Genomic DNA, 55,500 nt, shown 5'->3' with positions numbered 1-55,500 from the left:
ATCGTCCACCACTGGCAGCGGGCGACCGCCGCCGGCGGCTTCTTCGCCCTGGTCAACGTGCAATATCCGGCCTCGAAGGTGATGTGGGTGACCGGCCTCGCGCAGCGGCTCCCCATGTTCGACACCGTCGACGAGGCGGTCGCCGCCGCCTAGCTCTTCGCGTTCTTCTGCTGGTGCTCGGTGACCAGCAGTTTGGCCAGGTCGGCGACCTTGACCTGGTGGTGCTGGGAGATCCGGCGCAGTTCGTCGAAGGCCTCTTCGGGGGTGACCCCGCTGGCCTGCATGATGATGCCCTTGGCCTGGTCGATCAGCGCGCGCCCGGCCATCGCCTCCTGCATCTGGGCGGCGCCGGTCAGCACGTCGTCGAACTCCCAGATGTTGGCCAGCGCCACGGTGACCTGCTCGCGCAGGAGCTCGGTCAGCGGCACGTGGTCGGCGAACACGCCGGGGCGCACGCCGTACAGGCCGATGACCACGATCGCGCCGTCGACCTCGACGGGCAGCACCAGGATCGAGCGCACGCCGTGCCGGACGGCCGCGGCGGCGTAGCGGGGCCACCGCTGGTCGCGCATCACGTCGGCCACCACGATCGGCCGGCCGCTGCGCAGGGCCTCCCGTGAGGGGCCTTCGCGCAGGTCACGCTCTCGATCGCTGACGGCGATGAGCTCGCTGTGGGACGACGCCAGCAGCACCCGGTCGTCCATCCAGAGTTCGGCGGTGCCGCCCGCGCAGCCGGGCACGCCCCGGGCGATGGCCTCGGTCACCCCGCGCAGCACGCTCTCGGCGGAGGTTCCCTCGGTCACGCGTCCGAGGGCGGCGAGATCACGGGCGAGAATGGGAATCACAGGGAAGACCATTCCCCTAGTTTGGGGTCTAATCATCCGATGACGGATGAGAGAGGGAGCACACACCGGTGACCGACCTGGAGCAGCGGCTGGGCGAGTTCGCGGCACACGTCGCCGACCTGCCCCGCAGCCCCGAGCTCGAGACCGCCCACGGGCTGGTCAACGAGGCCCTGAGCGAGCTGGCCAAGGCGAAGCGGCGGCGCGACGGCGGCCCCCAGCGCGAGCAGAAACTGCTCCGGCAGATCTTCCGCACCCTCCCGATCCCGGTGATCGTGATGGACACCGGCGGCACCGTCCGCCGGATCAACAACGAGACCACCCGGCTGCTCGGCAGCCCGGCCGGATATCTGATCGGCCGCGCGTTCCCGCTGCTCATCGAGTCGTCGAACCGGGCCGTCTTCCGCGCCAGGTTCGCCGAGGCCCTCCGCAGCGAAGACAGCACCACCTTCGAGACCCGGCTGGCCCACCAGGGCCGGGCCCACACGGTCCGGCTGGTGCTGAGCCGCCTGCGGATGCCCGGCGAGCCGCAGGAGATGGTCGCGGCCGTCGCCCTGCCGACCGACGTGCAGCTCACCGGCCGCGACGCAGGAAAGGACACCCCTGACGAGTCGCTGTTCCTGGAGGCGGCCCGCCGCCACGAACTGTCGGCGCAGCTCACCCGGCTGCTGCTCGACGACGAGAGCCTGCGCGAGCCGGTCGCCCTGATCCGCGCGGCCCGCCTGCTGGCGGCCGAGACCGCCGACTGGGTGATCGCCGACATGGTCCGCGACGGGAACCTCCACCGGGCCGCCGTGATCGCGCCGTCGACCCAGCCCGCCGCCAAGCTCCAGCGGGCGATCGAGGGCCTCGACCCGGCCGCCGCGCCGCTGGTCGAGCGGGTGCTGGCCACCCGCACCGGGGTCGTCCACGAGATGCTCAGCGACGACACCCTGCTCGGCGGCGACGTGCTGACCCAGATGAAGGCGGGCAGCCTGCTGTCGGTCCCCATCCGGTCGGACGACGAGGTCGCCGGGGTGCTGACCCTCGTACGGCTGAGAGACCGCCCCCCGTTCGGCCTGGCCGATCTGGGGCTCCTGGAGGAGATCGGCGGCCACCTGGGGCTGGCCCTGCGGGCCCAGCGGAGTTTCCAGCGCAGTTCCAACGCCGCCGACGCCCTGCGCAGCGGCGTGCTCCCCCGGTCGCTGCCCGAGGTGGCCGGGTTCGAGACCGCCGCGATCTACCACCCCGGCTCGGCCATGCGGGCGATCGGCGGCGAGTTCTACGACGTCTTCCCGATGAAGGGCGGCTGGGGTTTCGTCATCGGCGGCGCGGCCGGACGCGGCGAGGAGGCCGCCTCGGTGACCTCCCTGGTCCGCAACGGGATCAGGGTGCTCAGCGCCTTCGAACGCGACCCCGGCGAGGCCCTCCGCAAGGTCAACGACGCCCTGTTGGCCCAGCACACCGGCCTGTTCGTGATGGCCGCCGCCGGTTTCGTCCGGGGCAGGAAGGTCCGCCTGGCCTCCGCCGGGCACCACCCGGCCGCGCTGCTCCAGCCCGACGGCGGGGTGCGCTTCACCGAGGGCGGCGGCGTGCCGCTCGGCTTCGAAGAGGGCGCCGAGTCGGCCACCGAAGAGCTGACCCTCGCGGCCGGTGAGACGCTGGTGCTCTACTCCGACGGCCTGGTCGGCACCCGCAGCGCCGCCGGGGAGAACTACGGCGAGGCGCGGCTGACCGAAGTGCTGGCCCGGTGCGTCAACCAGCCGCCCGCCGCCGTGGTCAAGGCGATCGAGGAGGACCACCGCGCGTTCTGCAACGACGACGTCGTCGACGAGGTCACGGTTCTCACGCTGCGTCGTTCCCGCTAGCCTTGGCGGGTGCAGCCCGGTGACCACAGGTCCGTCGCCTACTCCGACGAGGCCGAGTTGGAGCCCGTGCTGGCCCCCTTCATCGCCGAAGGGCTGGCCGGTGCGGACAAGGTGCTGTATCTGACCGACGTGACCCACCCCGCCGTCGTCACGGGGCTGCTGCGCGGCTGGGGCGTCGACACCACCGACGCCGCCCGCTCGGGGCGGCTGGAGATCCACCGGCTCGAGTCGTTCACCCCTGCCGATGTCGCGGAGCAGGCAGATCGGGCCAGGTCAGAGGGCTATCGGGCGCTGCGGGTGACCGGTGAGATGAGCTGGGCGGTCAGGGCCGGTCACGAGCGGCTGGCCGCGTTCGAGAGCGGCCTGCAGAGGGTCTTCGACACCGGCACCGCCCTCGGCGTGTGCCAGTTCGACAAGCGGCTGTTCGGCCCCGGCGAGCTGGCCGACCTGCTCCGGCTCCACCGCGCCGACGACCACGATCTGCTGCTCCAGACCGCGCTGCTGCGCATCCGGCGGACCTTCGGCCCCGACGGCATCCGGGTCGAGGGCGAGATCGACGCCACCTCCTCGGCCGACCTGGCCCGCCGTCTCGCCGACGCGGCCCAGACGGTTTCCGGCGATCTCCACGTCGATCTCCACGGGGTGACGTTCATCGACCTGGCCGGTCTGCGGGCCCTGGTCGACACCGCCAAGACCCTCGGTGACCAGCGCGAACTCGTTTTGGGCCCGGTGCCCGAACACGTCGGCCAGCTGATGCGGCTGATCGGCTGGCACACCACGCCAGGTCTGCGCATCGAGGCGTAATTCTCGCCAAAGCTTGCGTTTGAAGCGGTTCGGTGTACGGTAAAGACCACAACATAGTTCGTGCCTAAGACGCAGGCACACCCCTTTCATCGCGTATTCGCCATGAGGTGTGTCATGCATATCGCCATCGTCGCCACGAACAACCTCTCCTCCACCGCCCCCGCCGTCGCCCGTGAACTGGGCCGGGGCCACGAAGTCACCGTCTACACCCGTGACGACGCGCAGATCAAGGGCGTCAGGGTCGAGCGGGTCCCCGCCGGTCCCGACCGCGAACTCGCCGAGAACGAGCTCCTCCCCTACATCTCCGACTTCTCCGACGGCCTCAAGCAGCGCTGGAACGCCGAGCGCCCCGACGTCATCCACGCCCACTCGTGGACCGGCGGCCTGGCCGCCATCGCCGGATCCGACGGCCTCGACGTCCCGGTCACCCAGACCTTCCACCACGACGACCGCCCCTCGGCCCAGGTGCTCCGGCTGGAGCGCGCCATCGGCCGCCGGGCCCGCGCGGTGATCGCGGCCTGCGCCGGCGAGGAGTCGCAGCTCATCCAGATGGGCGTCCCGCGCCGCAACATCTCGATCGTGCCGAACGGTGTCGACATCGAGCGCTTCCGCCGCCAGGGCCCGGCGTTCCCCCGTGAAGGCCACCCGCGCCTGCTCCACGTCGGCGCGACCGGCGCCGGCGCCGTCATCAACGCGCTGACCTCGGTCCCCGACGCCGAACTCGTCGTGGCCGGCGGCGACGACCCGGCCCTGGAGCGCCTGCGCATGCTGGCCCGCGCCCGCGGCGTCGAGGAGCGGCTGACCCTGCTCGGCCACGTCCCCCACAACGCGATGCCGAAGCTGATCCGCAGCGTCGACGTCGCGCTGTCCCTCCAGCCGACCGTCCCCACCGGCACCGCCGCCCTGGAGATCATGGCCTGCGGCGTCCCCGTCATCGCCTCGGCCTCCGGCGCCCACCTCGACTCGGTCGTCGACGGCGTCACCGGCTTCCTCGTCCGCCGCCCCGTCGAGGTCACCTCCCGCATCCGCGACCTCCTCGGCGACCGCACCCTCCGCTCGGCCCTCGGCTTCGCCGGCGCCGACCGCGCGCGCTCGCGCTACTCGCTCGAGCGCGTCAGCCAGGAACTCCTCCGCGTCTACGAGAGCGCCTGCGCCTGAACCTCTCCCCTGAGGGAACAACCGAGCGCCCGCGATGCTCCGGCCATCGCGGGCGCTCGGCCCGTCTCAGGACTACTTCAAGCTCAGTTTTCTTTACGGCTCCGCCGCCCCTGAGGCCATCCACGCAATTTCGGGCTTCCACAGAATCCGGAGCCCGACCAGTCCTGGCCTCCCGGGGCCTCGACCTGACATGACCCCAACATCACGCCGCATACCCGAAATGTCGGGCGGCAAAGTCGGCTGTCCCTCTGAAGCCACCACCCCGAGACCGCCGCCTCGGAAGCATCACCCAAAGCAAGGCCACCTCATATGCCGAAATTTCGGTACACGACCCGGTTAGAGACGCCGGGCCTTCAGCGACAGGTGGAGCAGCAGGCGGTCTTGGCCATCCGACAGGTCTTTGCCGGTGAGTTGGGCGGCGCGGCCCAGGCGGTAATAGAGCGTCTGGCGATGGATGCCCAATGCCGCCGCCGTTTGCTGGACATGGCCCGCCCGATCCAGGTAGGTCTCCAGCGTCGTCGCCAGGTCTTCGGGCAGGGCGGCGGACTCCCCCGCCAGTTCGGCCAGCTCGTGGTGGGGCAGCCTGACCAGGTAGCGGTAGACGCCCAGCTCTGACCAATGAGCGACGGGCTCCCCGGTTTTCTCCGCCACGCGCAGCGCGTTCAGGGCCTCCCGCCAGCTTTCCCACGCGTCTTCCGGGTCCTGGCGGAGATCGCCGACTCCAACTGAAACGCCATACATGGCGTGCAAACTGGTGGCCGCCTCGCGGGCGCGAGCCGGTGGGGCCAGAAACGCGGGATGCGTGCCCGCCTGACCGGTGAGCACGTCTCGTGGGAGGGACCACGAGATGGGGACCTCGGCCGGGCCTGCCGCTACGGCCAAAGCGACCAGTGGGCCCTCGATTCCACGAGCCGCTTCGGCTCGGGCCTGGGGGTTCGGGGAGAAGAGGTCGTCGAGAGGGGCGCGGCGGATCTGGGCTTCGTGGGCCAGAGCGGCGGCCAATCGCGCGAACAGAGGGGCCGCCTGGTGGAGGCGGGCGTCGGGGAGCTTCCCGCTGTCGAGGAGCCAGAGGTAACCGTAAGTGACGCCCTTGTGTCGCAAGGGGACGCAGACGCGGGCGAGGAAGCCGGGGGCCTGCGGAATGCGTACGGGATGATCTGCCGTTGCGATTCCGTAGGCCTCGAAATGTGCCTTCGTGGCGGGGGTCGCGCGGCGGCGGAGGATGGATTCCTGGCGGACCTCGTCGACGACGCCGCTCTGGACACCGTAGGCGACCAGCTCGAACGCGCGATCTTCGACGGTCACCGACGCGTCGAGCAGGCGGGCGATCTCGTCGACCAGGTCTTGCATGGGGCCATTATTGTGCATTTGTCTGAAGAGACTTGGCCGGATGTCCGTGGAAGGGTACTTTCCGGGCGAATTACGCTGTGTGCATGCTCGGTTCCACGCTCCTCGCCGTGTCGAGGAATCCGCTCGCGCGCAAGGCCGTCACGGCCCTGCCGCCCACCCGGCGCGTCGTCGACCGGTTCGTCGCCGGGGAGGGCACGGCCGACGCCGTGTCCGCGGTGAAGACACTGGCCCGCTCGGGGCTCATGGTCACGATCGACCATCTGGGCGAGGAGGTGCGCGACACCTCGGCGGCCGTCACGACCGCGAAGGCGTACATCGAGCTGCTCGACGCGCTCGCCCCTCTCGGGCTGGGGCACCGGGCGGAGGTCTCGGTCAAGCTGTCGGCCGTCGGGCAGGCGCTCGACGACTCGATGGCCCTCGAACACGCGCGGGAGATCTGCTCGGCCGCCCGCGACGCCGGGGCCACGGTCACCCTCGACATGGAGGACCACACCACGGTCGACTCCACGCTCGGCATCCTGCGCGACCTGCGGGCCGACTTCCCCGACGTCGGGGTGGCGATCCAGGCCTACCTGTTCCGGAGCGAGGCCGACTGCCACGACCTGCGCGATTCGCGGGTCAGGCTGGTGAAGGGCGCCTACCGGGAGCCGGCGTCGGTGGCGTACCAGAAGAAGAACGACGTCGACCTTGCCTATGTGCGCTGCCTGAAGGTGCTGATGGCGGGCACGGGGCACCCCATGGTGGCCACCCACGACGACCGGCTGATCTCCATCGCCGAGCTGCTCGCCGACCGGCACGACCGGCCGCGCGACACCTACGAGTACCAGATGCTGTACGGCATCCGTACCGACAAACAGCAGGCGCTCGCCAACTCGGGCGCCCTCGTGCGCGTGTACATCCCCTACGGCGACGACTGGTACGGCTATTTCATGCGCCGCCTGGCCGAACGACCGGCCAACGTGGCCTTCTTCCTGCGTTCCCTTGGGGGTAAGTGATGGACGCCGTCTCCACGGTCCCGACACCGGTCAACGAGCCGGTGCGGTCGTACGGCCCCGGCAGCGCCGACCGAGCGATGCTGGAGGGGCGGCTGAAGGAACTGGCCGCCACGTCGATCGACCTGCCGATGACGATCGACGGCGAACGCCGCATGGGCGGCGGCTCCCCGATCCCGGTGGTCCAGCCGCACAACCACGCCTCGGTCCTCGGTACGACCCATGACGCCACCCCCGCCGACGTGCGGTCGGCCATCTCGGCGGCGCTGGGCGCGGCCCCCGCCTGGCGGGCGCTGTCGTTCGACGAGCGGGCGGCCGTCTTCCTGCGCGCGGCCGAACTGCTGGCCGGGCCCTGGCGGGCCACCCTGAACGCGGCGACCATCCTCGGCCAGTCGAAGTCGGCCCAGCAGGCCGAGATCGACGCCGCCTGCGAGCTGATCGACTTCCTGCGGTTCAACGTGTCGTTCGCGCGCCAGCTCCTCACCGAGCAGCCGATCTCCTCGCCCGGCGTGTGGAACCGGATGGAGTACCGGCCCCTTGAGGGCTTCGTCCTGGCCATCACGCCGTTCAACTTCACCGCCATCGCCGCGAACCTGCCCGCCTCGGTCGCGCTGATGGGCAACGTGGTCGTCTGGAAGCCGTCCCCCACCCAGCAGTTCGCCGCCCACTTCACGATGGCGCTGCTGGAGGAGGCCGGGCTCCCCCCGGGCGTGATCAACCTGGTCACCGGCAACGGCTCGGCGGTCTCCGAGGTCGCGATGACCCATCCGGCGCTGGCCGGCGTCCACTTCACCGGCTCGACCCCGACCTTCCAGCACCTGTGGTCGACGGTCGGGGCCAACATCGGGCGCTACCACGCCTACCCCCGCCTGGTCGGTGAGACCGGCGGCAAGGACTTCGTGCTGGCCCACCCGTCGGCCGACCCGGCGGCGCTGACGACGGCGCTGATCAGGGGCGCCTTCGAATACCAGGGCCAGAAGTGCTCGGCGGCGTCCCGCGCCTACGTGCCCCGCGCGATGTGGAACCTCATCCGCGACGACTTCGTCTCCCTGGCCGAGTCGCTGACCGTCGGCGACGTCGCGGCCGACCTGTCGACGTTCATGGGCGCCGTCATCGACGCCCGCGCGTTCGCCAAGCACAAGGCCGCCATCGACCGGGCCCACGCCGCCGACAACATCTCGGTGCTGACGGGTTCCTACGACGACTCGGTGGGCTACTTCGTGAAGCCGACCGTGCTGGAGTGCGCCGACCCGACCGACGAGATCTTCACGACCGAGTACTTCGGCCCGATCCTGTCGGTCCACGTCTACGACGACTTCGACGCCACCCTGACCCAGCTGGAGTCGGCGACCCCCTACGCCCTGACCGGCGCGCTGATCGCCCGCGACCGCTACGCCATCGCGGCGGCCTCGGAGAAGCTGCGCTACGCCGCCGGCAACTTCTACATCAACGACAAGCCGACCGGCGCCGTGGTCGGCCAGCAGCCGTTCGGCGGGGCGAGGGCCTCGGGCACCAACGACAAGGCGGGCTCGATCCTCAACCTGATCCGCTGGGTCAACGCCCGCACGATCAAGGAGACCTTCGTGCCTCCGGTCGTGCTGCCGCCGTACCGGGGCGACGTGCCGCAGAGCGGCTGGCAGCAGCCGGAGTTCTGACCTTGGCATTTGCGTAAGACGCAAGTTATCTTGCGTCTTATGCAACGACCGCCGCCCATCCTGCTCCCCCTGCTGCGTTCTCCGTTGCAGGGGGAACTGCTGGCGTGGCTCTTCCTGCATCCCGACCACGAATTCCCGCAGATGGACCTGGCTTACCTGTTCGGTGTCTCCGCCGCGGGGGTGAGCAGAGAGGTCGACCGGCTGTCGGAGGCCGGGCTGGTCCATCACCGCCGTCTGGGCAACCTCCGGCTGGTCCGTGCCGCCACCGAGACGGCCGTGGCGCGGCCTCTCACGGAGTTGCTCGCGCTGACCTACGGCCCCATCGCGGTGCTGCCCGAGATGCTGACCGGCGTGCCCGGCGTGGAGGAGGCCTACATCTACGGCTCGTGGGCGGCCCGCTACCAGGGCGAACCGGGCCCGGTCCCCCATGACCTCGACGTCCTGGTGATCGGCGGCGCCGATCTCGACGACCTCGACGACGTCGCCAGGAAGGCCCGGCAACGCCTGGGCCGGGAGGTGAACATTCGCCAGATCACTCGCGGCGACTGGGAGTCTCCCGAGGAGAACCCCTTCCTGGAGTCGGTCCGGACTCGTCCACGCGTGAAGCTGGAGGTCGGAGCCGGATGAGATGGGAACAGGGCCGCCAGACGGTCGAGGGCATGATCGGCCGCGGCGAACTGGGCAGGGTCCCGGCGAGCCGCCCCCAGGCCGAGGCGATGATCGACCAGGCCCGCAAGCACGTGACCGCGGCCCGGCTCACGATGGACGTCGACCCCGTCGGCTCCTACCAGCTGCTCTACGACGCCGCCCGCAAGGCGCTGTGCGGGGTGCTGGAGAACCAGGGCCTGCGGACCACCGTCAGGGGCGGCCACATCGCCGTCTTCGAAGCCGTGTCCGCCCAGCTCGATCCACCGCTCGGCCCGATCCTGCGGCCGTTCGACCGCATGCGGCGCAGAAGGAACGAGGCGGAGTATCCCCAGCGCGACACCGAACGCTTCGGCCCGGACGACGTGCGCCGCGACCTTCCCAAGGTCGAATCGATCATCGATCTCTCGGTCAAGGTGATCGATCAGATGCGGCCTTTCTAGCGTCATTTTGCCGGAGCGCCCGTTCGCGATTGACTACGGGTGTGATCAGGTACGGAGCCGTCGAAGCCGGCGGAACGAAATGGGTGTGCGCGCTCGCCGACACCGACGGAAAGGTCGTGGCCACCGAGGTGGTCCCGACGACGACACCCGACGAGACCATCCCGGCCGCCGTCGCCTTCTTCAAGCGTCACCCCGCCCCCGCGGCGGTCGGGGTCGCCACCTTCGGCCCGGTCGACCTGTCGACCGGGCACATCACCGCGACCCCCAAGCCGGGCTGGTCGGGGACCGACGTGGTGACGCCCTTCCGCGACGCCCTCGGGGTGCCGGTCGGGCTCGACACCGACGTCAACGGGGCCGCGATCGGTGAGCTGCGCTACGGCGCGGGGCGGGGGCTGCACACCCTCGCCTACATGACGGTCGGCACCGGCATCGGCGTGGGCGTCATCGTCGACGGGCGGCCGCTCCACGGGCGGACCCACCCGGAGGCCGGGCACATGCTGGTCCCCCACGACACCGCGCGTGACCCGTTCCCGGGCATGTGCCCCTTCCACGGCGACTGTCTCGAAGGTCTGGCCTCGGGGTCGTCGATGCGGGCGCGCTGGGGGCGGCCGGCGCAGGAGATCGAAGACGGCGAGCCGTGGGAGCTGGAGGCCGAATATCTGGCGAAGGCCGTACACAACCTGGCTTCGACCCTCTCCCCGCAGGCCGTGATCATCGGCGGTGGGGTCGGCGGGCGGCCGGGGCTGCTCGACCTGGTCCGCGCCCGCGCGGCCGAGCTGGCCGGCGGCTACGCGCTCGACACGCTGATCTTCGCGCCGGGGCTGGGCAACCTGTCAGGTGTGACGGGCGCGGCCGAGCTGGCCCGCATGGCGCTCGACGCTACCTGAGGAACGGCAGGCCGCCGGTGCGCGCAGCCCACTGGCGGCCGAAGCCCCACGTGTCGCCCGCGTTCCCGGCGGCCAGCCCGATGAGGACGATCGCGTAGACGATGTGGTCGTCGAGGAATGGGTTGGTCGTCAGCGGCAGCGCGGCGCCCCACATCAGGAGCAGCATCAGCGTTCCGGCTCCGGCCGCGACGCGCATCCCGATGCCGAGGATCAGCGCCGCCCCGACGCCCAGCAGCCCGGCCATGAACAGCACGTCGACCCACCAGTGCCCGGCGAGCGAGCCGTAGAAGCCACCGGCGTTGGTGAGGAATCCGGTGGTGGGGCTGCCGCCGTTGAGCCACGACTTCTCGCCGGGCGTGCCGAACCCCAGGCCGAACAGCTTGTCGAGGAAGGCCCAGAGGAAGATCCAGCCAAGGGCGATCCGGGCGACCGCCCAGACACGGGCCGAGAGGGTCATCGGGGGCTCCTTCTGTACGAGGTGTTTGCGCCCTCCATCACACGCTTTCCACCGTTACGACAGCAGAGCCCGAGGACCCCTCAGGCAGGGACCTTCGGCAGGGCCGATCGGCCGTTGTCCCAGCGCCCCGGCCCGAGCAGAGTGGACGCCATGAACACCCTCCGCACCCTCACCGACGAGGAATGCCTCGCCCTGATCGCCCCCGGCGGCATCGGCCGCATCGCCTTCACCGGCTCCCACGGCCCGACGATCCTCCCCGTCAACTACCACCTCGACGCCGGGAGGATCGTCCTGCACACCCGCACCGGCGGCGCCCTGGACGCCGACCTGCGCACCCACATCGAGGGCCTGGAGATCGTGGTCGCCTTCGAGGTCGACGCGATCGACCCCGAGCGCCGCGAGGGCTGGAGCGTGCTCGTGCAGGGCCCCTGCCACCACGCGGGAACCGACGTGCTGGGCGGCTCGTGGGCCGAGGGCCGCGACCACCTGATCACGATCACCCCGTCCCGGGTCACCGGCCGCCGGCTGGAGTCGTAGTCTGCGGGGGTGGAACGGGTCGTCATCGGGCTGGTGCTGGAGTTCATCGGCCTCCATCTGCTGGCCCAGGGCCGGTCCGTGTTACGGGCGAGCCGGGCGTTCCTGGCCGTCGCCGTCGCCGCCGAGGGCGAAGTGGTCAGGCTGGTGGCCAGCCGCGCGGGCGTGGCGCAGCGGCCCCGCCCGGCGCACGTCTACCTGCCGGTCCTCCGCTTCCGCACCGCCGAGGGGCGGATCGTCGAGGCCCGCTCCCCCGTCGGGAGCAACCCCGCTCCGGCCGCCAAGGGTGACCGCGTGCGGGTGCTCTACGACCCGGCCGACCCGGCGAACGTCCGCATCGACGACGTGCGGGGCCACGGGGTCACGACCGGCCGGTGGCTCGTCGGCATCGGGGTCGTGGTGCTGGTCGCGGCGTTCGGCGTCGTGGTCAGCGCCGCCGCCTGACGCGGGCGATCAGGGCTCGGGCCGCCGTCAGGGCGGCCATGCCGACCGCGCCCACCAGCGGTTCCCGTTCCTCCTCCTTGGTCGGGCCGGGGTCGGGCATGGCGGGTTCGGTCTGGTGGGTGCGGGAGGCCTCCAGCTGGGCGGCCACCGCCAGGCCGATGAACAGGGCGATCGAGGTCAGGAACGACCACAGCAGCAGCGCCATCACCGCCGTCAACGGCCCGTACGTCTCGCCGAAGCTGCCGTTGAGGCCCGTGTAGACGGCCAGGCCCAAGGTGAAGATCGTCCACAGGACCAAGGTCACCAGAGCCCCGAAAGCGAGCCACGTGTGCCCCGGCTGCCTGCGCCGGGGAGACGCGCGGAAGATCACCGAGGTCGCCACCAGGGCCAGCAGGAAGCCCAGCGGCCAGCGCACCAGGTCGAAGGCGAAGCGGAGGCCGGGGCCCCAGTCGTACACCTCGGCGAGGGCGTGTTTCAGGGCGCCGCCGCCGACCATCGTGACGAAGCCCGCGACCATGAACGAGCCCGCCGTCGTGGCCAGGACCAGGCCGCGCAGGTATTTGCGGTGGAACGGGCGGTCGCGTTCGATGCCGTAGATGCGGTTGGCGCCGCGTTCGACCTGGGCCATGGTGCTGACCAGGGAGAACACGGCGGTGATCAGGCCCAGCCACAGCGCCACCGCGTCGGAGCGCGAGCCGCCGTCGAGGATGTCGCGGACGGCCGCCACGCCCTCGCCCGGTGTCAGTGAGCTCAAGGTCAGGGCGAGGACCTGGCCGAGCTTCTCGGTGTGGACGACCGAGCTGAGCCCGACCAGGGCGATCGCGCCGGGGATCACCGACAGGCACATCTGGAACGCCAGGGCCCGCGAATGACTCATGCCGTCGCCGTAACGGAAACGGACGACGGAGTCACGGGCGAGCCGCCAGGCGCCGTAGGCGCGCAGGGCGGCCCAGGCGTCGTCGGCGGACAGGTCGTCGCCGGTCATCGATTGGGTCTGGGGGACGAGGGTGGCTGAGCCCACGCCGCCAAGTTAGCCCAATGTCAGATCAACTGGACGACCGGGATCACGTCGTGACCGATCTGCTCCAGCGGCGTCAGCCCGGACACGCCCTTGACCTGGCCGATCGCCAGGCTGAAGCCGAGCTCGGAGTAGCCGCCCAGATCGTCGACGATCTTCTGGGTGCCATGTGAGGTGTCGTAGATGTAGTAGATCGTCTTCTGGATGTCGTCGTAGTTGCGGCCGACCGCCTCGCAGTGGCCGCGCAGGACGTCGAGCTTGCGGCGCAGCTCGTCGGGCGCCGCCGGGAACAGGTTGCAGGCGTCGCCGTATTGGGCGACCAGGCGCAGCGTCTTCTTCTCGCCGCCGCCGCCGATCATGATCGGCGGGTGCGGGCGGGTGATCGGCTGCGGGGAGTTCAGCGGCCGGTCGAGCGTGAAGTGCCGTCCGGTGTACGGCTTCTCGTCGCCCGCCCACATCTGCAGGCAGATCTGCAGCGCCTCTTCGAGGATCTCGAAGCGTTCGGCCAGCGGCGGGAACGGGAAGCCGAGGCCCTTCGACTCGTCTTCGTTCCAGGCCGCGCCGATGCCCAGCCAGGCACGGCCGCCCGACAACACGTCGAGGGTCGTGATGATCTTGGCGAGCAGGCCCGGCTGGCGGTAGATCACACCGGTGACCAGCGTGAGCAGCCGCGCCCGCGTGGTCTGGGCGGCGATCCAGCCGAGGGTGGTGTACGCCTCCAGCATCGGTTCTTCGGGCGGGCCGACGTTCGTGATCTGCCAGAAGTGGTCCATCACCGCGATGGTGTCGAACCCGCTCTGGTCTGCGGTCTTGACGATCTCGGCGAGCTGATCGCTCAGCGGCGCGTCGCCGGGGTAGGTGAAACTCGGGATCTGAAGTCCAACCTTCATACTTACATTCTTACCGTGTAAGCCCCGCGAGAATCGACAGCTGCCCGGCCCGCGCCGCGGTCATGTCGGCCGCCAGGGCCAGCGCCTCGGGCGAGGCGCCCGCCTTCTGCTCGCTGGCGGTCACCATCGCCGACTGGTCGAGATGGCCCTTCAGCGCCTTGAGCAGCATCTTGTCGAAGGCTTTACCCTTCGCCTTGGCCGCCGCCTCGATCGCGATCGGGGTCGCCATGCCCGGCATGTCGTGCCCCTCGTGCGGGTTGGGGCCCGCCTTCGCGCTGGTCAGGATCGCGCGAAGACGGGCCAGCTCAGCCCGGTGACCCTGGCCGACGGACCCCGCCAGATCGACGAGAGCGGGGTCCGCGGCCCGAGTGGGGGCTAGGTCGGTCAGTTCCAGGACACGCTCGTTCATCGCCGCCATGAGCTGCGCCCACGCCAGATCCGTCGGGTTGTACGCACTGGCCGTCACGGCCACGACGGGTGCCGGAGGTGGCGGTGCTTCCGACGTACAGGAGACCGAAAGAAGCAACACGGCGGCGAGAACGAGTTTTCTCATGGGCGGCCGTTGGCCCCGCACTTGATGACCGGACGGATGCAGTCACGCACCCGCTGGAGCATCTCCGCCTCGGGCCAGGCGTTGAAGAAGTCGCCGTGCATCGTGAATCCGCGGCCCGACGAGAGGCGGATCCGCGAGGGATCGCCGCTCACCGGATAGCGGAGCACCTGGCGCAGCTTCGGCACCGGGACCGGGTGGGTGGCCGGGCACGCCTGGTTGACCGGGTAGGCCATGTGGCTCTTGTGGTCGGGCGAGTCGAGGTTCACCCCGTCCCAGCACTGCGGGAAGTCCAGGTACGACTCCAGCATCGTGCCCGCCGGGCAGTTCACGAAGTCCTTCGACGCGCCCGCCTCGTTGGCGTGCAGGCACGACCACCGGGCGATCGTCGTGCTGTCGGGGGCGGTGGCCTTGGCGTTGCCCGCCACGATGCGCAGGCCCAGCGGCAGCGGCTGGATCTGCGCGGTGATGTCGGGCCGGACACCCTCACCCAGGTAGTAGAAGGTCGTGATGACCGGTTCGACGGGCTGGTCGTTGACGTAGAGCGTCGGCACCCAGTACGACGACAGGTCGATGCGCGGGTTGCAGTTGGAGTCGCCGGCCAGCAGCGATTCCACGGTCGAGTTGGCGTTCGTCGTCAGGTTGCCGAAGAACGAGTGCATGTGCGAGGCGCCGGCCAGGCCCGGGAAGATGATCGGGTCGTCCGGCAGCCGGTGCGTGAACGGGCAGTCGGCCAGGAACTCCGACACCCGCACGATCGGGCCCGTCGGCTGCGACGGCGTGGGCGTCGGGGTCGGGGTGGGACCGCCGCCGGGGCCGTACACCTCGAACTCCCACAGCGACACGCCGTAGCCGGTGGCGCGGGCGGTGGTGTAGACGCGGATGTAGCGGGCCGACGTCTGAGTGAAGCTGATCGTCTGCACGCCGCCGGTCTGGGCGGTGCGGGTGGCGACGGTCGTCCACGTCGTGCCGTTGGCCGAGGTCTGAAGCTGGTAGGCGGTGGCGTAGGCCGCCTCCCACCGCAGCACGACCTGGTTCATCGAGGTGGCGGCGCCGAAGTCGACGCGGAGCCACTGCGGGTCGGAGAACAGGCTCGACCAGCGGCTTCCGGCGTTGCCGTCGACCGCGTTGGCGGCCACGTGGCCTCCCTCGACGGAGGAGGCGGTGGCGGTCTTGCCCTGTGAGATGGGGGCCGCTTCGGCCCGTTGGGTGACGACGGTGAGCATGGCGAGGATCAGCACGCCGATGGCGGCGATCCTGGCCCACGTGATGGTCAGGGACATCGCGTTACTCCAATGGTGGGGGGTGCCCTCCGGGGGGCCGGAGCCCCCCGGAGAGGTTGATCACTGGTACACGCGCACGTAGTCGACGAGCATCTGCTTCGGGAAACCGGTGGAGGCGTCCGGCGGACCCGGCCAGTCACCGCCGACGGCGAGGTTGAGGATGACGTAGAACGGGTGGTCGTAGACCCACGGACCGCGGGTCGCCTCGACCTGGGCCTTGCTGAGCGTGAAGACCTGCCGGTCGTCGACGAACCACGTCATGCCCTGGCTGTTCCACTCCAGGGCCCACTCGTGGAAGTCGTCGGAGAAGTCGGCGCCGTTCGGCAGGGTGTTCGGCGCCCCGATGCCGCCGCCGCCGTTGTAGGCCGGCGCGTGGATCGTGGTGTACGACGTCTTCACGTCCTTGCCGAGCACCTCGACGATGTCGATCTCCCCGTTGTACGGCCACGGCCGCCCGGTCAGGAAGTCGGCGCCCATCATCCAGAACGCCGGCCACAGGCCGTTGCCCTTGGGCACCTTGATGCTGGCTTCCACGCGACCGTAGGTGAAGTGGAACTTCGTGCCGGTGTTCATGCGGTGCGAGGTGTACTGGCAGGTGCCGCCCGGACAGGCGGAGCCCGGCGTGACCTCGCGCCGCGCCTCCATGACCAGCTGGCCCGCGCCGTTCATGTTGGCGTTGTTGTTGTTGGTGTAGTACTCCAGCTCGTTGTTCGGGCCGGTGCCGACGTCGGCGCGCCACTTCGCCGGGTCGGGCTTGGTGCCGGCCGCGCCGTTGAACTCGTCGCTCCAGACCAGCTGCGGGGGGTTGCGCGGGTCGGGCGGAGCGGCGGGCGGGGTGTTGGGGGCGCCGCCGGTGCCGTACACCTGGAACTCCCAGAGGGAGTAGCCGTAGGCGGTGGCACGCTGGGTGCCGTACATCCGGACGTACCTGCCGCTACCGGACACGGTGAGGTTCTGCTTGAACCCGGTGCCGGTCGTGGTGGTGTAGATCGGCGTCCAGTTGGTGGCGTCGTTGGAGGTCTGGATCTGGAACGACCTGGCGTAGGCCGGGTCCCACTGCAGGACGACCCTGCTGATCTGGGCCACCGCGCCGAGGTCGACGTAGATCCAGCCCGGGTCGACCCAGCCCGTGGTCGAGCTCGTCGCCCAGCGGCTGGCGGCGTCGAGGTCGAAGGCGCGGGCCGGCGTGCACTCGTAGCAGTTCACGTCGCTCTGCGACGTCGAGGCGACGGCGGGCTTGTTGTACGACAGGAGCCGCGTCCCACCCGGGTCAGGTGACGGAGAGGGCGACGGACTCGGAGACGGAGAGGGACTGGGCGAGGGAGACGGCGACGGGCTCGGGCTTGTCGTGGTCGTCCCGGTCTTGACCTGGATCTCGAAGAGGCTGACGCCGAACGGCAGCGCCCGGTTGCTCATCACGATCCGCAGGTAGCGGCCCGACCCGGTGGCGGTGATGTTCTCGGTGCCGCCCGCGCCGGTCGTGGTCGCGTAGATCTGGGTGAACGTGGTGTTGTTGGGCGAGGTCTGGATCTGGTACGTCCGCGCGAAGGCGGCCTCCCAGACCAGCGTCAGGCCACAGATCGACGTGGTGGCACCGAGGTCGATCGTCACCGACTGGGGCTCACCGTAGGCGCTGGCCCACCGCGTGCCGGCGACGCCGTCGACGGCGTTGGCCGCGACGAAGGTCCCCTCGGTGGAGGTCGCGGTGATCGGCTTGCCGAGGGCGGCGTTGCCGCCACAGGTACCGGTCGGTCCGGTGGAGCCGTACACCTGGAACTCCCACAGGGAGTAGCCCCAGGCGGTACCCCGCGCGGTGCCGTACATGCGGACATAACGGCCCGTGCCGGTCACGGCGAGGGTCTGGACACCGCCGGTCCCGGCGGTCGTGGTGTGGACGGTCGTCCAGGTGGTCCCGTTGGTGGAGGTCTGGATCTGGAACGCCCGCCCGTAGGCGGCCTCCCAGTTCAGGACGACCTGGCTGATGGTGGCCGAGACGCCCAGGTCGACCTGGATCCACTGCGGGTCGGCGAAGGCGCTGGCCCACCGGGTGCCGGTGCTGCCGTCGACGGCGGCGGACGCCGCGAAGGCCCCCTCGACCGAGGAGGCGGTGGCGGTCTTCCCCTGCGAGAGCAGGGTGTCGGCGGCCTGGGCCGGCTGGATGGCGACGTAGGAGGCGAGCAGCGCCAGCGCTGCCGCGATGAGCACGCCCAGGCGTAACCGGCCCGGACTGCGCGATGAACTCAACGTGTCTCCTCGGGAGGGCGGGGGGTGAAGTTCGGGGAGCGCTCCCTGGGCCCTGAGGTTCCCCTTTTGTTCCGATATCTGTCAAGTATCAAATTAACTCCGACGTAACGAATACGAAAGGGTTAACCGACCGGGAGAGCGCTCTCCAGAAGGGATCATGAGCCTGACGAGTGGCGTTTGAGCTTTGAATATCCGATGGAACGGTTTCCGCCGACGTCAGGGGGCGATTCACTGACAGATGCCGGTACGAGCCATTGACGAGGGCGGGCAACACGGGCGACCCTTGTGAGGGAACGTTCTCTTCATGATCATCTAGCGGAGTTTCGTAGATCCGTGGACCGGCTTGGACGTCCACTAGACCTATAACGACTTGATAACTCGACGGATTCAACCGGTGGCGGATCGTAATGTCATCGGCGTGCCCCCGACAACGGAACACGAACTCTGGCTGGACCTGTTCACCAACAACCCCCGCCTGGCCCCCGACCTTCTGGAGGAGACCTTCGGCGTTTACCTTCCTCGCTACGAGGAGGCCCGCGTCGAGTCACCGGTGATGAACGAGTCCGTGCCCGTGGAGCTCCGGGCCGACCACGTGATCGTCCTCCGTGACAAGGGCAGGCCGGTCCTCGCCTGCGTCGTCGAAATGCAGCGCAAGCACGACCCGCGCAAGCGCCTGGCCTGGCCGAAATACGTCGTGGGCGCGTTCGCACGCCACGACTGCCCGACCATCCTTCTGGTGATGTGGCCACACGCCGAGGGTGCCGAACGCATCGCCACACCCATCGTCATCGGCCCTTCCTCGATGGTGACGCCCCACGTCATCGGACTGTCCGCCCTCCCTGTGGTGACGGACGAAGCACGCGCCATCGCCAACCCCGAGCTGGCAGCCCTCTCCGCCCTGGCCCACGCCGACGGCCCCCACCGCGAAAAGGTGCTGGCCGCAGCCGGAGCAGGCATCCGGGCTTTCAGGAAAAAGATGGGCAAAGAAGCCCAAAACTACACTGACTATCTTTCGGTGGCGTTGAGCGAGGACGCCTCGGAGCTGTGGAGGAAACTGATGGGCGTGGGAACCTACGAGTACCAAAGCGACTGGGCCCGCGGATACGTCGCGATGGGCGAGGCGAAAGCCGTGCTGGCGATCCTCGCGAACCGGCAGTTGACGGTGACCGAGGAGGTCCGCGACCGCATCCTCTCCTGCGTCGACCCCGAACTGACCGAAGCGTGGCTCGACCGCGCCTTCGAGGTCGACAGCGCCGAGGAACTCCTCACGCCCTGCTGCGACTCCTAGCCGCGCCCAAGACCGTCAACCTCGTAGATCAGAGCGGTGTCCCGCGAACTGACCGGACGAGCCCGCATGCACGCCCTGTCCGCACCACCTCTTGGTCCCTCCCGGCACACCGCACTTCGACGGCGGCCACATCAACGCCTCTTCAAAGATCACTCAGGTCAGGCCTGGCTTGCCGAACCATCTGGCCAGCTGGACGACCAGCTCGTCCTGGTCTTCGCCGGCCCAGGCCACATGCCCGTCGGGCCGGAGCAGCGCCGCCGGGACGCCCACCTCCTCGTTCACGACGTCGACCCGGTCGGCCCAGCCCTCCACCGAAAGCCGACCGGTCTGGTCGACGAACACCCCCCGGCCGCCGTGCATCGACGAGTAGAGACTCCCGTGGTTCCGCATCCGGCGGCCGACCAGGTCAGGGCCTTCGCCGAAGTCGTAACGCACCCCGATCGCGGTGACCTTCTCCAGCAGGAACCGGGTCACGTTCTCGAAGTCCATGAGCTCCGACAGCAGGCTCCGGACCGCCTGGGGACCAGGTTCGGTCGACAGCAGGAGCATCTGCGCCGCCGTGTTGGTGAGCACGTCGGCCGCCACCGGGTGGCGCTCCGAGTGGTAGGTGTCGAGAAGGTCGGCGGGCGCCCATCCGGCCAGTTCAGCTGCCAGTTTCCAGCCGAGGTTGAACGCGTCCTGAATACCCAGGTTGAGCCCCTGCCCACCCGTCGGAGGATGAATGTGCGCCGCGTCCCCCGCGAGGAAGACCCGCCCCACCCGATACCGCTCCGCCTGCCGCGTCGCATCGCCGAAGCGCGACAGCCAGCGCGGAGAGTACGCGCCGAAGTCCGTCCCGGCGGTCGCGACCAGCTGCCGCCGGAACTCCTCGATCGTCGGCGGCACCCCCCGGTCGTCCGCCACCCCGGCCGCGGGCACGATCACGCGGTAGAACCCGTCGCCCTGCGGCCCCGCCCCGAACCGCAGCTCCGTCTTGCGCACCTCGGCCATGACAGCCGCCACGGTCTCGGCCGGTGCGGTGAGTTGCATCTCCCCCAGCAGTGTGTCGACCCGGCTGGCCTCGCCCGGAAACCCGACGCCGAGCAGCTTGCGGACGGTACTGCGCCCGCCGTCGCATCCGACCAGGTAGCGGGCGGCGAGAAGGGTGCCGTCGGCCAGTTCGGCCGTCACTTCGGACTCGTTCTGGCTCAGGCCGACGAGCGCGTTCCCACGCCGGATGTCGGTGCCGAGGGAGAGGGCGTGGGCGGTCAGCAGGCGTTCGGTCGTGGGCTGCGGGATGCCGAGGATGTAGGGGTGGCCGGTGTCCAGCACTACCGGGAAGGGCTTGATGATGCCGGCGAAGTGGCTCCGGAGCGGGTACTGCTGTCCTTCGGCGAGGAAGCCGTCGAGGATGCCCCGCTGGTCGAGGATCTCGATGCTGCGCACGTGCAGGCCGAGCGATTTGGCGATGATGGTCGGTTCGTCGGCCGCCTCCACGACGACCACCTCGACGCCGTGCAGGCGCAGTTCGGCGGCGAGCATCACACCGGTCGGACCAGCTCCGACGATGATCACGTCAATCATGAAAATCCCCCATCTGCGTGAACAGTGGGAGATTGTGCAGCACACCCGGGGTCTTGCCGCAAGACCCGGGGTGCGCTATAGCTTGGTAGTGGAGGGGGTTACTCGCCCCGATTCTCCCGTTCCTTGCGCTCCGCCTCGTCGAGTGCCGCCGCCTCTTCGGGGGTCGGGGCCGTGCCTCCCAGGTGGGCGGGCTGCCACCAGGTTCCGGTGCCGTCGTCGGGGTAGGACCGCTGCGCCTTGTCGACCAGTTCCGACAGGCGGCGGTGCAGCTCGGCGGTGGCGGCGTCCATGTCGTCGCGGCGCTTGGGGTGCATCGGCTCGCCGATCGAGATGGTGATCGGGATGTTCCGCTGCATGATCTTGCGCGGGCGGCCCTTGGTCCACAGGCGCTGGGTGCCCCACAGCGAGATCGGGACCAACGGGACATTGGTGGCGGCGGCCATGCGGACCGCGCCGTTCTTGATGTCCTTGATGGTGAACGACTGGCTGATCGTCGCCTCGGCGAACACGCCCACCACCTCGCCCGCCTTCAACGCCTTCAGCGCGGCGATGTAGGCCCCTGCGCCCTCGGCGCGGTCGACCGGGATGTGGTGCATGCCGCGCATCAGCGGCCCGGAGATCTTGTGGTCGAACACCGACTTCTTCGCCATGAACCGCACCAGCCGCTTGGCCGGTCGCGCGCCGAAACCGGCGAACAGGAAGTCGAGATAGCTGATGTGGTTGCTGACGAGGACCGCCCCGCCGGTGGTCGGGACGTTTTCGGCACCCTCGATGTTGATCTTCATTCCGAGGACCTTGAACATCGTCACTGCGGCCCCGATCACCGGGGGATACACGATCTCAGCCATGCGAGAACCGTAACCTACGAACCTCCGATCAGTGCCCCTTGAACGCCTCCTCCAGCCACCACGAGCCGCGTTCGCGGGTCACCTTCGCGTGGATGAGAAGGGGCAGGTCACGGGGGCCGTCGACCCACTCACGCACCGCATCCAGATCGGCCGCCAAGCGCACCGTCACGGCGGCGCAGCCGAAGCCCCGCCCGATGGCCGCGATGTCGACCGGCGGGAAGGTGACGGTGCCGTGCGGGGCCCCGCGGAAGTGGTGGACCTCGGCGCCGTAGCCCTCGTCGTCGTACACGACGACGACCATCGGGAGCCCCAGCCGGACAACGGTTTCGAGCTCCGCGACGCCCATCAGCGCGCCGCCGTCGCCGAGCGCCGCGACGGGCAGCCGGTCGGGCCGCGCCAGTGCGGCGCCGATCGCGGTCGCGAGACCGAGCCCGATCGACTGGAACGACTGCGTGAAGCAGAACCCGTATTCGTCGGGGACATCGAGGAACATCGCCGGATATCCCATGAAGTTTCCCGAGTCGACGGACACGATCCGTTCGGCCGGAAGCAGCTCGTCCAGCCGGATGGTCAGTGTTCGCGGGTCGATGCGCCCCTCGCCGCTCTCGTCGGCGTAGGCGACGTCCTGCCAGCGCCGCTCGCTTTTCAGGCGCGCGGCCAGCTCATCGCTCCGGTATCCGTCGCGCTGATCTTCGAGAATTTCCGTTACGGCTGTCGCACACCCTGCCACCTCCCCGACGACGCCGAAGCTCACCGACCGGTGAGCCCCGATCGCCGAGGCGTCGAGGTCGACCTGCACGACTGTGGCCGAAGGACCGATGAGCGCGCCGTGCCGCATCGTCCACATGTTGAGCGCGCACCCCCACCCGACGATGAGATCCGCACCTCTGATCAGCTCGGCGGCGAGCGGCGTGGCGAACCCGCCGGACACGTCGAGGTCCCAGGGGTTGCCCTTGAACAGCCCGCGCGCGACGGCCGAGGTGGCCAGCAGCGCCCCGGACTTGTCCGCGAGAACCTCCAGCTCACGCCGGGCGAGCCTGGCCCCGCGTCCGGCCACGAACACGGGCCTCTCGGCGGCGGCCAGCGCCTCGGCGAGCCGCTCGACCGAGCCGAACGCGGCCTTTTCTGGAGAAAGCCGGGCCGAATCGGCGAAGGCGGGCAAGACGTCCGGCTCCGACGGCTCCGAGTTCCCGCCGCCGACCGGCTGCGCCTGCACGTCGAGCGGCAGGTTGAGCAGGACCGTCCGGCGTTCCCGTCGAGCGGTCCGGTAGGCCGCGGCCGCCTCCGTGACGGCCGTCTCCCCCGACGTGATCCGCAGCGACACCGCGCCGACCGCCTCGGCCAGCGCCGCCTGGTCGACCCAGAAGTTCGACAGCGGCGAGGTCACCTCGCCCGCCAGCACGAGCAGCGGCGTGCGGCTCTTGGCCGCTTCGGCGAGGCCCGTCATCAGGTTGGTGAGCCCGGGACCCTGGTGCACGGTCACCACGCCGACCTCGCCCGACATCCGCGCGTAGGCGTCGGCCATGGTCGCGGCGCCGCCCTCGTGCCGGGCCGCGACGAAGCGCGCTCCCCCGGCGACGAGGGCGTTGGTCACGTGGAAGTTCCCGGAGCCGACGACGCCGAAGACGGTCGTGACCCCGAGCGAGGCCAAGGCCAGCCCGACGGCCTCGTCGGCGTTCACCTCTCGACCAGGGCCAGCACGCGGACGGGCGACCCCGAGCCACCGGCGATGGGAAGCGGCGGCGCCACCACGACCGCTCCCGTGGCGGGGAGCTTGTCGAGGTTGCGGAGCTGGGTCAGGCCGTACTTCCCGGCGCCGAGCAGGAACGAGTGGCACGGGAACGCCGGGTCGAACGAGTGGGCGGCGCCCGCGTCGGTGCCGACCGTCTCCACGCCGAGCCCCACGATGGGCGTCTCCTCGGCCAGGTAGCGGGCGCACTCGACCGAGATGCCGGGCGTGTGCGGACCCGTCTCATTGGCGTTCAAAAAGGAAGCCTGGTCGTGCGCGCGGACATCCCAGCCGGTCCGGTAGAGGAGCCAGCCGCCCTCGGGAAGGGGGCCGTGCTCCTTCGTCCATGCCGTGACGTGCTCGATCTCCAGCAGGAAGTCGGGGTCGGCGGCGGCGCGGTCGGCGAAGTCGAGCACGACGGCGGGCGCCAGCAGCTTGGCCGGGGGCACCTGCGAGACGTCCTCGCCGTCGCGGGCGGTGACCCAGTGGATCGGCGCGTCGAAGTGGGTGCCCGTGTGCTCGCCGGTCGAGATGTTGTTCCAGTACCAGCCGGGGCCGCGATCGTCGTACCGGCTGATCTCCTGGAGCGTGAAGGGGACGGTGTTCCCGAACGGCTCGGGCAGCATCAGGATCGGGGTCGACTCGGCCAGTGGCGCGGTGAGGTCGACCACCTCGATCGAACCGCCCTTGATTCCCTCGACCAGATCACGCAGCACCGACATGTCAGAACCCTTCCCTTGAGCTTTCGGTGATCTTCCTACAGGTTCGGCGGCGCGGGGAAGATGAGAGTCTTCTCATCGTCCTCCCATGATGTTCTCCTGAAGCGGTCCGAGACTGGGGCCATGCGTCGCAGGGTGTCCGTGTTGTTGCTGATCGCCGGGACGGTGGTGGCCGCTTTCGCGATGTCCGGCGTCTTCACCGCGTTCGGCGACGACGGACCGCAACTCGGCGGCGCGGTGGTCGTGACCGCCGAACCGAAGACGCCCGAACCGAGCCCGTCGACGTCCCCCAGTAAGGCCCCGAAGAAGACGGGTGGCGAACCGGTCAAGCCGCCACCCCCCAAGCAGGGCGGGGACGATGACGACGGAGATGACGACGACGATGACGGTGACGACTGATCGCGGCAGGGTTCGATGAGTGCCCGTGCCCGCATCGTCGGCTGGATGTTCTGCCTGGTCGCCCTGGCCCTGTCGGTGTCGTTGTTCACGACGTGGACCGTCCTGCTCGGCCGGGTCGACGCCCGGGTCAGCGCCGAACTCGAGAACGAGACCGAGAAACTGCGCCGGTTCGTCGACATCGAGACCCGCAACGGCCCGCCGGCGAACGTGGCGGCGCTGCTCGACTCGTTCCTGTCGGTGAACGCCCCCGACCAGTGGGAGACCTACTTCCGGGTCGTCGGTGAGGATGTCAAGATCACCGGTGTCGACCGGCTGGCCTCCGTGGAGACCGGTCCGCTCATCCGGAGGATCTCCGCGCTCACCGAACCGGCCGCCGGGTGGACCGACAGCGAGGCGGGCCGGGTCCGCTACGCCGCCATCCCTGTCAAGGTCGGCCCCGAGGTCGGCCAGTTCGTGGTGGCGGTCTTCTACGACCGGCACCGCGAGGAGGTCGTCGAGGCGGTCCGGGTGCTGGCGATCACCGGCCTGGTGGCGCTGCTGCTGGCGGGCGCGGCCGGATGGTTCGTGGCCGGGCGGGTGCTGGCCCCGATCAGGCTGGTCCGCCAGACCGCCGAGGCGATCTCCGACAGCTCCGACCTGACCCGGCGCCTCGACGTCACCGGCAACGACGACGTGGCGGCGCTGGCGGCGACGTTCAACCACATGCTCGACCGCCTCGACCAGGCCTTCGCCGCGCAGCGCACCTTCGCCGACGACGCTGGACACGAGCTGCGCACCCCGATCACGGTGATCCGGGGGCACCTGGAACTGATGGGCGACGACCCCGACGACCAGCGCGACACCCTCGCCCTCGTCAACGACGAGCTGATCCGGATGAACCGCCTGGTCGACGACCTGCTGACGCTCGCCAAGGCGGGCCAGCCCAACTTCCTCACCCTGGAGCCGGTCGAGCTCGCCGACCTGACGGTGGGCGCGGTGGCCCGCGCGCGGGCGTTGGCCGACCGCAAGTGGCGCGTCGACGAGGTCGCCGAGGAGTACGTCCTGGCCGACCAGCAGCGCCTCACCCAGGCGTTGATGCAGCTCATGGCCAACGCGGTGCGCCACACCAACGACGGCGACCTGGTCGCGGCCGGGTCGGCGGTCCGCGACGGCCAGGTGGTGTTGTGGGTGCGCGACACCGGCCCCGGGGTCCCGCTGGAGGATCGCGAGCGCATCTTCCAGCGTTTCGAACGCTCCCGCATCGCCGGGGAGGGCTCCGGCCTGGGCCTGTCGATCGTGCGGTCGATCGCCGAGGGGCACGACGGCCGCGCCTTCGTGATGGACGCCCCGGGTGGGGGCGCCCAGTTCGTTTTGACCTTTCCGTCCGTCATCGAGGAGGCCGTGTGAACCGCATTCTGATCGCCGAGGACGAGGATCGCATCGCCGCGTTCCTGGAGAAGGGCCTGCGGGCCAGCGGTTTCGTGACGACGGTGGTGACCGACGGCCTCGCGGCCTACGAGCACGCGCGGGCGGGCGACCACGACCTGCTGATCCTCGACATCGGCCTGCCGCTGAGCGACGGCTTCACCGTGTTACGCCGCCTGCGCGCGGCCCGCACGGAGATCCCCGTCATCATCCTGACCGCCCGCGACAGCGTCGGCGACACGGTCGCGGGCCTGGAGGGCGGCGCCGACGACTACATCGCCAAGCCGTTCGCCTTCGAGGAACTGCTGGCCCGGGTCCGCCTGCGCCTGCGCAGCGAACGCGCCCCCGAGGCGACCGTCCTCCGCGTCGGCGACCTGGCCCTCGACCTGCGCACCCGCCGCGCCCACGCCGGAGAACGCTCCATCGACCTGTCGACCAGGGAGTTCGCGCTGGCCGAGGCGTTCTTCCGCCACCCCGAGCAGGTACTGTCCCGCGAACAGCTCCTCAGCCAGGTCTGGGGCTTCGACTTCGACCCGGGCTCCAACGTCGTGGACGTCTATGTCCGCTACCTCCGCCGCAAGATCGGCGCCGACCGCATCGAGACCGTGCGCGGCACCGGCTACCGCCTCAAATCCCCATGAGACCGCTCTAACGCGGCTCTCAGAGAAGCCCAACCCCGCGTCGTGAATCTGATCTCAGCGAACGAAACGACCCCAACAGGGAGCTGAGATGAAACTCGAAACGCGCCGATTCCTCCTGGCCTTCGCCGCCTTCGCCACCGTCGGCGGCGCGGCCACCGCCCTCCCGGCCACCGCCCACGCGGCCCCGATGTGGTCGGTCACGGCGGCCGACGACGATGACGACCGCGGCGGCGACGACGACGACCGCCGTGGCGGCGACGACGATGACGACGACCGCCCGCGAGGTGGCGTGGAAACCGGCTCGGGCGGCACCTCGGACGACGACGATGACGACCGGGACGACGACGACCGTCCTCGCGGCGGCGTCGAGACCGGTGCCGGCGGCACCCAGGACGACGACGATGACGACGACCGGCCCAGCGGCGGCGTCGAGACCGGCAAGGGCGGCACGTCCGACGACGATGACGACGACCGCCCGAGCGGCGGGGTCGACACCGGTGCCGGCGGCACCCAGGACGACGATGACGACGACCGGCCCAGCGGTGGCGTGGAGACCGGCAAGGGCGGTACCTCGGACGACGATGACGACGACCGCGCTCGCGGTGGCGTCGAGACCGGGATGGGTGGCACGCAGGACGACGACGATGACGACCGGCCCAGTGGCGGTGTCGACACCGGGATGGGTGGGGCCGCCGATCTGCAGTTCGTCTCGGCCGAGGAGAGCGCGATGAACCCGTGGATTCCGCTCGGGATCGCCGGGGTGGCCGGGGTCGGGGCCGTGGCCGGTCTGGGGATGCTGGCGCGGCGTCGTCAGGGTGACGCCTCGTGAAGACGTACACGATGAGAGCGGGTGCTCTTCTCGCCACGGTGCTGCTGCTGGCGGCCTGCGCGGGTGAGGGGGCGCCGCCTGCCCAGGCGGCGACGGTTCAGGGCGTTCCGGCCGCCAAGGATGTCGCGAACCCGACGCGGGTCCGCATTCCGGCCATCAAGGTCAACTCGCGGATCATCCCGTTGAAGCTCGACAGGAAGGGCAAGCTCATCGCCCCGAAGAGGTTCGACGTCGCGGGCTGGCACAAGTCGGGCCCGGAGCCGGGTGAGAAGGGTGTCGCGGTCATCGCCGCGCACGTCGACTCGAAGTCGGGCCCGGCGGTCTTCTACCGGCTGCGCGAACTGAAGGCCGGGCACAAGATCACCGTCAACCGCGCCGACGGATCGAGCCTGACGTTCACGGTCTACCGGGTCGCCAGGTATCCGAAGAACAACGTACCGAACAAGCTGGTGTACGCCTCGGGCGGCGGCGCCCAGCTCAGGCTGATCACCTGCGGCGGCACGTTCGACCGCGCCAGGCGCTCCTACCGCGACAACATCGTGGTGTTCGCCCGCTGATCACCGGGAAGGGGAAGCCGTGAGAAACGGCTTCCCCTTTCGCCGTGGAGGCAGACGTGAAGAAACTCATCAACGCCGTCGACGACGTCGTCGCCGACACGCTCAGGGGCATGGCCGCCGCCCACCCGTCGCTCCGCGTCGACGTCGAGAACCGGATCGTCGTGCGCGCCTCCGGGCCCACGCCCGGCAAGGTCGGCCTGGTCTCGGGCGGCGGCTCGGGCCACGAGCCGCTCCACGCGGGCTTCGTCGGCTACGGCATGCTCGACGCCGCCTGCCCCGGCGAGGTGTTCACCAGCCCCGTCCCCGACCAGATGATCGAGGCCACCAAGGCCGTCGACGGCGGCGCCGGGGTCCTCCACATCGTCAAGAACTACACCGGTGACGTGCTCAACTTCGAGATGGCCGCCGAACTGTGCGCGGAAGAGGGCGCCCAGGTGGTGAGCGTTCTGGTCAACGACGACGTGGCGGTGCAGGACTCGACCTTCACCGCAGGCCGCAGAGGCACCGGCGCGACGCTGTTCGTCGAGAAGATGGCGGGCGCGCTGGCCGAGCAGGGCGCCCCGCTGGAGGCGGTCGCCTCGATGGCCCGCACGGTCAACGAACGCAGCCGCTCGTTCGGCGTGGCGTTCTCGGCCGGGACGGTTCCGGCGGCCGGGAAACCGACCTTCGACCTGGGCCCTTCCGAGATCGAACTGGGCATCGGCATCCACGGCGAACCGGGCCGTTCCCGCGAGTCCTTCCGGGAGGCGCGGGAGCTGGTCCGGGTGGCCATGGACGCGCTGCACTCCGATCTGCCGTTCTCGGGTGACGTGCTCGTGCTGGTCAACGGCATGGGCGCGACGCCGTTGATGGAGCTCTACATCGCCTATGGGGAGGTGGACGCGTACCTGCGGGAGAAGGGCGCGACCGCCACCAGGTGCCTGGTCGGCAACTACGTGACCAGCCTCGACATGGCCGGTTTCTCGATCACGACCTGCCTGCTCGACGCCGAGCTGACGTCGCTGTGGGACCACCCGGTCGAGACGCCCGGCCTGCGGTGGGGACGCTGATGGACACCGGGTTCTTCGTCCGCTGGATCGCGATCATCACCGAACGCGTCCGCGCCGAGCGCGACCACCTGACCGACCTCGACCGCGCCATCGGCGACGCCGACCACGGCGCCAACCTCGACCGTGGCTTCACCGCCGTCGAGGAGGCTCTGGCCGCGAAGCCTCCGGCGACCCCCGCCGACGTCCTGGTGACCACGGGCACGACGCTGATCCGCAAGGTCGGCGGCGCCTCCGGTCCCCTGTACGGAACCCTGTTCCGCACCCTGGGCCGTTCGATCGGCGACGCCCCCGACATCACCGAAGACGCTTTGGCCGACGCGTTCTCCGACGCCCTGGCGGCAATCTCGAAACTGGGCTCCGCGACCGAGGGCGACAAGACCATGATCGACGCGCTGGCTCCGGCCGTACCGGCCCTGAAAGTGTCTTTCGACACCGCGGCGCAGGCGGCCCTCGACGGCGCCGCCGCCACCATCGGCCTGCGCGCTCGCAAGGGCCGCGCCAGCTACCTGGGCGAACGCAGCATCGGCCACCAGGACCCCGGCGCGACCTCGATGGCCATCGTGATCGACTCCCTGCGGGCGGTGTGACATGGTCGGACTGGTCCTCATCTCCCACAGCGCCCGCCTGGCCGAGGAGGCGGTCGCCCTTGCTGTGGGCATCGCCGGTGACGACGCCCCGATCCGCCCGGCGGGCGGCACCGACGACGGCGGCCTCGGCACCAGCCTGACCAAACTGGAAACGGCCGTCGCAGAGGTCGACCAGGGCGACGGCGTGGTCGTCCTGATGGACCTGGGGAGCGCCGTCCTCACCGCCCGCGCCTTCGTCGAAGATCGCCCCGACGTGGTCCTGGCCGACGCGCCCTTCATCGAGGGCGCCATATCGGCCCTGGTCACAGCGGGAACCGGCGCCGACCTGGCGGCGGTCTTGGCCGCCGCCGAGGAGGCCAGGACGATCGGCAAACTCTGCTAGCCTCGCGGCTCGTGACAGAACGGGTGTACGTGGGCAACGCCAACGCCGACGCATTGCTGGACCGCGGCTGGCTGCTCGGCCACTTCCGTCCGTCCGGCGACGCCCGGCACAGCGACGAGGTCGAAGTGAAGTGGGGCGTCCACCCGAAGGGCGAGACCAGGGCCGAATGGGTCACCGGCGAGTCGCGAACGGCGATGATCGTCCTGATCAGCGGCCGTTTCCGCATGGAACTGCGCGACCAGGACGTGGTGCTGGAGAAACAGGGCGACTATCTGGTCTGGGGCGGCGTCGACCACTCGTGGGTCGCCGAGGAGGAGTCGGTCGTGCTGACGGTGCGGTGGCCGTCGGTACCGGGCTACCGGGCCCCGGCTATGTGACGGTGAGCACGACCGTCCGGCCATCGGGGTCGTTGAGGGTGTGCGAACCGGGCCGGAGGCCCGAACCGGCGGAGAGGTTCAGGCCCAGGCGGAGGCGGCCGGTCGGGGGCTTGTCGCCCGCGGGGTAGAGCTCGAGAACGGTCGATCCGAGCGTCGTGGAGAAGTGCTCCGGGCCGGAGCCGTGCCGTTCTCTCTCGAAGACCAGGCCGAGGCCCGCGTAGAAGGCGCGGCAGGCGTCGAGCCGGTCGGTGTAGACGACGATCAGGTCGAGGGCCAGCGTCAGGGGCTCGGGGGCGGTGCGCACTGCGCGCAGGTCCGGCATGAAGATCTCCTTATGGCTGCCGAGGTTCACCGCGCGCAGCGGCGCCGATCAGATTGTCTACCTTGACGGCTGGGACGCCGTGGGCAGGCAGGCGCGGACGCCGCCTTCGGCGCCCCGGTTGAAGAAGGCGATCCGCTGCTCGGCCGAGCCGTGGTCGCCGACGTCGGTCCACGGGGTGCGGTCGCCCATGCGGGCCAGGGCGTTGCGGAGTTCGGCGACGTCACCGTCCTCGAAGAGGAGCGTCTTCTGGGCCGCGGCGCCGAACAGCGTGGCGCCGGCGAAGCAGTCGGCCTGTAACTCCGCGGCGCGGTGCACGAGGGAGCGCTGGATCCTGGCCTGGACGGCGTGCCCCCACTCGTGGGCGATGACGAGGTAGACCCAGGCGTCACCGGAGCGGTAGCCGCTGGCCATGAGGTCGAAGTCCCAGGCGATGAAGTCGCCGGGCACGCAGTAGAAGGCGTTGCCGAACCCGGTTCGGCTGCCGCCGCAGGCGGGCGGGTTCCGCTTGCCGCGCTGGAAGGAGCCGAAGACGTTGGGGGGCTGGTAGGTGCCCCGGAAGAACTGGGTCCAGTTGCGGGCCCAGTAGGCGTTCGTCGCCTTCGTCGCGGTGGCGATGTCGACGTTGATGTCATCGGCGACGCGCAGCGCCGCGCTCGCCGGGGTGGCGATGAACAGGGACGATGTCAGGAGTACGGCCAGAGCCGCCGATCGGATGCGCATGGAGATCCCGGTGTCCGTGGGGGATGGGACTCCATTGGAAGCGACCTCGTACAGCGGAGAATGTGGCGTTTTTCATAGATGCGCGAATGATGACGGATGCGCATCAATGGTTTTGAACGATCAGTCTTCCGCTTCGCGCACGTCCTTGCCCTGCTCGGCGAACGCCTTGAAATCCCGCATGTGCTGGAGCGACTGCTTGCGGAAGGCGCCGGGCATCAGCAGCCCCATCACCCGCATCAGCAGGCCGCCGAACCGGAATTCGTTCTCGTTCTCCCAGAGCGTCGTCTCCGGACCGGCCTCGGTCAGCCGGTCACGCACGGCGTTCCACATGCCCTCGCCGACGATCTCGCGCTCGAAGTGGACGACGCTCCCTGCCGGGATGCCGAGCAGGTCCGCCGGTTCCCGGCGCGTGATGGTCTCGGTGGCCTCGATCTTCTGCTGCCCCATCTGCAGCACGACCCGCGACCTCGTGCCGACCTGCCCGTGCACCCCGTTCAGCGGCTCGTGCAGCACCAGGCCCCGCAGCCATTTCGGCAGGTGTGCCGGGTCGGCGAGCAGCTGGGCCACCTTCTCCAGCGGCAGGGCGATCTCGATCGAGACGGTGTACTTCATGGCGAAGTGCTCCCCCTTCCCAGCGGACGGGCGAATGCTAACAGCCTCGCCTCGCGCCTGCCGGGCCGTGGAGAGCTTCTTCGCGGCTCCGCCTTATTCGTGCTCGAAATGAATGCGGGTTTCCAGTAGTCCGCTGCGCGGCGACCCGGCGGGGGCCGCGCACGCCGAAATTCATTTCAAGATTTATTCGTCCAGAGGGGGAGATTTCTAGATCATTCCGCACCTCTACTCGAACGGCGCCCAAAACGGGCGCCATGGTCGAGTCGGAGGCCTCGCCATGCGGGTGGTCAAGGGATTAGTGAACTTCGTGTGGTCGGTAGTTCTGGCGGTGCTGGCCGTTTCCGTCATTTCGGTGCTCATTCCCGATCTGCCGGGAGCGGCCGATGACTGCCCGGTCCTGAAAAGAGGCTCGGTCGATCAGCCGGGTGAGACGCCCTGCGTCGAGATGGTCCAGCGGTCCCTGCGGTCCAACGGTCACCCCGGCCAGCGGGTCACCGGATTCTACGGCTCGCAGACCGAGCGGAACATCCGGGACTTCCAGCGCGAGCATGGCCTGACGGTCGACGGGAAGGCCGGCCCGGACACGTTCGCGGCGCTGACCACATCCCAGATGGCGCTCCCGATCGGCCCACCGATCTGCGGAGACGGCGTCTGCCGCTTCACCGTGGGCCGGGAGGTCACCCGCCAGGTGGGCGTCCGGGTGGCGGCGACTCCGGAACTCGTCGGCGACGTGGTGATCGAACTGGTCGCTCTTGGCGTGTGCACCGCGACGAAGATCAAGTCGCGGGTCGGTCAGTTCGCCTGCGGGCAGACCGTGGAGGAGGTCATCGACGACTTCGCCGAGACCCTGGCCAGAGCCGCCAAGCAGCGTGCCTGTGTACGGATCTCCGCAGGTCTCCCGCTGCGCGGCGGCAGCGGGACCCTGCGGTTTCTCGACTTCGCCGTGGACACCTCCGCCCGCTGCGTCAGTTGATCCGTGGCGCGCGCACGACATGGGTCCCGTCTTCGCAACCGTTCGCGGACACGACGAATGTGCCCGTGGAGAAAGGCGTATCGGTCGTGGCCGCGCCGTTCTGGTCGGCGACGACGGTGCGGATCAACGTTCTCACCCCGTTCTCGGTACGAGTGAACGTCGCCGTCGCACCGGCGGGGAGCCCGGTCGCCGAAAGGACGGGAACGGAGTCCGTCCTTTCCGCGAAAGGCGGGTCGGCGGGAACGACCACGTCGCGGGAGGTCATGGTCAGCGTGAGCACGCAGGGCGGGGGACGTACCGAGACCTGGGCCTGGGCGGCGAAGCCCACAGCCTGGATCGTGTACGTCCCCGGGGTGGTGAACACCGGCGAATCGACCTCGAACGTCCCAGAGCAGCAGTCGGTGGAGGCCTGGACGGTCTGGCCACCGGGGCTGACGTTCAGCGTGATCTCGGCGTTGGGCGGGAACCCCGACCCGTCGACCGCGACGTCCCCGCCGAGGTCGATCTCGGCGGCCGCCACCGTGAGTTCGGGCACGATGACGACGACGGTCCCCCGGGCGACGGTGCCGGTCTCCTGCCCGGTCGCGGTGATCGTGTACTCGTTCGCGTCCACTGCCGCGCCGACGGTGAGCCGGACCGTCGCGGTCCCGTCGGCCTCGGCGGCCACGCTCGTCGAATCTGGGGAGGGATCTCCCCGGATGACGATGGTCTCGCCCGCTCCGAAGCCGGTCAGGGCGATGTCGTACGCCTCCTGCCGTTGCAGCACTCCGGCCGGGGGCGTCATGACGGCCGGGGGTGTCACGGGCCGCGTGGGACCCGGCCCGTTCCCCAGAAGACTTGGACTAGCAGTCACACCGGGCGTGGCAACGGGAGGCGGCGCCGCAGTCTGAGTGGGATCGGGCGCCGCGTCCGTGGGGGGTGACGTCAGGGTCGTCGCTGGACACGTCGGCGGGCCGGACCTCCGCGGCGGCCGGCGGCGGGTCGGCCGGTGACGCCGACTGCGTCCACACCCATCCGACCCCGGCCAGCAGGGCCAGCACGAGCGCCGCGACCAGCGTGTTTCCCACTCTCGTACCGGACAGCCGCTTGGAGACCCGTGGGCGCGCGGCCGACGGCGGACGCAGGGGAGCCATGACATCGCGCCGCCTGCCTCTCGCCCGTCCACGCGGCTCGGTGGAGCCGAGATCCTCCTCGCCGGAGACCTTCGTGAACTCCTCCGCCATCCGGTCGGCCAGCGCGGGGACGAGCAGTACCGGGATGAGGCCGGGCAGGTAGGGCTTGACCAGGCGGTCCTTCTCGCCCAGGCAGGCCGGGCAGGCGTGCATGTGGCCGGCGACCCGGTGCCGGAGTTCGGCGGGGAAGGTCCGGGCGGTCCAGACACCGTTGTCCCGGTTCCACATCCGCATGACGCCCAGCAGGTCCTGGCACGCCTCGGCGCCCCGCCCGGCCCGCCACAGGTACTGCGTGTGGTGCGCGAGCACGAGAGCGGTGAACCCGTCTTTGACGACCTGCTTGACGTCGTAGCTCAACCGGCTGGCCCGGGTGGCGGTGATCCCCAGCGCGTCGCCGAGGGCCTGCCCGGTCAACTCCCTGCGCACGGCCAGGTCGTAGACCTCCTGCTGGGGGCCGGTGAGCCCGGCCACCACGATGCCGAGCAGGCGCAGGACCTCGGCCCGCCACACCTTCTCGTCGGTACGGTCGTCGTCGGGAGGGGACCACTGCTCCGGGAGTTCGACCGGCGTCACCAGAACAGAAGGAGTGCGGCGGGCCTCCAGCACCTTCCTGCTCGCCACTCCGTAGAGCCAGGGCCAGAGCTTGTCGGGGCCGCCGGCCGTGCCGACCTTCCGCATCATGACCATGAACGACTCTTGGGCGGCGTCTTCGGCGCGGGCCAGATCGAGTCCCGCCGTGCACACGCGCAACACGTCTTTCGCGTATCGCGCGAATATGCGCTCGTATGCTTCCCGCCGGTTCTCGATCGTTTTCGTGAGCTCGACGAGTTCCTCGTCGGAATAGTCCCCCTGGGCCGTCATCCAGTCCGCCCTCTCTGGATTTCCCCCGAACCGCGAATCCCCCTTATTTGAGCATGCCGCATATGTCTTCCGTGTAACGCTCTGCCATTGAATGACCACCCAATCGGCCACCAATGAAAGCGCCGGCGAATCAGGCCCTCTCGTGTTGCCAGTGGGGTGCGACGGGGACAATGTGGGCTATGGCCGCTATTACCCCAATGCCGGAAATGTCAATGTGCGTGATCCCGAAGATGGGCAGAGGCGACCCGGAGCGGACCGGCTCCATACGGGCCCCCTCGATCAACTGACCGCGCCCGGCGGCCCGTGGAGAGCTCTGCCCGGCCTCCGCCCTCCTGAAGGGCGGATAGGGCGGTCCGCTTACTTGTGCTTGAAGTACACGAACAGACGGCCGTGGTTCTTCGCGTCCTTGTCGATGCGGTGGTACAGCGCCTTGATCTCCTTCTGATCGAGGAAGCGCAGTACCTTCTTCTTCAGCTGGCCCGACCCCTTACCAGGGATGATCTCGACCTCGGTCGCCTTCTTGTCGATGGCTTCCTGGATGATCCCCCGCAGCGCCCTGTCGATCTGGTCGCCCTTGTTGAAGATGTCATGAAGGTCAAGCTTCAGCTTCATGGTCGGAGTCTAAGTCAGCGGTCACCGCTCGTTCCAAAATGGTCACGTTCCGCATCGAACCCATCGCACAGGGAGACCATGTCACCAGTCCCACACCCCTAACGGGAGGTTACGTGTCCAAAAAGTCACGGTTAGCCGCCACAGCCGCCGCCTTATCCCTGGTGGTCGCGGTGTCACCCCCGGCGCAGGCGAAGCCCGCTCCCCCGAAGGAGTTCACCGCCACCCCGCTGACCAACCCCGAGCGGGTCACGGGCGCGAAGTCGGCCTCGGGTCAGCTCGCCAGGAGCGACGCCGCGCTGGTCAGGTCGCGGTCGGCGAAACCCGTGAACGTCGTGGTCAAGCTCGACTACGACGCGCTCGCCGCCTATGAGGGCGGCATCGACGGCCTGCCTGGCACCTCGCCCTCGGTCACCGGCAGGAACCTCGATCTTCGCAGTACGGCGGCCAGGAACTACCTGAAGCACATCGAGGGCATCGAGAACACCTTCCTCGCCGAGCTGCCCAAACGCGTGGGCGGCGCAAAGGTCGGCCAGAAGCTGCGGACCGTCTACGGCGGGCTCGCGCTGACGATCCCGGCCGACAAGGCCGCCGAGCTGCTGAAGATCAAGGGGGTGGCGGCCGTCCAGGAGGACAAGCTGGTGCAGCCGCTCTCCGACTCCAGCCCGGCCTTCATCGGGGCGCCGACGATCTACTCGAAGCTGGGCGGGGCGTCCAGCTCGGGCAAGGGGGTCATCGTCGGGATCCTCGACTCCGGCGCGTGGCCCGAGCATCCGCAGTTCGCGGACGGCGGGCTGCCCGCTCCCCCGGCCAAGGCCGACGGCACGGCGCGGACCTGCGACTTCGGTGACAATCCGCTGACCCCGGCGGCCGACGTGTTCGCGTGCAACCACAAGCTGATCTCGGGGCAGCCGTTCCTCGACACGTACAACGCCGTGGTGGGCGGGGAGGTCTACCCCGACAGCGCGCGTGACTCCAACGGGCACGGCACCCACACCGCGACGACCTCGGCCGGGGGGCCGGTGACGGACGCCAATCCGCTCGGGATCTCGCGGGGGCCGATCCACGGCATCGCACCGGCGGCGCACGTCGCGGTCTACAAGGTGTGCGGGAACGGCGGGTGCTACCAGTCCGACTCGGCGCAGGCGGTGGCGCAGGCGATCCTCGACGGGGTGCGGGTGATCAACTTCTCGATCGGGGGCGGGGCGGATCCGTACAGCGACCCGGTGGAACTGGCGTTTCTCGACGCCTATGCCGCGGGGGTGTTCGTGGCGGCCTCGGCCGGGAACTCCGGGCCGGGGGCGGCGACGGCCGAGCACCTCAGCCCATGGGTGACCACTGTGGCCGCTTCCACTCAGTCGCGGACGTTCCAGTCGACGGTGTCGCTGTCGGGCGGAACCACCGTCAAGGGGGCGTCGGTGACCGACGGGGTCACGCCGGCGCGGGCGGTGGTGCTGGCGTCGGCGCCGCCGTACAGCGACGCGTTGTGCCTGAACACGCCGCCTCCGGGGCTGTTCACGGGGAAGATCGTGGCCTGTCAGCGGGGGCCGAACCGGGTGCTCAAGGGGTTCCAGGTCCGGCAGGGCGGCGCGGCGGGGATGATCCTCTACAACGCCGAACCGCTCGACGTGATGACCGACAACCACTGGCTGCCGACGGTGCACATCGACAAGCCCGCCACCGACCAGTTCCTCGCGTGGAAGGCGGCGAATCCGGCGGGCACGGCCTCGTTCACCCGGGGCGCCAAGACCACGTGGCAGGGTGACCGGATCACCACGTTCTCCTCGCGCGGGCCCGGCGGCGACTTCCTCAAGCCCGATGTGACCGCGCCCGGCCTGCACGTTCTCGCCGGTACGACGCCGACTCCCGAGTCCCCCCTCGAAGGGCCCTCCGGGAACCTCTACATGGCGATCGCGGGCACCTCGATGTCGTCACCCCACGTCGCGGGCGCGGCGGCGCTGCTGTTCGCGCTGCACCCCACGTGGACGCCCGGCCAGGTCAAGACCGCTCTGGAGACGACCGCCACGACCGCGGTGACCAAGCAGAACGGCACCACCCCGGCCGACCCGTTCGACACCGGCGGCGGCCGCATCGACCTGACCAAGGCGGGCGACACCGCGCTCACGCTCGACGAGTCGGCGGAGAACTTCGCGGCCTCGGCGGCCGACCCGCTGAACCGCATCGACCTGAACCTGCCGTCGGTGAACGCCACGACCATGCCGGGCCTCATCACCGCCAAGCGCACCTTCAAGAACGCCACGGACAGGAGCCTCACCTACGCGGCCACCGGCAAGACCGTCACCGGCGCGTCCATCGTGGTGATCCCGCCGCTGTTCACCGTCAAGCCGGGCAAGACGCAGAGCGTGCAGATCGTGATCGCGGCGCCCGACCTGCCCGACGGGCAGTACTTCGGCCAGGTCGACCTCAAGCAGGTCGGCGGCAACCGGCAGCAGCACCTCCCGGTGGCGTTCGTCCGCGGCGAGGGCGCCGTGCCGGTCGAGCAGACCTGCGCCCCGGTGAGCATCCCCCGCAACACGGGCGAGTCGACCTGCACGGTGACCGTACGGAACGACACCCTGCAGGACACCGAGGTCACCGCGCTGAGCACGCTCAACGCGCGACTGCGCCTCAACTCCGTCACCGGCGCGACCAAGGTCGGCACCCAGATCGCCACCACGAAGAAGACGCTGGCGGGCCGGGAACCCGACGCCCCGGCCATCGCCCCGGGCGAACTGTTCGGCTACATCCCGCTCGACGGGTTCGGCGTCGCCCCGACCCCCGTCGGCGACGAGGAGGCGCTCAACTTCACCGTCCCCGACTACCGCTTCGCGGGGCGGACGTACAACCGCCTGGGCATCACGTCCAACGGCTATCTGGTCGCGGGCGGGACCGACGGGTCGCAGGACGTCGCCTTCGTCCCGCAGGACCTCCCCGACGCCGACCGGCCGAACGCGGTGCTGGCGCCGTTCTGGACCGACCTCGACGGCACCGGCGCGCCCGGCGTCTACGCGACGACGCTGACCGACGGCGTCTCCTCGTGGATCGTCGTCGAATGGCGGCTCCATCTCTTCGGCACGACCGACGTGAAGACGTTCCAGGCCTGGATCGGCGTCAACGGCAGCGAGGACGTCACCTTCACCTACCCGTCGCCGATCGCCTACCCCGGCGACGCCTACGGGCTGACCATCGGCGCCGAGAACTCCGACGGCACCCGGGGCGGCCGGGTCGCGGCCGGTTCGGGCGCCACCTCCGACTACCGGGTCACCAGCACGCCGGGCGCGCCCGGCGAGTCGCTGACCTACACCCTGAAGGTCAAGGGTGTGTCGGCGGGTGAGGGCACGGTCACGACGGCGACCTCCACCGAGCAGGTGAAGGGCGTCACCGTCGAGGTCGACAAGATCACCGTCCAGTAAACGGCAAGAACCCGGCGGGTGATCCCGCCGGGCTCTTCGTCCCCGAAAACAAGGAGGTCAGCCGTACATGTAGCCGACGAGGTGGGCCCGTTCGGCCTCCAGTTCCTCGATCGCGGTCTTGACGACGTCGCCGATGCTGACGATGCCGACGAGGCGACCGTCCTGGACGACCGGGACGTGCCGGAATCGGTGGACGGTCATGGTCTTCCGTAGATCTTCCACGTTCTCGTCAGGCCCACAGGTGCGGACCTCGGCCGTCATGATGCTGGAAACGGGCTCGCCGAGCACCGTTCCGCCGCGCTGGTGCAGGTGCCGGACGACGTCCCGCTCCGACACGATGCCGGAGATGGTCTGCCCGTCCGCCGACACCACCACGGCGCCGATGTTGTGCTCGGCCAGCAGGCTGAGCAGCTCGGTCACAGTGGCATTCGGCGAAACGGTCACCACTCGGGTGCCCTTTCCCTGCACGATCGTCCCGATGAGCAATCGACACCACCCTTCTGGCTTGTCTCCTCAGGCAACAGTCCGTGACGACGCCGCGTCAAGGGGAGGGGGTGGTTCTGGCCAAGGAATTTCACATTCGCCGAAATTCCTCTTAATGTGCCGGTGGCATGTGAAATACCATGCGACGTCATGACGACGACCGAGAACACCGGTTCCCATGACCTGCCGATCACGCCGGAGCTGGCCGCGTTCATGACGACGGGCTGGGCCGACACCCATCGGGACGATCTGCCCCAGCTGCCCGTGGCGTCGTACACCAGGAAGAGAAGGGCCAGGCTGGCCCTGCGGTTCCCGGGTGAGCGGCTGGTGATCCCGGCCGGAGACCTGAAGGTCCGCAGCAACGACAGCGACTACCGGTTCCGGGCGCACAGCGCGTACACCTATCTGACCGGCGCGCAGGAGCCCGGCGACGTGCTGGTGATCGAGCCCTCCGGCGAGGCGGTCCTCTACCTGCGGCCCCGTTCGCCCCGGTCGGAGGGCGAGGAGTTCTACCGCGACCGGCGCTTCGGCGAGTTCTGGGTGGGCCGCCGGCCGGATCTGGGAGAGGCCCGTTCCCTGTACGACCTGGACACCGCCCACATCGACGACTTCCGCCCGGGTGGGCGCACCCTGGAGCAGGACCCCGAGCTGACCTCCCACCTGTCCGAGATGCGGTTGATCAAGGACGACTACGAGATCGCCGAGCTCCAGCACGCCGTCGACGCCACCGCGCGCGGCTTCGAGGACGTCGTCCGCGCCCTCCCCCAGGCGCTGAAGCACCCCCGAGGCGAGCGGTACATCGAGGGGATCTTCGGCCTGCGGTCGCGGCTGGAGGGCAACGCGACCGGCTACGACTCGATCGTGGCCTCCGGCGCGCACGCCTGCGTGCTCCACTGGATCCGCAACGACGGCCCGCTGAACCCCGCCGACCTGCTGCTCCTCGACGCGGGCGTGGAGAGCGACGGCCTCTACACCGCCGACGTCACCCGCACCTTCCCGCTGGCGGGACGGTTCTCGCCGATCCAGCGCCAGGTCTACGACCTCGTGTACGACGCCCAGACCGCCGCCATCGCGACACTGAGGCCGGGGGCCCGCTTCCGCGACTTCCACCAGGCCGCGATGCGCGTCATCGCCGACGGCCTGGCCGACTGGGGCCTGAAGTCCGACTTCGACACGGGCCTCTACCGCCGCTACACGCTCTGCAGCAGCGGCCACATGCTGGGCCTGGACGTCCACGACTGCGCGAAGGCCAGGGCCGAGACCTACCTCGACGGCGTGCTCGAAGAGGGCATGGTGCTGACCGTCGAACCCGGCCTCTACCTGCAGCCCGACGACCTCACGCTGCCCCCCGAGCTGCGCGGCATCGGCGTGCGGATCGAGGACGACCTGGTGATCACCGCCGACGGCGCCCGCCTGATGTCGGATGCGCTCCCCCGCTCGTCGGTGGAGATCGAGACGTGGCTGGCGGGGCTTCAGTAGACCCAGACCCGCCCGCCGACCGGCAGGCTGTTGGACTTCCACAGCCAGTTCATGGCCTCGTACGACACCCGCACGCACCCGTGCGAGGCCGGCTTCGGCGGGACGTACACCGACCCGTGGATGGCGTAGCCGCCGTGGAAGTACTTCGGCCGGTAGAGCAGGCCCAGCGGCGACTTCTCCATCTTGTTCACCTGGCGCTGGACGGTGAACACCCCCCGGGGCGTGGTGGCGATCTTCCCGCCGCCGTACGGTTTGCCGTTGCCGCTGGAGGTGTTGAAGACCTTGACCACCTTGCCGCCCCTGACGACCATCAGCAGCTGCCGCTGGAGGTCGACCTCGACGAGGTTCCCGCTCGTGCTGCGGGCGGCGGGGGCCCAGCCCTTGCGGATCTTCCTGGCCACCTCCTCGCTCCAGCGGGCGTTGGTCTTGAGCCCGTTCACCTTCTGCACGGCGAACATCGCCTGCGCCATGTCGGGCCCGTAGACGCCGTTCCACGGCCCGGTGAAGTAGCCCAGAGCGGACAGATCCTTCTGCAGCCGCCGGTTCGCCGCGCTCGTCGTACCCGGCTTCGGGGTGTCCTGACGGTCACGCTGCGTGAACCTTTCCGGACGCGGACCGTCCCCCGTATCGGCCGCGAACGCCGCCCCCGGCGAGGCTCCCACCAGTGCCCCCACCAGCACACTCAGACATTTCGACCGGCCCATTGCTTACCCCCCGTAGTTCACTTGATCGACATATACCTCCAATACGCTGAGGTGATGCGCGCCCCACTGGCCGTCGCCGGTTACACCGACGAAGTCCTGGACGCCGTCGGGGGGACGCTCACCGAGACCGAGCAGGCCCGCGCCGACCGGTTCACCCGGGAGCAGGACCGGCTCGACTTCGTGGCGGCCCATCTGCTGGTCCGATATTGCGCGGCGAAGATCCTCGACATGCGCGCGTGCGTGCTCACCCTCGAACAGCGCTGCGACCGCTGCGGCCGCCCGCACGGCCGCCCCTTCATCACCGAGGCCCCGGAACTGTCGGTCAGCCTGGCCCACACCGCCGGATACGTCACCGCCGCCGCGGGCCCCGGGAAGGTCGGCGTGGACGCCGAGCACGCGACCGGCGGGCAGGCCGACGAGAACCTGGTCGCACTCGCCCTCACGCCCGCCGAGGCCGGGCTGGTCGGGCTGGACAACCGGCGGCTGATCCGCCAGTGGGTGCGCAAGGAGGCGCTGGTCAAACGGGGTGAGCTGGCCCTCGACCGGTTACGGGAGGTCGATCTGTCGAAGGTCCCTTTCGAGGGTCGTACACACGAATGGGAAGGCCGTCACCTGGTCGAGTGGACCTCGGGCACCGTGATCGCCACCGCGATCTTCGATGAGCCGGGGGAACTCCAGCTCATCGGCGGCTAGGGCCGGTCTTCGGCCGAGGAGGTCGGGTCGAGGAACACCTCGCGGATCTCCGGGAACTCACTGCGCAGCGTGCGCTCGACCGTGGCCGACGCCGCTTCGAGCGCGGCCCCGGTCGCCTCGTCGACGAAGTCGATGCGCGCCGCGACCAATATCCGGTTGGGCCCGATGAGCACGGTCAGCAGCTCGACGATCCGCTCGACCTCGGGCAGCACCTCGAGATGCTCGCGGATGCGCCCTTCGAGCGCGGGCGACGCCGACCGGTTGAGCAGCAGGCTGGCGTTCGCCCTGATCAGCGTGACCGCCACGAACAGCAGCAGCAGCCCGATGAGCACAGAGCCGATCCCGTCGAACACGGTGTTCCCGGTGAGCTGCGTCAGCCCGAGCCCGGCGCCCGCGATCACGATGCCCGCCAGCGCCGCGCTGTCCTCCAGCACGACGGCCTTCAGCATCGTGTCGGAGGTGCGCCGCAGCAGCGCGAAGGGCCGCGTCTCCCACCGCGAGGCCGACTGCCGCAGCTGCCGCAGCCCCTGGAACATCGAGACGCCTTCGAGCACGAACGAGACCGCGAGCACGACGTAGGAGAGGGTGAAGTCGGTCAGCTCCTCACCGTCGAAGATCGTGTGGAACCCGTGGGTGACGGAGAACCCGGCCCCCACGACGAGCGTGAAACAGGCCGCGATGAGCGCCCAGAGGAAGGCGGCATTGCCGTAGCCGAGCGGATGACCCCGGTCGGCGGGCTTCTCCCCGCGCTTGATCGCCGTGAACAGCAGCACCTCGGTGACCGTGTCGGCGGCGCTGTGCGCGGCCTCGGAGAGCATCGACGCCGACCCGCCGACCAGGCCCGCCACCAACTTGGCGACGGCGATGGCGAGATTGGCCCCACCTGCGACGACGACCGTGAGGAGGGAGTCACCACCATCGGTTTTGTCGTTCATGCTCGACATGTTGTCATGCTCCCGTGTACGACTGTGACTGGCGATCTTTAGACTGGTGGGATGGCAGACCCCCGCTGGCTGACGGCCGACGAGCAGCGTGCCTGGAGGGCCCACCTGACGGCCCACCGGCTCCTCACCCACCGCCTCGACCGTGAGTTGCAAGAGCACGGCCTGTCGTTCAACGACTACGAGATCCTGGTCAACCTCTCGGAGCACCCCGACCACCGTATGCGCATGAGCGACCTGGCCGACGCCACCGTCCAGTCGCGCAGCCGCCTGTCCCACCAGATCTCCCGCATGGAGACGGCCGGCCTGGTCACCAGGGAACTCTGCGTCGACGACCGCCGTGGAACGTTCGCGGTCCTCACCCCCCTCGGCTACCACACGATCGAACGCGTGGCCCCCGACCACGTGGCCGGTGTGCGCGCCCATTTCATCAACCTGCTCACACCCGGGCAGATCCGGGCGGTCGAGGAGATCTACACACCGGTCGTGACACATCTCCAGAGCAAGTGACGTTCCGGCGGCTAGCATCCCTGGCGTGAGAAGAATCCTGTGCTTGGCGGCCTTGGTGGCCTTTGTCACGGCCTGTTCCTCGACGACCGAGGGCGGACTCCCGGCGGCGCCCGACGTCCTGAAGAAGTCGGCGACCGCCATGAGCGCCGTGAAGACGGTGGCCTTCTCCCTGACGACCGAGGGCAACCCGCCCATCCCCGTGAAGACCGCCGAAGGCGACCTGACCCGCGAGGGCGACGCCAAGGGCAAGCTCCAGATCATGATCGGAGCGCTCCAGGAACTGGAGTTCGTCCTGGCCGGCGACTCGGTCTACATCAAGGGCCCGACGGGCGGCTTCCAGAAGTCGATGTCCCGCGAACAGCTGGCGGCCCTTTATGACCCGAGCGCGGTCGTGACGGCGGTCCCGACATTGTTGTCGTCGGCGACCGGATCGAAGATCGAGGAACAGGGCGAGTCCTACAAGGTCTCGGTGACCCTGCCCGGCGACCCGCTGAAGAAGATCGTCCCCGGCGTGACCGGCGACCAGCCCGGAACGCTGCTGATCGACAAGGCGACCAGCCGAGTGACCTCCATCGACCTGCCCCTGAACGGCGGCACGGTCAAAGTGGCCCTCACCAACTACGACGCCCCGGTGACGATCGAAGCCCCGGCGGTCTGATCGCGCGTGCGTTTCCGGCGGTTCCAGCGGTTAGCCTCTGCCTCGTGGAATCTGTGGAAGCGGGGTCCCGGTCCGACCGGCGGATGGTCCTCGGGGTCACCGGGGCGGCCGTGTTGCTGGCCGCGCTCGACGCCTATGTGGTCGTCACCGTGCTGGTCGACATCGCGGCGTCGGCCGGGGTGGCGGTCAACCGGCTGGAGCGGGTGACGCCGGTCGTCACCGGGTTCCTGCTCGGCTATGTCGCCGCGATGCCCCTGCTCGGGCAGCTCTCCGACCGGTTCGGGCGGCGGGCGGTCATCCAGGCCTGCCTGGCCGGGTTCGCCCTCGGGTCGCTGATCACGGCGCTGGCCGCCTCGATCCCGCTGATCACGGCCGGGCGCGCGGTCCAGGGCATCGCCGGGGGGGCGCTGCTGCCGATCACGATGGCCCTGATCGGCGACCTGTGGGACGAGAGAAGGCGGCCGACCGCCCTCGGCGCGGTCGGGGCGGCGCAGGAGCTCGGGGCGGTGCTGGGCCCCCTCTACGGCGCCGGGCTCGCGGCCGTCCAGGTCGGGTTCCTCGACGGATGGCGCACGATCTTCTGGATCAACCTGCCGCTGACCGCGCTGGCGGCGGTGGCGGTGCACCGCTACGTACCGGCCGGGACCAGGACCACCACGAAGGTCGACGTTCCCGGCGGGGTCCTGCTGGCCCTGGGGCTGGGGCTGCTCGTGGCGGGGCTCTACAACCCCGAACCCGACCGGCAGGTGCTGCCCTCGTGGGGCATCCCGGCGATCATCGCCGGGGCCGTGGTCCTGGCGGTGTTCGTGGCCTGGGAGCTGCGCACCCGCACGCGCATCCTCGATCTCGCGGGCATCAGGAAGCGGCCCGTGTTCGCCACGCTGACCGTGAGCCTGCTGGCGGGGGCGGCGCTGCTGGTGACGCTCGTCGACGTGCAGCTCGTGGCGCAGACCCTCCTCGGGACCGACGCGACCGGCGGGGCGCTGGTGCTGACGCGCTTCCTGGTCGCGCTCGCGGTCGCCGCCTTCGCGGGGGGCGCGCTGGCGCGGCGATACTCCGAACGGCTCGTCACGGTGGTCGGCATGGTGATCGCGACGGCGGGTTACGTGCGGATCAGCGGGTGGCCGGTGACGCCGGGCGGGCTGTCGATGGACATCGACCTGATCGTGGCCGGGATCGGGCTGGGGCTGGTCATCGCGCCGGTCAGCTCGGCGATCCTGAAGACCATCCCTGCCGTGCAGCACGGCGTCGCGTCTGCGGCGGTCGTGGTGGCGCGGATGATGGGCATGCTGCTCGGGGTGGCGGCGCTGTCGGCCTATGGGTTCCACCGGTTCCAGACGCTCACCGCCGATCTCGACACCCCCCTGCCGTTCGGGGTGGCGCCCGAGACGTACCAGAAACAGCTTGAGGTCTACACCCAGGCGGTGAAGGCGGCCCTGCACACCGAATATTCGGAGATCTTCCTCATCACCGCGGTCCTCTGCGCCATCGGTGCCGTGGTGGCCCTGGCGATGGAGTAGGGGGATACTCAAGCCGCCTCCACAGACCCGGACGAGTATCGATTCCGGCGCCATCCCGGCCGGTCAGGACGCTCGTCCCATGTGCTCGGGACACCCCTTGGCCCACAGTTGGCGCCAGCGACACCACTCTGTCTGGGGGCTCCCATATGCGTAAGGTCTTCTTCGTCTTCACGGTGATCATGTTCGTGTCCGTGATCGCCCAGTTCTACTTCGCGACGTTCGGCGCCTTCGAGCGGCCGGCGCCCGCGCTCGGCGCCGAGGACGCCGCGATCACCCCGCACATCCTCAACGGCACGATGGTCCTCCCGCTGCTGTCGATCCTCACCACGATCGTGGCGGCCATCGCCAAGGCCGGCGGCCGGCTGATCCTGCTGTCGATCACGCCGTTCCTGCTCGTCGCGGTGCAGCTGTTCGTGATCTTCGAGATCGCCGCGCTGGCCGGTGCGGGGGACGACAGCACCACCACCGCGAGCCTGTTCGTGCTCGGCTTCCACGCGCTCGACGGCGTGGCGATCCTGTGGGCGTCGGTCGTGCTGATGAAGCAGGCCCGCGCCCTGACGAAGGCCGCGCCCGCGACGCCGGTCGCCGTCGCGTGACCACCGCGCTCACCGGCGGCCTCGACCAGATCGCGCTGGTCGTGGCCGCCGTGCTGTGGTCGGCCGCGGCCGGGTGCGCCTTCGCCGCGTTCCGGCCGCCGCACGATCCGCGTCTCCGTCTGGCCGCCCTGGCGCTGTGCGCCGGGGTGGTCGTCGTGAGCGGGGTGCGGGTGGCGCTGACACTGCTGCTCCTGCGGGCCGGTTGGTGGTTCGCCGCCGAGAAGATCCTGCTGGCCCTGCCCCTGTTGCTGGTCCCGATGGTGTACGCCCTCGCGACCACCCTCCCCGCGCTCCTGCGGCGTGACCGGGACCCGCGCAGGGTCTACCCCCTGATCCTCACCGCGATCGGCGCGGTCGCCGGGGTGGCCTGCGACGTGCTCATCTCCTACCCGGTGACCCTGTCGTCGGCCCTGGTGCTCATGCTGGTCTCGGGCGGGGCGGCGGCCCTGGCGTGGCGGCTGGTCGCGGGCGGGAGCGGCGACCGGTGGCGGATCGCCGGGTTCGCGGTGGCCCTCACCGGCATCGTGTGGGCGATCACCGGAAGCTTCTCGGGTACGGCCATGCACGCGGGCCACGAGGCCGCCGCCGGAGGCATCTCACTGGCCTCCCTCCGCGGTCAACCCGACCCCAACGCCCGCAAATTCACTCTGACGGCGCAGCTCTCCCACGTGACCGTCGGAGGCCGGACCGTCGAGACGTGGTCGTTCAACGGCCAGAACCCCGGGCCGACCCTGCGGGTGGAACAGGGCGAGACGCTGGAGGTGACCCTCCGGAACGAACTGCCCGGCGACCAGGGCGTGACGATCCACTGGCACGGCTACGACGTGCCCGCCGGGGAGGACGGGGTGCCCGGCGTGACCCAGGACGCCGTCAAGCCCGGCGGCGAACACGTCTACCGCTTCAAAGCCGACGATCCCGGCACGTACTGGTACCACTCCCACCAGAACTCCAGCATCGCCGTGGCCAAGGGCCTGTTCGGCCTGCTCATCGTGGCCCCGGCCGAAGGCGACCACACGGTGGCGCTCCATGCGTACGGGAACGTCCAGACGATGGCCTTCGACGGCGCCCCCGCCACCGACCGGCGGGTCACCGGCACCGTTCCCCCAGGCAGCAGGGTCCGCCTGCGGATCGCCGACACCAACAGCCTGCCCGTCACCCTGGGCCTGTCGGGGGTCCCGTTCCGCCTGGAAGCGGTCGACGCCCGCGACCTCCCGGGCGCGACCCCACTGGAGAACCGCCGTCTCAAGCTGGCCGCCGGTGGACGCTACGACCTGACCTTCACGATGCCCGACGGCCCGGTGCTGCTGAGCGTCGAGGGCCACCCGGGCCTGGCGCTCAACGGCCAGGCCGCCCCGGCGACCGGCGACCTCCTCGACGTCACGCGGTACGGCTCCCGCCCCGAGCTGTCGGAGACGTTCGACCAGGAGATCGTCTGGGTGCTCGACAAGACGTTCGCCATGGTCGACGGGCTGCCGAGGCTGGCCCACACGGTCAACGGCAAGGGCTACCCGAACATCCCGACCCCGGTCGTCCGCGAGGGCGAACGCATCAAGATCACGATCGTGAACCGCTCGGGCGACCTGCACCCGATGCACCCTCACGGTCACCACGTCGAGGTGCTGTCGCGCAACGGCGAGCCCGCCAACGGGATGCTGGTCGACACCTTCGACGTCGAACCGGGCGAGGTCTGGGAGGTCGCGCTGACCGCCGACAACCCCGGCCTGTGGATGTCCCACTGCCACGACCTGGCCCATGCCGTGCAGGGCATGGAGTTTCATCTCGCGTACGAGGGCATCACCACCCCCTTCGACATCGGTGGCCCGGCGGGCAACCACCCCGCCTAGGAGCGGAGGAAGGCCAGCACCGCGAGCACGCGGCGGTGCTGGTCGGCGTCGTCGGCGTAGAGGCCGAGCTTGGCGAAGATCGAGCGGATGTGCTTCTCCACCGCGCCGTCGCTGACCACCAGATGGCGGCCGATCGCCGGGTTGGAGCGGCCCTCGGCCATCAGCTCCAGGACCTCCCGCTCCCGCGGGGTCAGCGTGGCCACCGGGTCGTCGCGGCGGCGGCGGACCATGAGCTGGGAGACGACCTGCGGGTCGAAGACGGTCCCGCCGGAGGCGACCCGGCGCAGCCCGGCCATGAACTCCTCGACGTCGATCACGCGGTCTTTCAGCAGGTAGCCGACCCCGCCCCGGGCGTCGGCGAGCAGGTCGTCGGCGTAGGAGACCTCGACGTACTGGGACAGGATGAGGATCGGCGCCCCGGGGATCTTCTGCCGGGCCGAAACGGCCGCGCGCAGGCCCTCGTCGGTGAAGGTCGGCGGCATGCGCACGTCGACCACGGACACATCGGGCCGATGCGCCGCGACGGCGGCCACGAGCTCCTCGCCCGTGCCCACCGTCGCGACCACCTCACAGCCGAACTCCTCGAGAAGGCGTACAAGACCCTCTCTGATGAGCACGGCGTCGTCGGCCACCACTACCCGCACGGAACCTCCGCCACGATCAGGGTCGGTCCCCCGGCCGGGGACCGAACGGACAGCTCACCGTCGACCGCGCGCAGCCGGTCGGCCAGACCCGACAGCCCGTGGCCCTTGGCGACGTGGGCCCCGCCCACGCCGTCGTCGCCGATGGTGAGCAGCAGCGAGTCACCCGTGCGGTCGAGCATGACCCGGCACACGGTGGCCCGGCTGTGCTTGGCGACGTTGGTGAGCGCCTCGGCGGTGACGAAATAGACGGTGTTCTCGACCAGCGCCGCGAACCGCTCCTCGATCCGGACGTCGAGCTCGACCGGCACGGTGCACCGCGCGGCCAGCGCGGACAGCGCCGGGTTCAGCCCCCGGTCGGCGAGGATCGGCGGCGCGATCCCCCGCGACAGGGCCCGCAGCTCGTCGAGCGTCTCCCGGGTGGCGGTGATCGCCTGCCCGATCGTCGTCGACGCGGCCTCGGCGTCGCGCTCCAGCAGCCGCTGGGCCCGCGACAACTCCATCGCCAGGTGGACGAGCCGCTGCTGCGGCCCGTCGTGGATGTCCCTCTCCAGGCGCCGCAGCGCGTCGGCCTCGGCGTGGGCGGCGGCGTGCCGGCCCTCGGTGAGGTGGTCGATGCGGCCCTGGAGCTCGGCCATGCCGCTGAGCATGGTCCGGCTCAGGTTGGCCTGCAACGTGGCCATGAACCGGACCACGGGGAAGATCACCAACACCGCGATGATGCCCAGCACCGCGTAGAACAGGATGTTGGACAGGTAGTCGCCGGGCAGGCCCAGCAGCTCGGGCAGATCGTTGTTGCCGGGGATCCGGCTGGTGAACCAGCCCCAGATCGGATAGGTGATCCCGCTCAGCACCAGCGCCCACATCACGGTCGTGACGACGAACGTCGCGATCGCGACCGGGAACATGATGAACAGGAGCAGCGCGTCGAGCCACGACTGGGGGGTCACGATCGGGTTGACCAGCCGGCGGATCCACCCGGCACCGACCGGCGGCGCCGGATAGTGCGGACGGGGCACCGGCCGGTCGAGGACCAGCGCGATGCGACCCCTTTCGAGGTCACCGAACAGGCGGGCGATGAGCAGCGTGACCGAAAGGACGGCCACGCCGACACCAACGACGACGGTCCCGGCTCCGGCGGAGAGCCCGGCGACCATCAGGCAGAACGCGACCGTCGCCAGGGGGAAGCCCAGCAGCAGGTAGCCGGTGTCGGCGGCCAGGCGGCGCAGATGTGTTCTCATGCCCATCAACTTAGGAATCAGCGGCACTTCCCCACGATCCCGCGTACACCCGGCCGATGGTAGGGCCTGCACCACCATCACAGGCCCCTGAACCCATCCCGGCACTTCACGAGCCGCACCGGAGTGGGCCGAGATCGCCGCACGCCACGGCTTCTCCGCACCCACGCTCGCCCGGCGCGGCCCGGTGGTGCTACTTCTTGCGCTTCTCCCGGATCTTCATGGTGACCGCGATCGGGGAGCCCTCGAAGCCGAACTCCTCGCGCAGCCGCCGCTCGATGAAGCGGCGGTAGGTCTCCTCGAGGAAGCCCGAGGTGAACAGGACGAACTTCGGCGGCTCGGTGGCGGCCTGGGTGCCGAAGAGGATCTTCGGCTGCTTGCCGCTCCGGACCGGCGGCGGGGTCGCCTGCACGAGCTCGGTGAGGAACTGGTTGAGCCGCGCGGTGGGCACGCGGGTCGTCCACGAGTCGATCGCCCGCTCCAGGGCGGGGACCAGCTTCTCGACGTGGCGGCCGGTCTTGGCGGAGATGTTCACGCGCAGCGCCCACGGGGTGCGGACGAGCTGGCGTTCGATCTCCTTCTCCAGGTAGTAGCGCCGGTCTTCGTCGACCAGGTCCCACTTGTTGAAGGCCACGACCATGGCCCGGCCCGACTCGATGACCAGCGAGATGATCCGCAGGTCCTGTTCGGTGAGGACGTCGGAGGCGTCGATCAGCACGATCGCCACCTCGGCCCGCTCCAGGGCGGCGCGGGTGCGCATGGCGGCGTAGAAGTCGGCGCCCTTGAGCTCGCGGTCGCGCCGCCGGATGCCGGCGGTGTCGATGAAGCGCCAGGTCTGCCCGCCGAGCTCGACGAGCTCGTCGACCGGGTCACGCGTGGTGCCGGCCATCGGGTCGACCAGCACCCGCTCCTCACCGGCGACCCGGTTCAGCAGCGACGACTTGCCCACGTTGGGCTTGCCGAGCAGCGCCACGCGGCGCGGGCCGCGCTCGTCGCCGAACTTCAGCGGCGGCGTCTCGGGCAGCGCCTCGAGCACGACGTCGAGCAGGTCGCCGCTGGAGCGGCCATGCAGGGCCGACACCGGGTGGGGCTGGCCGAGGCCGAGCGACCACAGCTCGTTGGCCTCCAGCTCCACCATCTGGTTGTCGACCTTGTTGGCGGCCAGGACGACCGGCTTGCCCGCCTGGCGCAGCACGCTGCCGACGGCCTCGTCGGAGTCGGTGATCCCGACCGTGGCGTCGACCACGAACAGGATCACGTCGGCCAGCTCGGCCGCGATCTGCGCCTGCTCGGCGATCTTCAGGGCCATGCCGGTGGCGTCGGGGTCCCACCCGCCGGTGTCGACGAGCGTGAACCTGCGGCCCCGCCAGTTGGCGTCGTAGGTGACCCGGTCACGGGTCACTCCGGGCACGTCTTCGACGACCGCCTCCCGGCGGCCGATAATGCGGTTGACCAGGGTCGATTTGCCCACGTTGGGGCGACCCACCACCGCCACGACGGGCAGCGGACCCGAATCGGGCTCCTCGTCGAAGCCTCCCTCGTCGAGGGTGGCCAGTTCGGACTCGATCCAGCCGTCGTCGTCGTACTCCGCGCTCATCGCGGCATTCCTCCTGTCAGCGCGCCTCGATCGGGGCGCGCTCCTTCACGAGCCGCAGGATCTCGGCGATGACCTCGTCGAGCCCCAGCTCAGTGGTGTCGACCTCGACCGCGTCGGCGGCCATGGTGAGCGGGTCGGCCTTGCGGGTGGAGTCGAGCGTGTCGCGGCGGGCCATGTCGGCCACCTGCGCCTCGACGGTCGACCCGGTCAGCTCGGCGTTGCGCCGCCGCGCGCGGGCCTCGGCGCTGGCGGTCAGATAGATCTTGACGGGGGCCTGGGGGGCGACGACGGTGCCGATGTCCCGGCCTTCGACGACCATGCCCTCGGGGGTGGCGGCGATCAGTTCACGCTGGAGGGCGACCAGCCGGGCGCGGACCTCGGGAACCGCCGCGACCGCCGACACGGCACCGGTCACGACCGCCTCGCGGATCGGCGCGTTGACGTCGATCCCGCCGACGGTGACGCCGGACTTCTCGGGGTCGGTGGACATCTCCAGCACGGGCTCGCCCGCGCGGGCCGCGATGGTCTCGGCGTCGGTCAGGTCGATGCCCTGGTCGAGCACCCACCAGGTGACCGCCCGGTACATCGCCCCCGTGTCGAGGTAACGCAGGCCCAGCGCACGAGCCACTCCGCGTGACGCGCTCGACTTGCCCGACCCCGAAGGCCCGTCCATGGCGACGACCAGACCCGGCACGGTCCACTCCCCTGTTCTCGTATGTGTTGCGACTCCAGAAGGCTACCGGCGCCCAGGGGTCACCCCTGCAATTGCCAGCCCTGCGCCCGCAGCGCCGACGCGAAGATCGCCGCCGATTCCGGCTGGACCGACAGCTCCACCGCGCCCAGGGGCAGCCCCGGCACGTGCTCCAGGCGCACGTCCTCGATGCTGACCCCCGCCTGCTCGGCCACCTGGAACAGCCGGGCCAGCTCGCCCGGACGGTCGCCGATGACCACTTGGACCACCGCGTAGGTGCGCGCCGGGCCGCCGTGCTTGCCGGGGATGCGGCCGGTTCCGGTCACGCCCCGCCGGAGCAGGTCGGTGACCTCGTTCATGGCCGTGCCGTCGATCGCGAACTCCCGCAGCGACTGTGCCGCCGTGTGGAGATCGGCCGCGACCGCCTCCAGGACCTCCGCCACCGGGGTGGCGTTCCCGGACAGGATGCCCGTCCACAGGGCGGGATCGCTGGCCGCGATGCGGGTGACGTCGCGGACCCCCTGACCGCTGAGGCCGAGCGCCGTGTCGGTGGCGTCGGCCAGCCGGGCGGCCACCGCCGCCGCCGTCACGTGAGGCGCGTGCGAGATCAGCGCCACGGCCCGGTCGTGCTCCTCGGCCCCGACGGTGACCGGGTTGGCCCCGCAGAGCGCGACGAGTTCGTACGCGGCGTCGCGGGCGTCCTTGCCCGACTCGACCGTCGGGCAGAGCGCCCACGGGCGGCCGAGGAACAGATCTCCCCGGGCCGCGCCGGGACCGGACTTCTCGCGCCCGGCCAGGGGATGCCCGGCCACATACGTCGACAGGTCACACCCCAGCACCGAGGCCTGCGCGATCGGCAGGGCCTTCACGCTGGCCACGTCGGTGTAGAAGCGGGCCGCCTCGGTCTTCTGCAGCTCCAGCAACTGCTCCGCGACGAACTGCGGCGGCACCGCGATGACCGCGATGTCGGCCCGCTCGGTGCCGTCCCAGGGTTGGCCGGCCCCCAGTTCGCTGGCCAGCCGCGCGGCCCCCGGGTCACGGTCGGCCAGCAGCACCCTGATGTCACGGCGGCGCAGTGCCAGCGCCAGCGACGTGCCGATGAGGCCCGTGCCGACAACCAGGGCACTGGTGAGTGAGCCACCCTCGGTCATGGAATTACCTCGGTGATCTGTCTATTGAGCGATGTCGACCCGCAGCGCGACCGCGCCGCGCAGGTAGACGTGGTGGATCTCCTGGCGCGGCCGGTCGACGGAGATGTGGGCCATCAGCCGCACGACGCGGGGCAGCGCGCCCGGCACGTCGATCTCGGTGGCGCAGATCAGCGGCACGTCGTGGAAGCCCAGCTTACGGGCGGCCAGTGCCGGGAACTCGGCGGTCAGGTCGGGCGTGGCGGTAAAGATCACGCTGATCACGTCGTCGGTGGTGAGCCTGTTCCGCTCCATGACTTCTGTGACCAGTTCGGTCGCACCCGAGATGATCGAATCACGATCGTTCCCGTCGACCTGGATCGCGCCGCGTACCGCCCTGACCATGCCTGACTCCTATCTGATCGTCCGCAAAGGCTACAGCTTGACGGATGCGTAGAGTTCGCCCACTTCGTGCAGGCTGAGCGCGCGGATCGTCCCCGGCTTGAGACGGCCGAGCTTGACCGGCCCGAACTCGATGCGGGCCAGGTCGATCACGCGGTGCCCGGTCTCCTCCAGCAGGCGGCGCACGATGTGCTTGCGCCCCTCGTGCAGGACGATCTCGACGAGCGCCTGCTGACCGTGCTCCTGGACGACGTTGAAGGAGTCGACCTTGGCCAGGCCGTCTTCCAGCTCGATCCCGTTGCGCAGCGTCTTGTGCAGGTCACGCTGGATCGGGCCGGGGACCTTCGCCCAGTACTTCTTCGACACGCCGTAGCTCGGGTGGGTCAGCCGGTGGGCCAGCTCACCGTCGTTGGTGAGCAGCAGCAGCCCCTCGGTCTCGGTGTCGAGCCGCCCCACGTGGAACAGCCGAGGCGCGAGTTCCTGGACGAAGTCGGCCAGGCACGGCCGCCCCTCCGGGTCCTCCATCGTGGAGACGACGCCGATGGGCTTGTTGAGCGCGTAGTAGACCAGGTCGGGCGCGGTCGGGATGCGCTTGCCATCGACGTGGATGATCTGCTTGGTCGGGTCGACCCGGGCGCCGAACCGGCGCACGACCTGACCGTCGACGGTCACGCGACCCTCGCCGATCATGTCCTCACAGGCCCGCCGCGACGCGACGCCCGCCTGCGCGAGCACCTTCTGCAGCCGCTCGCCACCGGGAACCTCGGTGGTGTCGCGCTCGTCGGTGTAGCCGGGCTCCCAGAACTCGGGGTCCCGCTTCGGCTGAGCCGAGGTCTTGAAAGGCTGCGCCGCCGCCTTGGGCCGCACAGGCTTTCCCACGGTCTGTACGCCATCACGGCGCGCCGGCCGGTCATTGCGCTCCGACCGGTCGGACTTGCCGAAGCGAGCCCTGGACCCCTGGGGGGTCGGGGTGCCCCGCCCGTCCCGCGACTCGAACGACCGCTGAGGCCGCTCGCCACCACCGGCACGGTCGTCCCGGTAGGGACGCTGCGGCCGGTCGTCCCGCGAGGGCCGGTCACTGTTGAAGGACCGCTGCGGCCGGTCACCGTAGGGGCGAGCGGGCCGGTCGTCGCCGTAGGAACGCTGCGGCCGGTCGGTACGCGGACGGTCGTCACGCGCGGGCCGGTCGTTACCGAACGACCGCTGCGACCGGTCACCATAAGGGCGAGCGGGGCGATCGTCGTTGTAGGAACGCTGCGGCCGGTCGCCATAGGGCCGG

Annotated in this window: 58 protein-coding genes (1 of these 58 cut by a window edge); 30 read left to right on the top strand and 28 right to left on the bottom strand. The window is 70.0% G+C overall.

The features are described 5' to 3' along the window. A protein-coding gene (locus ACYQ78_RS03805; protein ID WP_459799240.1) for an STAS domain-containing protein crosses the window boundary here: on the top strand, positions 1 to 153 show its final stretch. 189 nt of this gene lie to the left of the window's left edge; 153 of the gene's 342 nt are visible here — the last part of the coding sequence; the start codon falls outside the window, past its left edge; its stop codon occupies positions 151 to 153. Here the strand turns inward: ACYQ78_RS03805 and ACYQ78_RS03800 are convergent. After that, positions 150 to 845, bottom strand: a complete 696-nt coding sequence (locus ACYQ78_RS03800) for an ANTAR domain-containing protein (protein WP_459799239.1) — start codon at positions 843 to 845, stop codon at positions 150 to 152. The genes ACYQ78_RS03805 and ACYQ78_RS03800 overlap by 4 nt on opposite strands. Before the next feature lie 68 nt (positions 846 to 913). Here ACYQ78_RS03800 and ACYQ78_RS03795 point away from each other — a divergent pair, with 68 nt between their 5' ends. The 3 genes from ACYQ78_RS03795 (at position 914) to ACYQ78_RS03785 (ending at position 4,651) form a co-directional block, all read left to right on the top strand. After that, positions 914 to 2,689 (top strand): SpoIIE family protein phosphatase, encoded by a 1,776-nt coding sequence (locus tag ACYQ78_RS03795; protein WP_459799238.1) that lies wholly within the window; start codon positions 914 to 916, stop codon positions 2,687 to 2,689. Positions 2,690 to 2,698: 9 nt separating this feature from the next. Further along, entirely contained in the window at positions 2,699 to 3,493 is a 795-nt protein-coding gene (locus ACYQ78_RS03790) for an MEDS domain-containing protein (RefSeq protein ID WP_459799237.1), read from the top strand. A 114-nt stretch (positions 3,494 to 3,607) separates the two neighbouring features. Beyond that, positions 3,608 to 4,651, top strand: coding sequence for a glycosyltransferase (locus ACYQ78_RS03785; RefSeq protein WP_459799236.1), 1,044 nt, complete (start codon positions 3,608 to 3,610; stop codon positions 4,649 to 4,651). A gap of 336 nt (positions 4,652 to 4,987) precedes the next feature. On the opposite strand, the gene ACYQ78_RS03780 is transcribed toward ACYQ78_RS03785, so the two are convergent. Next, positions 4,988 to 6,001 carry a PucR family transcriptional regulator gene (locus ACYQ78_RS03780; protein ID WP_459799235.1) on the bottom strand — a complete coding sequence of 338 codons (1,014 nt, stop codon included), beginning with the start codon at positions 5,999 to 6,001 and terminating at the stop codon, positions 4,988 to 4,990. Between the two features lie 83 nt (positions 6,002 to 6,084). Here ACYQ78_RS03780 and ACYQ78_RS03775 point away from each other — a divergent pair, with 83 nt between their 5' ends. Genes ACYQ78_RS03775 through ACYQ78_RS03755 form a run of 5 tightly spaced genes read left to right on the top strand, consistent with a single transcriptional unit; the run spans position 6,085 to position 10,623 of the window. Next, on the top strand, positions 6,085 to 6,996 hold the full coding sequence (locus ACYQ78_RS03775) for a proline dehydrogenase family protein (protein ID WP_459799234.1): 912 nt from the start codon (positions 6,085 to 6,087) through the stop codon (positions 6,994 to 6,996). Further along, positions 6,996 to 8,648, top strand: a complete 1,653-nt coding sequence (pruA, locus tag ACYQ78_RS03770; protein ID WP_459799233.1) for an L-glutamate gamma-semialdehyde dehydrogenase — start codon at positions 6,996 to 6,998, stop codon at positions 8,646 to 8,648. Before ACYQ78_RS03775 ends, pruA begins: the two co-directional genes overlap by 1 nt. A gap of 39 nt (positions 8,649 to 8,687) precedes the next feature. Next, positions 8,688 to 9,275, top strand: a complete 588-nt coding sequence (locus ACYQ78_RS03765; RefSeq protein ID WP_459799232.1) for a hypothetical protein — start codon at positions 8,688 to 8,690, stop codon at positions 9,273 to 9,275. Continuing rightward, positions 9,272 to 9,736 carry a hypothetical protein gene (locus tag ACYQ78_RS03760; RefSeq protein ID WP_459799231.1) on the top strand — a complete coding sequence of 155 codons (465 nt, stop codon included), beginning with the start codon at positions 9,272 to 9,274 and terminating at the stop codon, positions 9,734 to 9,736. The genes ACYQ78_RS03765 and ACYQ78_RS03760 overlap by 4 nt, the downstream gene beginning before the upstream one ends. 41 nt (positions 9,737 to 9,777) lie before the next feature. After that, positions 9,778 to 10,623, top strand: coding sequence for an ROK family protein (locus tag ACYQ78_RS03755; protein ID WP_459799230.1), 846 nt, complete (start codon positions 9,778 to 9,780; stop codon positions 10,621 to 10,623). Here ACYQ78_RS03755 and ACYQ78_RS03750 read toward each other — a convergent pair. Then, positions 10,616 to 11,080, bottom strand: a complete 465-nt coding sequence (locus tag ACYQ78_RS03750) for a DoxX family membrane protein (RefSeq protein ID WP_459799229.1) — start codon at positions 11,078 to 11,080, stop codon at positions 10,616 to 10,618. The genes ACYQ78_RS03755 and ACYQ78_RS03750 overlap by 8 nt on opposite strands. A gap of 150 nt (positions 11,081 to 11,230) precedes the next feature. Here ACYQ78_RS03750 and ACYQ78_RS03745 point away from each other — a divergent pair, with 150 nt between their 5' ends. Next, on the top strand, positions 11,231 to 11,617 hold the full coding sequence (locus ACYQ78_RS03745; protein WP_459799228.1) for a pyridoxamine 5'-phosphate oxidase family protein: 387 nt from the start codon (positions 11,231 to 11,233) through the stop codon (positions 11,615 to 11,617). Positions 11,618 to 11,626: 9 nt separating this feature from the next. After that, positions 11,627 to 12,058 carry a DUF3592 domain-containing protein gene (locus tag ACYQ78_RS03740; RefSeq protein ID WP_459799227.1) on the top strand — a complete coding sequence of 144 codons (432 nt, stop codon included), beginning with the start codon at positions 11,627 to 11,629 and terminating at the stop codon, positions 12,056 to 12,058. On the opposite strand, the gene ACYQ78_RS03735 is transcribed toward ACYQ78_RS03740, so the two are convergent. From ACYQ78_RS03735 to ACYQ78_RS03715, 5 genes are read right to left on the bottom strand one after another with little or no spacing between them, the layout of a single operon-like run. Beyond that, positions 12,042 to 13,079: a YihY/virulence factor BrkB family protein gene (locus ACYQ78_RS03735; protein ID WP_459799226.1), complete on the bottom strand. Its 1,038-nt coding sequence runs from the start codon at positions 13,077 to 13,079 to the stop codon at positions 12,042 to 12,044. The genes ACYQ78_RS03740 and ACYQ78_RS03735 overlap by 17 nt on opposite strands. Before the next feature lie 20 nt (positions 13,080 to 13,099). After that, complete coding sequence (locus tag ACYQ78_RS03730) at positions 13,100 to 13,966, bottom strand: LLM class F420-dependent oxidoreductase (RefSeq protein ID WP_459799225.1); 867 nt, start codon at positions 13,964 to 13,966, stop codon at positions 13,100 to 13,102. A 10-nt stretch (positions 13,967 to 13,976) separates the two neighbouring features. Then, positions 13,977 to 14,519, bottom strand: a complete 543-nt coding sequence (locus ACYQ78_RS03725; RefSeq protein ID WP_459799224.1) for a DUF305 domain-containing protein — start codon at positions 14,517 to 14,519, stop codon at positions 13,977 to 13,979. Continuing rightward, complete coding sequence (locus ACYQ78_RS03720) at positions 14,516 to 15,799, bottom strand: DUF1996 domain-containing protein (RefSeq protein WP_459799223.1); 1,284 nt, start codon at positions 15,797 to 15,799, stop codon at positions 14,516 to 14,518. Before ACYQ78_RS03720 ends, ACYQ78_RS03725 begins: the two co-directional genes overlap by 4 nt. Before the next feature lie 60 nt (positions 15,800 to 15,859). Further along, positions 15,860 to 18,043, bottom strand: coding sequence for a discoidin domain-containing protein (locus ACYQ78_RS03715; RefSeq protein WP_459799222.1), 2,184 nt, complete (start codon positions 18,041 to 18,043; stop codon positions 15,860 to 15,862). Between the two features lie 418 nt (positions 18,044 to 18,461). Here ACYQ78_RS03715 and ACYQ78_RS03710 point away from each other — a divergent pair, with 418 nt between their 5' ends. Then, entirely contained in the window at positions 18,462 to 19,331 is an 870-nt protein-coding gene (locus tag ACYQ78_RS03710; RefSeq protein ID WP_459799221.1) for a hypothetical protein, read from the top strand. A gap of 153 nt (positions 19,332 to 19,484) precedes the next feature. Here ACYQ78_RS03710 and rox read toward each other — a convergent pair whose 3' ends face one another. From rox to ACYQ78_RS03690, 4 genes are all read right to left on the bottom strand, one after another. After that, a complete protein-coding gene (gene rox, locus ACYQ78_RS03705) occupies positions 19,485 to 20,894 on the bottom strand; it encodes a rifampin monooxygenase (RefSeq protein ID WP_459799220.1) in 1,410 nt (469 codons plus the stop codon). A 98-nt stretch (positions 20,895 to 20,992) separates the two neighbouring features. After that, positions 20,993 to 21,742 carry a lysophospholipid acyltransferase family protein gene (locus tag ACYQ78_RS03700; protein ID WP_459799219.1) on the bottom strand — a complete coding sequence of 250 codons (750 nt, stop codon included), beginning with the start codon at positions 21,740 to 21,742 and terminating at the stop codon, positions 20,993 to 20,995. A 28-nt stretch (positions 21,743 to 21,770) separates the two neighbouring features. Further along, on the bottom strand, positions 21,771 to 23,423 hold the full coding sequence (locus tag ACYQ78_RS03695; protein ID WP_459799218.1) for a thiamine pyrophosphate-binding protein: 1,653 nt from the start codon (positions 23,421 to 23,423) through the stop codon (positions 21,771 to 21,773). Continuing rightward, positions 23,420 to 24,193 carry a cyclase family protein gene (locus ACYQ78_RS03690; RefSeq protein WP_459799217.1) on the bottom strand — a complete coding sequence of 258 codons (774 nt, stop codon included), beginning with the start codon at positions 24,191 to 24,193 and terminating at the stop codon, positions 23,420 to 23,422. Before ACYQ78_RS03690 ends, ACYQ78_RS03695 begins: the two co-directional genes overlap by 4 nt. Before the next feature lie 120 nt (positions 24,194 to 24,313). On the opposite strand from ACYQ78_RS03690, the gene ACYQ78_RS03685 reads away from it, so the two are divergent. The 9 genes from ACYQ78_RS03685 to ACYQ78_RS03645 all read left to right on the top strand — a co-directional run bounded on the left by ACYQ78_RS03685 (position 24,314) and on the right by ACYQ78_RS03645 (position 30,415). Next, a complete protein-coding gene (locus tag ACYQ78_RS03685) occupies positions 24,314 to 24,589 on the top strand; it encodes a hypothetical protein (protein WP_459799216.1) in 276 nt (91 codons plus the stop codon). Between the two features lie 15 nt (positions 24,590 to 24,604). Then, complete coding sequence (locus tag ACYQ78_RS03680; protein ID WP_459799215.1) at positions 24,605 to 25,975, top strand: sensor histidine kinase; 1,371 nt, start codon at positions 24,605 to 24,607, stop codon at positions 25,973 to 25,975. After that, on the top strand, positions 25,972 to 26,634 hold the full coding sequence (locus tag ACYQ78_RS03675; RefSeq protein WP_459799214.1) for a response regulator transcription factor: 663 nt from the start codon (positions 25,972 to 25,974) through the stop codon (positions 26,632 to 26,634). The genes ACYQ78_RS03680 and ACYQ78_RS03675 overlap by 4 nt, the downstream gene beginning before the upstream one ends. A gap of 88 nt (positions 26,635 to 26,722) precedes the next feature. Beyond that, on the top strand, positions 26,723 to 27,463 hold the full coding sequence (locus tag ACYQ78_RS03670) for a hypothetical protein (protein WP_459799213.1): 741 nt from the start codon (positions 26,723 to 26,725) through the stop codon (positions 27,461 to 27,463). Beyond that, complete coding sequence (locus tag ACYQ78_RS03665; RefSeq protein WP_459799212.1) at positions 27,460 to 28,020, top strand: class F sortase; 561 nt, start codon at positions 27,460 to 27,462, stop codon at positions 28,018 to 28,020. The genes ACYQ78_RS03670 and ACYQ78_RS03665 overlap by 4 nt, the downstream gene beginning before the upstream one ends. A 56-nt stretch (positions 28,021 to 28,076) precedes the next feature. After that, on the top strand, positions 28,077 to 29,069 hold the full coding sequence (dhaK, locus tag ACYQ78_RS03660; protein WP_459799211.1) for a dihydroxyacetone kinase subunit DhaK: 993 nt from the start codon (positions 28,077 to 28,079) through the stop codon (positions 29,067 to 29,069). Next, the gene (gene dhaL, locus ACYQ78_RS03655) at positions 29,069 to 29,656 is read left to right on the top strand and encodes a dihydroxyacetone kinase subunit DhaL (protein WP_459799210.1); all 588 of its coding nucleotides are present in this window, start codon (positions 29,069 to 29,071) and stop codon (positions 29,654 to 29,656) included. The genes dhaK and dhaL overlap by 1 nt, the downstream gene beginning before the upstream one ends. Before the next feature lies 1 nt (position 29,657). Next, positions 29,658 to 30,038, top strand: a complete 381-nt coding sequence (gene dhaM / locus ACYQ78_RS03650; RefSeq protein WP_459799209.1) for a dihydroxyacetone kinase phosphoryl donor subunit DhaM — start codon at positions 29,658 to 29,660, stop codon at positions 30,036 to 30,038. 11 nt (positions 30,039 to 30,049) lie between these two features. After that, on the top strand, positions 30,050 to 30,415 hold the full coding sequence (locus tag ACYQ78_RS03645; protein ID WP_459799208.1) for a cupin domain-containing protein: 366 nt from the start codon (positions 30,050 to 30,052) through the stop codon (positions 30,413 to 30,415). Here ACYQ78_RS03645 and ACYQ78_RS03640 read toward each other — a convergent pair. The 3 genes from ACYQ78_RS03640 to ACYQ78_RS03630 all read right to left on the bottom strand — a co-directional run bounded on the left by ACYQ78_RS03640 (position 30,408) and on the right by ACYQ78_RS03630 (position 32,069). Continuing rightward, entirely contained in the window at positions 30,408 to 30,737 is a 330-nt protein-coding gene (locus ACYQ78_RS03640) for a glyoxalase/bleomycin resistance/dioxygenase family protein (protein ID WP_459799207.1), read from the bottom strand. The genes ACYQ78_RS03645 and ACYQ78_RS03640 overlap by 8 nt on opposite strands. A 57-nt stretch (positions 30,738 to 30,794) precedes the next feature. Next, positions 30,795 to 31,457: a neutral zinc metallopeptidase gene (locus tag ACYQ78_RS03635; RefSeq protein ID WP_459799206.1), complete on the bottom strand. Its 663-nt coding sequence runs from the start codon at positions 31,455 to 31,457 to the stop codon at positions 30,795 to 30,797. A 120-nt stretch (positions 31,458 to 31,577) separates the two neighbouring features. Further along, positions 31,578 to 32,069, bottom strand: coding sequence for an SRPBCC family protein (locus ACYQ78_RS03630; protein ID WP_459799205.1), 492 nt, complete (start codon positions 32,067 to 32,069; stop codon positions 31,578 to 31,580). A 307-nt stretch (positions 32,070 to 32,376) separates the two neighbouring features. On the opposite strand from ACYQ78_RS03630, the gene ACYQ78_RS03625 reads away from it, so the two are divergent. Next, positions 32,377 to 33,042 (top strand): peptidoglycan-binding domain-containing protein, encoded by a 666-nt coding sequence (locus ACYQ78_RS03625; protein ID WP_459799204.1) that lies wholly within the window; start codon positions 32,377 to 32,379, stop codon positions 33,040 to 33,042. On the opposite strand, the gene ACYQ78_RS03620 is transcribed toward ACYQ78_RS03625, so the two are convergent. The 3 genes from ACYQ78_RS03620 to ACYQ78_RS03610 all read right to left on the bottom strand — a co-directional run bounded on the left by ACYQ78_RS03620 (position 33,035) and on the right by ACYQ78_RS03610 (position 35,687). Then, positions 33,035 to 33,844: a hypothetical protein gene (locus ACYQ78_RS03620; protein ID WP_459799203.1), complete on the bottom strand. Its 810-nt coding sequence runs from the start codon at positions 33,842 to 33,844 to the stop codon at positions 33,035 to 33,037. The genes ACYQ78_RS03625 and ACYQ78_RS03620 overlap by 8 nt on opposite strands. 40 nt (positions 33,845 to 33,884) lie before the next feature. Further along, positions 33,885 to 35,075, bottom strand: coding sequence for an RNA polymerase sigma factor (locus ACYQ78_RS03615; RefSeq protein ID WP_459799202.1), 1,191 nt, complete (start codon positions 35,073 to 35,075; stop codon positions 33,885 to 33,887). Positions 35,076 to 35,432: 357 nt separating this feature from the next. Continuing rightward, a complete protein-coding gene (locus ACYQ78_RS03610) occupies positions 35,433 to 35,687 on the bottom strand; it encodes a Smr/MutS family protein (RefSeq protein WP_459799201.1) in 255 nt (84 codons plus the stop codon). Between the two features lie 113 nt (positions 35,688 to 35,800). Between ACYQ78_RS03610 and ACYQ78_RS03605 the strand changes: the two genes are divergently transcribed. Next, the gene (locus ACYQ78_RS03605; RefSeq protein WP_459799200.1) at positions 35,801 to 39,097 is read left to right on the top strand and encodes a S8 family serine peptidase; all 3,297 of its coding nucleotides are present in this window, start codon (positions 35,801 to 35,803) and stop codon (positions 39,095 to 39,097) included. 57 nt (positions 39,098 to 39,154) lie between these two features. Here ACYQ78_RS03605 and ACYQ78_RS03600 read toward each other — a convergent pair whose 3' ends face one another. Continuing rightward, a complete protein-coding gene (locus ACYQ78_RS03600) occupies positions 39,155 to 39,583 on the bottom strand; it encodes a CBS domain-containing protein (protein WP_459799199.1) in 429 nt (142 codons plus the stop codon). A gap of 147 nt (positions 39,584 to 39,730) precedes the next feature. Here ACYQ78_RS03600 and ACYQ78_RS03595 point away from each other — a divergent pair, with 147 nt between their 5' ends. Next, on the top strand, positions 39,731 to 41,059 hold the full coding sequence (locus ACYQ78_RS03595; protein ID WP_459799198.1) for an aminopeptidase P family protein: 1,329 nt from the start codon (positions 39,731 to 39,733) through the stop codon (positions 41,057 to 41,059). On the opposite strand, the gene ACYQ78_RS03590 is transcribed toward ACYQ78_RS03595, so the two are convergent. Beyond that, positions 41,053 to 41,733 carry a L,D-transpeptidase family protein gene (locus ACYQ78_RS03590; protein WP_459799197.1) on the bottom strand — a complete coding sequence of 227 codons (681 nt, stop codon included), beginning with the start codon at positions 41,731 to 41,733 and terminating at the stop codon, positions 41,053 to 41,055. The genes ACYQ78_RS03595 and ACYQ78_RS03590 overlap by 7 nt on opposite strands. 84 nt (positions 41,734 to 41,817) lie before the next feature. Here ACYQ78_RS03590 and ACYQ78_RS03585 point away from each other — a divergent pair, with 84 nt between their 5' ends. Further along, a complete protein-coding gene (locus ACYQ78_RS03585) occupies positions 41,818 to 42,456 on the top strand; it encodes a 4'-phosphopantetheinyl transferase family protein (protein ID WP_459799196.1) in 639 nt (212 codons plus the stop codon). On the opposite strand, the gene ACYQ78_RS03580 is transcribed toward ACYQ78_RS03585, so the two are convergent. After that, positions 42,453 to 43,391, bottom strand: coding sequence for a cation diffusion facilitator family transporter (locus ACYQ78_RS03580; protein ID WP_459799195.1), 939 nt, complete (start codon positions 43,389 to 43,391; stop codon positions 42,453 to 42,455). The genes ACYQ78_RS03585 and ACYQ78_RS03580 overlap by 4 nt on opposite strands. A gap of 60 nt (positions 43,392 to 43,451) precedes the next feature. On the opposite strand from ACYQ78_RS03580, the gene ACYQ78_RS03575 reads away from it, so the two are divergent. From ACYQ78_RS03575 to ACYQ78_RS03555, 5 genes are all read left to right on the top strand, one after another. Then, positions 43,452 to 43,907 carry a MarR family winged helix-turn-helix transcriptional regulator gene (locus ACYQ78_RS03575; RefSeq protein ID WP_459799194.1) on the top strand — a complete coding sequence of 152 codons (456 nt, stop codon included), beginning with the start codon at positions 43,452 to 43,454 and terminating at the stop codon, positions 43,905 to 43,907. 25 nt (positions 43,908 to 43,932) lie between these two features. After that, complete coding sequence (locus tag ACYQ78_RS03570; protein WP_459799193.1) at positions 43,933 to 44,565, top strand: LppX_LprAFG lipoprotein; 633 nt, start codon at positions 43,933 to 43,935, stop codon at positions 44,563 to 44,565. Positions 44,566 to 44,609: 44 nt separating this feature from the next. Next, on the top strand, positions 44,610 to 46,085 hold the full coding sequence (locus tag ACYQ78_RS03565) for an MFS transporter (RefSeq protein ID WP_459799192.1): 1,476 nt from the start codon (positions 44,610 to 44,612) through the stop codon (positions 46,083 to 46,085). 146 nt (positions 46,086 to 46,231) lie between these two features. Further along, positions 46,232 to 46,681, top strand: coding sequence for a DUF6220 domain-containing protein (locus tag ACYQ78_RS03560; RefSeq protein WP_459799191.1), 450 nt, complete (start codon positions 46,232 to 46,234; stop codon positions 46,679 to 46,681). Then, positions 46,678 to 48,525 carry a multicopper oxidase family protein gene (locus ACYQ78_RS03555; RefSeq protein WP_459799190.1) on the top strand — a complete coding sequence of 616 codons (1,848 nt, stop codon included), beginning with the start codon at positions 46,678 to 46,680 and terminating at the stop codon, positions 48,523 to 48,525. The genes ACYQ78_RS03560 and ACYQ78_RS03555 overlap by 4 nt, the downstream gene beginning before the upstream one ends. Here the strand turns inward: ACYQ78_RS03555 and ACYQ78_RS03550 are convergent. The 7 genes from ACYQ78_RS03550 to ACYQ78_RS03520 form a co-directional block, all read right to left on the bottom strand. Then, positions 48,522 to 49,169, bottom strand: a complete 648-nt coding sequence (locus ACYQ78_RS03550; RefSeq protein ID WP_459799189.1) for a response regulator — start codon at positions 49,167 to 49,169, stop codon at positions 48,522 to 48,524. The genes ACYQ78_RS03555 and ACYQ78_RS03550 overlap by 4 nt on opposite strands. After that, complete coding sequence (locus ACYQ78_RS03545) at positions 49,160 to 50,407, bottom strand: sensor histidine kinase (RefSeq protein WP_459799188.1); 1,248 nt, start codon at positions 50,405 to 50,407, stop codon at positions 49,160 to 49,162. The genes ACYQ78_RS03550 and ACYQ78_RS03545 overlap by 10 nt, the downstream gene beginning before the upstream one ends. A 190-nt stretch (positions 50,408 to 50,597) precedes the next feature. Beyond that, positions 50,598 to 52,001 (bottom strand): ribosome biogenesis GTPase Der, encoded by a 1,404-nt coding sequence (gene der / locus ACYQ78_RS03540; protein ID WP_459799187.1) that lies wholly within the window; start codon positions 51,999 to 52,001, stop codon positions 50,598 to 50,600. Between the two features lie 16 nt (positions 52,002 to 52,017). Further along, on the bottom strand, positions 52,018 to 52,695 hold the full coding sequence (gene cmk, locus ACYQ78_RS03535; protein WP_459799186.1) for a (d)CMP kinase: 678 nt from the start codon (positions 52,693 to 52,695) through the stop codon (positions 52,018 to 52,020). Between the two features lie 59 nt (positions 52,696 to 52,754). Further along, the gene (locus tag ACYQ78_RS03530; protein WP_459799185.1) at positions 52,755 to 53,843 is read right to left on the bottom strand and encodes a prephenate dehydrogenase; all 1,089 of its coding nucleotides are present in this window, start codon (positions 53,841 to 53,843) and stop codon (positions 52,755 to 52,757) included. Between the two features lie 21 nt (positions 53,844 to 53,864). Beyond that, positions 53,865 to 54,224, bottom strand: a complete 360-nt coding sequence (aroH, locus tag ACYQ78_RS03525) for a chorismate mutase (protein ID WP_459799184.1) — start codon at positions 54,222 to 54,224, stop codon at positions 53,865 to 53,867. A gap of 30 nt (positions 54,225 to 54,254) precedes the next feature. Next, positions 54,255 to 55,500: pseudouridine synthase (locus ACYQ78_RS03520; RefSeq protein WP_459799183.1), on the bottom strand; the 1,246-nt coding region annotated here is incomplete at its 5' end.

The organism is Herbidospora sp. RD11066 (assembly GCF_054661255.1).
The sequence above is the reverse complement of the archived record's forward strand: the minus strand, read 5'-3'. Positions and strand labels throughout refer to the sequence as shown.

What these genes read in the sequence shown, in the direction of transcription:
- ACYQ78_RS03785 (WP_459799236.1), top strand. Translation starts at nt 3,608, where the DNA reads ATGCATATCGCCATCGTCGCCACGAACAACCTCTCCTCCACCGCCCCC.
- ACYQ78_RS03780 (WP_459799235.1), bottom strand. Translation starts at nt 6,001, where the DNA reads ATGCAAGACCTGGTCGACGAGATCGCCCGCCTGCTCGACGCGTCGGTG.
- ACYQ78_RS03775 (WP_459799234.1), top strand. Translation starts at nt 6,085, where the DNA reads ATGCTCGGTTCCACGCTCCTCGCCGTGTCGAGGAATCCGCTCGCGCGC.
- pruA (WP_459799233.1), top strand. Translation starts at nt 6,996, where the DNA reads ATGGACGCCGTCTCCACGGTCCCGACACCGGTCAACGAGCCGGTGCGG.
- ACYQ78_RS03765 (WP_459799232.1), top strand. Translation starts at nt 8,688, where the DNA reads ATGCAACGACCGCCGCCCATCCTGCTCCCCCTGCTGCGTTCTCCGTTG.
- ACYQ78_RS03760 (WP_459799231.1), top strand. Translation starts at nt 9,272, where the DNA reads ATGAGATGGGAACAGGGCCGCCAGACGGTCGAGGGCATGATCGGCCGC.
- ACYQ78_RS03750 (WP_459799229.1), bottom strand. Translation starts at nt 11,080, where the DNA reads ATGACCCTCTCGGCCCGTGTCTGGGCGGTCGCCCGGATCGCCCTTGGC.
- ACYQ78_RS03745 (WP_459799228.1), top strand. Translation starts at nt 11,231, where the DNA reads ATGAACACCCTCCGCACCCTCACCGACGAGGAATGCCTCGCCCTGATC.
- ACYQ78_RS03730 (WP_459799225.1), bottom strand. Translation starts at nt 13,966, where the DNA reads ATGAAGGTTGGACTTCAGATCCCGAGTTTCACCTACCCCGGCGACGCG.
- ACYQ78_RS03725 (WP_459799224.1), bottom strand. Translation starts at nt 14,519, where the DNA reads ATGAGAAAACTCGTTCTCGCCGCCGTGTTGCTTCTTTCGGTCTCCTGT.
- ACYQ78_RS03720 (WP_459799223.1), bottom strand. Translation starts at nt 15,799, where the DNA reads ATGTCCCTGACCATCACGTGGGCCAGGATCGCCGCCATCGGCGTGCTG.
- rox (WP_459799220.1), bottom strand. Translation starts at nt 20,894, where the DNA reads ATGATTGACGTGATCATCGTCGGAGCTGGTCCGACCGGTGTGATGCTC.
- ACYQ78_RS03700 (WP_459799219.1), bottom strand. Translation starts at nt 21,742, where the DNA reads ATGGCTGAGATCGTGTATCCCCCGGTGATCGGGGCCGCAGTGACGATG.
- ACYQ78_RS03690 (WP_459799217.1), bottom strand. Translation starts at nt 24,193, where the DNA reads ATGTCGGTGCTGCGTGATCTGGTCGAGGGAATCAAGGGCGGTTCGATC.
- ACYQ78_RS03685 (WP_459799216.1), top strand. Translation starts at nt 24,314, where the DNA reads ATGCGTCGCAGGGTGTCCGTGTTGTTGCTGATCGCCGGGACGGTGGTG.
- ACYQ78_RS03680 (WP_459799215.1), top strand. Translation starts at nt 24,605, where the DNA reads ATGAGTGCCCGTGCCCGCATCGTCGGCTGGATGTTCTGCCTGGTCGCC.
- ACYQ78_RS03670 (WP_459799213.1), top strand. Translation starts at nt 26,723, where the DNA reads ATGAAACTCGAAACGCGCCGATTCCTCCTGGCCTTCGCCGCCTTCGCC.
- dhaL (WP_459799210.1), top strand. Translation starts at nt 29,069, where the DNA reads ATGGACACCGGGTTCTTCGTCCGCTGGATCGCGATCATCACCGAACGC.
- dhaM (WP_459799209.1), top strand. Translation starts at nt 29,658, where the DNA reads ATGGTCGGACTGGTCCTCATCTCCCACAGCGCCCGCCTGGCCGAGGAG.
- ACYQ78_RS03640 (WP_459799207.1), bottom strand. Translation starts at nt 30,737, where the DNA reads ATGCCGGACCTGCGCGCAGTGCGCACCGCCCCCGAGCCCCTGACGCTG.
- ACYQ78_RS03635 (WP_459799206.1), bottom strand. Translation starts at nt 31,457, where the DNA reads ATGCGCATCCGATCGGCGGCTCTGGCCGTACTCCTGACATCGTCCCTG.
- ACYQ78_RS03630 (WP_459799205.1), bottom strand. Translation starts at nt 32,069, where the DNA reads ATGAAGTACACCGTCTCGATCGAGATCGCCCTGCCGCTGGAGAAGGTG.
- ACYQ78_RS03615 (WP_459799202.1), bottom strand. Translation starts at nt 35,075, where the DNA reads ATGACGGCCCAGGGGGACTATTCCGACGAGGAACTCGTCGAGCTCACG.
- ACYQ78_RS03610 (WP_459799201.1), bottom strand. Translation starts at nt 35,687, where the DNA reads ATGAAGCTGAAGCTTGACCTTCATGACATCTTCAACAAGGGCGACCAG.
- ACYQ78_RS03595 (WP_459799198.1), top strand. Translation starts at nt 39,731, where the DNA reads ATGACGACGACCGAGAACACCGGTTCCCATGACCTGCCGATCACGCCG.
- ACYQ78_RS03585 (WP_459799196.1), top strand. Translation starts at nt 41,818, where the DNA reads ATGCGCGCCCCACTGGCCGTCGCCGGTTACACCGACGAAGTCCTGGAC.
- ACYQ78_RS03580 (WP_459799195.1), bottom strand. Translation starts at nt 43,391, where the DNA reads ATGAACGACAAAACCGATGGTGGTGACTCCCTCCTCACGGTCGTCGTC.
- ACYQ78_RS03575 (WP_459799194.1), top strand. Translation starts at nt 43,452, where the DNA reads ATGGCAGACCCCCGCTGGCTGACGGCCGACGAGCAGCGTGCCTGGAGG.
- ACYQ78_RS03560 (WP_459799191.1), top strand. Translation starts at nt 46,232, where the DNA reads ATGCGTAAGGTCTTCTTCGTCTTCACGGTGATCATGTTCGTGTCCGTG.
- ACYQ78_RS03545 (WP_459799188.1), bottom strand. Translation starts at nt 50,407, where the DNA reads ATGAGAACACATCTGCGCCGCCTGGCCGCCGACACCGGCTACCTGCTG.
- der (WP_459799187.1), bottom strand. Translation starts at nt 52,001, where the DNA reads ATGAGCGCGGAGTACGACGACGACGGCTGGATCGAGTCCGAACTGGCC.
- ACYQ78_RS03530 (WP_459799185.1), bottom strand. Translation starts at nt 53,843, where the DNA reads ATGACCGAGGGTGGCTCACTCACCAGTGCCCTGGTTGTCGGCACGGGC.
- aroH (WP_459799184.1), bottom strand. Translation starts at nt 54,224, where the DNA reads ATGGTCAGGGCGGTACGCGGCGCGATCCAGGTCGACGGGAACGATCGT.